Consider the following 57,671-nt stretch of genomic DNA (forward strand, 5'->3'; position numbering starts at 1 on the left):
CTTTTTTCTTCTTGCTGTAGAGCGAGTAGTCGCTGTCCTGGGCGGCGAGCAGGTCCAGTTTGCCCCCGGCCACAAGGTAAGCTTCGTCATTCGCGGCGAGGCGGCTGGAGGTGATGGTCATGTCCTGGCCGGCACTCACCGCCAGGCTGCCACCGGCGGTGGCCGTGCTGCCGATCTGGCTTACATGGTCTTCCTGTCGGGTGACCTTTTTGCTCTTGGAAAACGAGTGCTCTTCATCCGCCGCCGAGCTGATCGCGAGATTCCCGGTTGCCGCTAGTGCGATAGCGCGTCCCACATCCACGCTGCTGGCAGCGAGGTTTGCTGCTGGCTTTGCGTATGCTTTGCAGTGGGCAGAGCTGCAATGTCGACTTTCCCATTTCTCCATCAAGGCTAAACATTCGCTTTTGGCTGATATATGCCCTCCACGAATGACAGCTTTGAGTCGAGTGAAGCCCTACGGGGGACCTAAACTTGCCCTGACGCTGAGCGTTCGAGATTTAACCTAATGCCCCTCTCGAAGAAGCTACGACATAAATTTGAACCATATTATATGTTACGCAACGTCCACCATCGACAACTAACCTCAGGCTCGAATATTACCCTTGCCTCCGAAATTACTCCCCCAATTTCAAATACAACGTGAATTCCAGCCCCCGAATCGTCTCGCACCAACTCAATAGCCTTGACGTTTTCTGAAGAAATAATGGCTAACTCTTGCATAGAAAGCCTAAGCACGACCTGAAACGACCTCATCACAGCACTAAAGGAAACATCAATCTCCAGCTCACTAATTTTAGATCTCTTTATATAGCGACACAAAGCCAAAGATGGATCAACCTCAATAGGCTCGATTCCAAACTCAATTAAAAAGTCACTGGTGCTTGGGAATTTCATTAAAACCTCCTCAGTGAAGCGGTATGACTGTACTGAGCTTACGGGTTCCATTATCAAGAACTTGGAATGTGCTCTGGAAATTAGCAGCCTTACCCGATGGACCTATAAACAAGCTCTCTCTAATCTCAAATTTTCCGTACTGAGTCGAGTAGGTGCTCATCACGTTGCCGTCAGTGTTAGCAGAAAGACTCAGGTGTTCAGTCAGCATCTGACGACCAGCCGCATTGTCCGGAACGCCAAGTCTCTTCATCTCGAGCGCAAGCTGGTTTGAACGAGCGGAATTATGAGAGCTGCTAGCGACACGGCCAAACAGATAATCAAACTTACCCGGCGCAATTTCTACTGCCTTTCTACCTAACTCAGCACCAAAGTCACCCGCATTTTGTACTACCTGACCGTTTACTGTAGTCGATCCTGAAGTATAGCTACCAGACAAATTTTCGCTATAGGCACTTTCAGTACCATCCCAGGCTGGAGATCCCGTCGCAGGTTTCACCGTCTGGTCGGCCGCTGTCACCGATTTTGCAGGTGCCTTGGTTGACTCAATGGCATCAGTGACCGAGCCTACCACCTTACTTGCCGCAGAAGGCAATCTGGCCGTTATGCTCACCACGCCCTTGGCTGCTACAAACAGCCCCAGCAAGTCACCGGCCAGCTTTCCGGCCTCGACACCTGCTGTTATTGATCCGTCCCAGCCTGCATCATTGTAGGCTTGGGTCATCAGCTCAACTCGCTGCTTGAAATCGTTCAGGATCGCGCTGCCGACTTTTTGCCGGAATTCATCAGATTCATAAAGCTGATCAAAAATGGCTTCTGTATCCGACCAATTTTTTATGAGACTCACTATTCCTTCAGCCGTCTCCTTCGCGGCAATTCCAGTACTGGCAGCCGCACCTAACGCAAGACCAGCGTCCTGCTTAAGGTCTATTGCAATCCACTTCGCAGTAACGTCCAAGCATTCACTTGCTGATTTACAGCCTTTCAACTCCTTATCTTTTAATTGCTGCTGGTGGTCTGAAAGGTAATTATATTGGGTACCATTTTTTGCCACCCAGGCCCCTGTTTCCACGGCTTTTCCATCGCCCTTATCTACCGTGGCCGCAGCGGCTATTCCTACCAGCTGCGTAGTGAGCACTAGAAGATCATTGCGCTTCGCTGGATCGAGACCGGCAAACTGATCATCAAGAGTCTTGACCAGCGCCTCACTCGCTCCACCCGCGATAGCTCCTGCCTTGAAGTCTCCTCCGGTCGCCGCAGCGGCGAGACCACCCACCAAGGCGTGCAACCCGACCATCTCGAGGCTGCCCGGGGCAAACTGGTGCTGGAAGCCGGTATTCCCGACCCAATTGAAACCGGCAGCAGCGAACGTGTTCGCCAGGCTTAACCGCAAGGCGTCCCCGAAGCTACCTTCCTGCCCCAGTACTTTTCCCACTGCCGTGGACGTCGCATTTTGCAGTACTTGGTTCGCTGCAAATTTCCCTATGCCAGACAATGTATTCAGTGGCGCGCCAGCTACCGCGCCGCTGTTAGCCAGCGCACCTGTCCCTGCGGCGGTGTTTGCAGATACGGTACTTGTACCGGTCTGTGTACCAGTCCACTTGTCGTAGAGACCCGCTGTTAAACCGGCGGCTATAGCGCCTACTGCATACCCTTTAACGGCTTCGGTGGAAGTGACGTCCTTGAATACAAGAGCGAGGTTCCCACGGTTGTTGATCGTGCTTATAGCTGCATTGCTGGCGGCTGAGGTAAGCGCTGCGGTAGCTGCAACATTAGCCCAGCCCGCCGATACGCCTGCCGACGCTGCTGCCCAGACCGAAGCGGTAGTCGCAGCTCCCGCTGCACCTCCTGCAGCCGCGCCGCTTACGGCACCGGCCGCAGCTCCTGCTGCCGTTCCGCCTGCACCAGCGGCACTGGCAACCAGCCCACTGGCTGCACCGGCAGTGAAGTAGGCAATCACAATGGCAATTGCCAGTTGTGCCGCCGCCCCTAACCCCGACTGGCTGTACTTGAAGGAGTCATGAATCTCCTTCACCTGCCGCCAGTCCACATCCCCCCGCTTCTCGGCATCCTTCAGCCACGCCAGCTGCGGGTCGGCCTTCACCATCGCATCGATCGCCTGGCTTACCGTCTGCTGGCTCACCTGCTTCACGTCGATGTGCAGCCCGTTCACCGCATTGATCGCCACGTCCCCTTTGGCCACCAGTTCACTCTGGCGCAGGGTTTCGTCGGTGTTGCCTTTGCCCTTGGCGCTGGTCCAGGCCAGGCTGCTGTTGCTCTTCTCGTGGCTCTCCTGATGCAGGTCTTTCACGCCTTCGAAGGCAATGGCGCCGCCGCTGTTGAGGGTCAGGTCCCTGCCGCTGTCGAGCTTGGCGGCCTGGTAGGTCTGGTCGCCGCCGCTGACCAGCAGCAGGTCGGCGCCGGTCTTGACCTCGCTGCCGATGTTAGTGACTTGGGTCACTTCGTCGCGCTTGGTTTTCTTCGCGCCGAAGTGACCTTTTTTCTTCTTGCTGTAGAGCGAGTAGTCGCTGTCCTGGGCGGCGAGCAGGTCCAGTTTGCCGCCGGCCACAAGGTAAGCTTCGTCATTCGCGGCGAGGCGGCTGGAGGTGATGGTCATGTCCTGACCGGCACTCGCTGCCAACGAGCCGCCCGCTGTGATCGTGCTTCCTACTTGGCTTACATGGTCTTCCTGGCGGGTGACCTTTTTGCTCTTGGAAAGCGAGTGCTCCTCATCCGCCGCAGAGCTGATCGCGAGATTCCCGGTTGCCGCTAGCGCAATATCGCGCTTGGCCTCCAGCTGGCTGGCAATAACGTTGAGGTCACGGCCGGCTTGTACGCTCAGATCACGACCTGCGGTTACCGTCGAGCCAAGCTGGGTGGTGTCGCTGCTGTTGTGTTTGCTATTGAGGTACAGGCTGTTGGCTACCTCCGTGGACGCGATGTTCACGTCGCGGCCCGCGCTGAGCGTGAGGTCCCGGCCGGTTTGCAGCACGCTGCCACGGTTGCTGATGTCCCGCCCGGCCGACACGCTCAGGTCGTTGGCGGCCTCGATGCGCGCAGCGCTGTCGGCGTAGTCCTTGTGCAACTGGCCGCGCGCGGTACTGTCGAGCGCAACGTTGCTGCGTTCGTTGATCACATCCCCACTTACCGCCGTGGCGCTGACATCCCGCCCGGCGATGATCCCGCCGGCCTTGTTGGTAATCGTGTTACCCGCAAGCAGGTCCAGCCGGTTTCCTGCGTCGACCACGCCGCTGTTGAGCATGTCGCCCGCAGCGGTGGCGGCCAGGTTGTTCGTAGCCTTGAGGGTGCCGACGTTATCGAGGTTATTCCCCGCAATAAGGGTTACATCGTTACCTGCGATCAGTGCCCCGGTCGGGCCAAGGCGACCGCTGGCCTGAGCGAGGTATACCACCGGTACCAGTACTTCCTCGCCGTTAACCTCCTGCTCTTCCAGCCACACGATGTCATGGGTTAGCGCCGCCACCTGCTCGGAAGTGAGGCTTACACCTACGCTAAGGTTCAACGCCTCCTTGCTAGCGATGGCGTTGTTCATCAGGTACTTGAACTGGGCCTCGTTGGAGGTTTGGCCATCGATGAACGCCTGGCCGGTGCGGGCAGTGATGGCCTGCTGTACCAGGCGTTGCTCATAAAGGCCGTCGCCCAGGCGTTTGGCGCTCTGGTCGGGATCGTATCCAACGCCGGAGAGGAGGTAGTCCGAACTCATGAACTGCTTGAGGTTAGTGAGGACGGGGTTGGTCTCAATCAGGTACTTGTTGGCATTCGGGGCTCCGGTGGTAACAGGGAGGCCTTGAACCCTCGCGACCGTCTGCGCGGTCGCGCTCAAAGCTGGTTGCACGGTGCCGGATGGGTAGATCGTGGAGCTCGACCCAGAAGGAAGGAGTATCGAGGTATCCAACTCGGTCGCATCGACATTGATATAGCTGCCGTTACGGGTGGGAGTATCCAAGTGCTCAACAGATCCGGGCGCTTGGCCAGTCGCGCCGAGCTGGATGTTTCGTTGAAGAGCGACCTCAGCAGCCGAGCCCCGTTGGGCGCTGCTTATACTGGCACCGCCAATTACCCAATTCTGCGCCGTTGTATCCGCTTGGGTTGCTACAGTGCTACTGAGCCGGAACAGCCCGCTCTGGCCGGTAGGCAGGGTAAAGCCAGGCAAGGTCAGCGGGTTTATTTGCTGTTGCGACAATTGCGGGGGAAGCTGCGCATTCAGGCGAACCACTACCGTGGAGCCTGTGCCATTAGCATGCGTGTCCAACGCTTTATTGGTACCGGCCGCTGCCGCATAGTCCTCGTGAATGACGCTGTTTTGCAGGTCTTGCGTTGCCGTAATGGAAACCTTGCCGCCTGCTTGAATGACTGCGCTGCGGCCTGCATTGCCGGAGCCGTCTTTAGCCACCTCGACGTCACTGACGAGGGTCAGGTTCGTAAGAGCTGTAGGTAGTTCCAATAGACGTGAAGGATCGTATTGGGACACAGGGGTTTGATATGTTTCATATCCGGTATAAGTAATCCTTTCAGTCCGAAATTTTTTGCCAGTTTCCAGATCCTTCAGGGTCTGATAGATGCGTGGATTGCCGATATCACCTCCACCTTCTACGCTTTCCCAGCCTGGCGAGCCTAGCCTAAGCTCCCCTTCTTGCCCAACATAATATACATTTGGAAAGTCAGGATTATTGCGCTGGTTGTACTGCATAATTGGGGTTAAAAATCGGGAAATCTCAGTATTTTTTATGACCTGAGTGTATATTCTTGTGCGTTCAATATTCCCACTAACTGCTCCAATATTTTGAAAGCTGTCAGCTTGAATATTAATATTGGAGGCAGCACTGATTGTGCTCTTGCTGTTAAGGAAATTTCCCCCTACAAAAGAAAATTCCCCCCCTGAACTTAGCAAAGACGAGGCGCTGGTATCATTATCCTGCCCACCGGTGAACGTTTCTCTGGCAATATAGTTTATTGATTCATACCTATTGAGGCAGTCCAGGCACTGCACCGCAATAAACCCGGATATCAACGTCCGCCCGACCGCGAAGTTGTTCCCCGCGTCCGCCCCCTGAGTCCTGTTCTCGAAGTTTTTCGCATTGATCGCGAACAGTCCGCCGCTCTCCATTGAACCGGAGATATTGGAAACCTGGTTCGCTTGGGCCGTCCCGAATCCGGCGACTGCTACACTCCCAAGGGCGTAAAGATCACCTTGATGGTTAGTGAAGCTGCCAGCGTTGAGCACCATGTCTTTACCGCTGAACAGCAACCCCTGGTTGTCCAAAGTTGGGGTGGTCAGAGTGAGCTGGCTTGCTGAGCCTAGAGTCCCATTGTTGGCGATGCCGCCTGCGTTAACGAACAGATCGGTGCCCGAGGTCACGCTACCTGCGCTGGTCATCTGCCCCAAAACGCTCATATCGGTGCGTGCTCCACCGGCGATTCTGCCTGCAGTACCCAAAGCGAGTTGGCTGGCCGTGAGCCCAAGTGCTCCTAGGCTCGTGGTTTGCCCGTTGCCCGAATACCCGCCACTTAGGTTCAAGCTCAAGGTCCCGTCGCTGGCCAGCACCCCATCGTTTGCCCAGGTACCGCCCGTCCCGACCAATGCATTGGCTGCGAGCAGCTGCCCTGCGGCTGTCTGGATGAAGGTGCCCACGTTCACGTTCAGGGTGCCGGCCTGAATCACGCTGCTGTTGGTCCAGCTGTCGGCGTTGAGGGTAAGTACACCACGAGTTACTAAGCTGCCGCCGGCGTTCAGCACATTGGCCGTGGACAGGCCGAAGTTACCCCCACCGACATGCAGCAGGCTGCCGCCTATGTTGAGCAGGTTCGTAGTGTTCAGGATTAGGTCGGTGTTAGCGGTTTCCAAAATGCCGCTGCGGTTGTCCAGCGCGCCGCTGAGGCTCAGGGCCGTAGTGCCGCTACCACCCAGCGCCCGTACTCTGCCGCCCCGGTTGTCGAGGCTGGCGGCGGTGATGCTCAGGGTCGAGGCACTTTCGATAATGCCAAGTCGGTTGTTGAGCATACCAGCGAGGCTCAGGTCGATCTGTTGGCCGGAAATCTGGCCGTCGTTGTCGCCACTGTTGTCAAAATTATTGCTGATCACGCTGATCCGCTGGGCCGCATAGAGGCCGCCGTTGCGGTTATCGAAGCTGCCTCGGCCGGTGTCAATCTGTGCATTCCCAGTCTGCGCTGCGATGCGGCCACCGTAGTTGACGATACCAGCCAAGGCCTGCAGGTCCAGGCTCTGAGCCTGGATCACGCCGCCTTGGTAAGCGGCGTCGTAGCCATTGTCGAGCACGCCGGTGATCCGCGTGGTGAAGGCGCTGCGCAGGCTCGAGAGGATGCCGCCGCGGTTGTGCAGGTTGCGGGCGCTGGCGCTGAGGTCACCGTTCTGGGCGATCAGCTTGCCGTCGAGGTTGTCGATATCACCGTTAACCGCGAGGGTGAGCGCGCCCTGGCTTTGCAGGGTTCCGAGGCCATTGGTCAGGCCGGCAGCGGTCAGGTCAACGCTGGCGCCCTTGCTGTACATCAGGCCGTCATTATCGTTTTGCACCGTGCCGGTGGCAGTAACCAGTAGGGCGCTGTTGGCTGCGACGGTGCCGCGGTTGCTGTTGTCCAAGCCACCGGTGAACAGGGTGAGCGCCCCCTGGCTGGCGAGCTGACCGCCCTGGTTGTTCACTTGGCCGGCGCGCTTGAGCAGCAAATCGCCGGCACTGGCGAGCTTGCCGGTGGTATTTCTAAAGGTACCAAGCAGGTCGAGGGTAACGCTGGCGTTGCCTGCAATGCTGCCTGCGGTGTTGGTCAGGTCCGTGGCGGTAATGCCCAGACCCCGCTGCGCGCTCACGGCGCCTGCGGTGTTCTCGAAAGTCGTGGCGCCGACGCTGAGACCGGCGCCACTGTCGATCAGGCCGTTCTGGCTGTTGTCCAGCATTCCGGTCACGTTCAGGGCCTGGGCGTTGCCGCTGGAGAGGATGCCGCCGCGGTTGTCCACGCTGTCGGCGGTCACGGTCAGAGCTTTCTGACTGACCAGAGCGCCGGCATTGCCGTTGAGGAGGACGCCGCTGAGGGCCGCGTTGACGTCGCCGCTGCGGCTGGAGAGCGTGCCGCTGTTGCGGTTGTCCAGGGTAGCGGCGGTGATGCCCAGTCCTTCCCAGCCAGAGATCAGCCCTGCCTGGTTGAGCAACTGGCTGGCGCTGAGGAGGAGCTGGCGGCTACTGATGAGTTTCCCACCGTTGTTGTTCAGGTTGTGCGCATTCAGGGCGAAGCCTTGGGTGCTGGAGATTTCCCCGGCTTGGTTGTTCAGGTTCTGCAGTTGTGCAACGGTCAGCGGCCCCTTGGCGCTGATCAGGCCATTCTCGTTATCAAAGTCGCCGCCATTGAGGTTTAAGGCGACCGCGCCATCCCCCAGCAGGCGGCCGCCGTTCTGGATGAGCCCATGCAAGGCGAGGCTCATGTCGCCTATAGCCGACACTTCGCCGCCGTTGCTGGAGTCCAGCTTCGTTGCGGCAAGCTCCAGTGCGCCTTGGCTGTGGATGAGGCCGGCGTCACGGTTGGCCAGCAGGCCGTCCACGCTCAACGTGAGCGCACCGCGGCTGGTGAGGGTGCCGCCGCTGTTGTCCAGCGAGCCTGCATTAGCGGCTAGGCTTGTCGCCGCGATCATGCCTTTGACGTTACCGAGGGCTTGGGCCACTCGTACGATGAGATCCTGATTGCTCAGCAGCTTGCCGCCGGCGTTGTCCAGGCTAGTCGCTTCGAAGGTAAAGCCTTGAGCGCTGGAGATCTCTCCGCCCTGGTTGTTCACCCCGGCGAGGTTGCGTAGCAGCAGCACCCCAGGGGTATTGATCAGGCCGCCGAGATTATCGAGCTGGCCGTGGTTCATGTCCAAGGAGAGGTTTGCGTTGCTGAATAGGCTTGCGCCTTGCTGGTCAAGCGCGCTGACACTCGCCACCAAGTCGCCGTTGCTGCCGATACTCCCGCCGTCGCGGTTGCTCAGCTGTGTCGTGGTCAGTTGGAGGGTATCGGCACTGCTGAGGCGGCCGTTGTGGCTGTTGTCAAACGCCTCGCTCTGAATCTGCACCGGCCCCTTGCCGCTGATATTGCCGGCAAGGGTGTTATCGATGCTACCGCTGTGTAAATCAAGTGTGCCATCGGTGACTAGCTTGCCGCCTTGGTTGTTGAAGATGCCGCTGCTGTTCACGGCCAAGGTGCTTGCGCTGGAAACAGTGCCGCCGCGATTGCTGACGGAGTCACCGCGTACGTTCAGAGTACCTTCGCTGCTGAACATGCCTAGATCATTAAGGACGGCGCCAGTGAGCCCCAGGTCCACCATATGCTGGCTGAGCAGACTGCCGCCGCTGTTGTCCAGGCGTGTACCGCGCAGGGTCAAGCCCGTAGCACCCGATACCAGGCCTCCATTTCGGTTGGTCAGTTTATCGATGGTCAGTCCCAGGCGCTGCTGTCCAATGATCCGGCCGCCATCGCTGTTGTCGAGCCGCTGTCCTGCCAAACTGATGTCGCCTTGGCTGGAGAGCTCGCCGTCCCGGTTATCGACGTCGTCGACATTCAGGGTCATGGCACTGGTTGCGCTCACTAGGCCATCGGCGCGGTTGTCCAGGCGGGCGCCTGTCAGGTCCAGTGTGCCAAGGGATATCACCTGGCCGCCGTTTTGCTGCAAGTTGCCGATGCTGGCGGTAAGGGCTTGCTTGCTGGCGATCTGGCCGTTCGCATTATCAACGGTAGTGGCATCCAGGCGTAGGGCGCCATCGGCGATCAGCGTGCCGTGGTCATTGAGTAGGCTATCGGCCACGTCGAGGGACAACATTCCGCGGCTGCTGAAGAGGCCTTCGGTATTGTCCAAGGTGCCACTGTCAGCGTTGATCGCCGCCGCAGAGATCGCCCCTCTGACGTTGGCCAGAGCTTGAGCTACGCGCACGATGAGGGTTTGGTCGCTCAAGAGCTTGCCGTTGCTGTTATCCAGGTCACGGGCAGCGAAATCGAAGGTGCTTGCGCTGGAGATCTCGCCCTGACGATTGTCGACGACCGCGAGATTTCTTAGTAACAGCGCGCCGGGGGCGTTGATCAAGCCGTTCTGGTTATTGAGCTGGCCGTGGTTCAGGTCTAGGGTAAGGGTGCCTTGGCTGAACAGTTCACCGCCCTGCTGATCGAGGCCTGTGACACTGGCGCTGAGGGATTGCGCAGCAGCGATACGGCCGTCCTGGTTGGTGACTTGGCCGGCATTCAGAGCCAGGGTGCCGTTGCTAGTAAATTTGCCGCCTTGGCTGTTGTTAAAGGCGCCGGTTCGCACCGTCGCGGCAAGCTTCCCGCTAAGAGTGCCTTGGTTGCGGTTGTCGAGGCTGCCAGTGGCGACGGTCAGGATGCTGTCGGTGCTGATGTCACCTTGCTGGTTTGTCAGCGTATTACGGGTATCAATACTCAAAGCCCCCGCGCTGGAGAGACTGCCGGTGCGGTTGTCGAGGGAAGCGGCTGTAAGGCCAAGGGTCGCCTCGCTGCTGATCAGGCCTGCGCGGTTGAGCAGCTCCTCGATCAGGTCGATTTTGAGGCCGTCATCGCTTGCGAGGGTGCCGCCGCTGTTGTCCAGGGCGACGCCCTGCACCCGCACCGTGTTGCCGAACAGCAAGCCTTTGTCGTGGTTGATGATGCGGGTAACGGAGAGCGCCAGGTCGGTGCCGGCGATTACCTTCCCGCTGTCGCTGTTGTCGAGTTGCTGCCCGCTAAGCGTGACACCCTGCTTGCCAGAAATCTCTCCGCCGCGGTTATCGATCTCCGCAACGTCAAGTGCCAGTGCTTTGGAACCTCCGATCAATCCGCCGCTTCGGTTATCCACCGTATTGGCAGTTAGGCTCAGAGCTCCTTGAGCAACAATCTTTCCCTTTTGCTGATTAACACGCCCCGCTTGGAGCCGTAGATCATCCTGGCCGGCAATACGGCCCTCTGCGTTATTGAGGCTTGTAGAGGTGAGTGTGGCGGTGCCACCCGCCGTCAACTCCCCGTGCTGGTTCGATAGGATGTTGGCCGCCATTACAGCCAGGCCGGCGCCGCTGGCGATAGTGCCGCTGTCATTGTAAATAGAGTCGGAAGCGGTCAGTTCGGCACTGCCAAGGGCAGCGAGGTTTCCAGCAGTGTTATCGATGGTAGTAGCGTGAATGTTAAGCGTACCGTCGCTGCGCAGTGCTCCCTGACGGTTGTTCACGTCGCTCGTGGCCGTCAGCGTTAGGCCACGCTTGGCGTACACGATGCCTTGCCCATTGTTGCTGAGTTGCTGGACAGACAAGGTCACATCCCGCTGGCTGGAGATCGTGCCGTTGTTGTGGTTGTTCAGGCCTTCGAAGGCCAGTGAGATATCGCCGTTGGCGAGTAGCTGACCATTGCCGCTGTTATCGGCTTGGCTACCAATGGCCGCCAAGTCGCCCAAAGCGGAAACCTCGCCGTCGCGGTTATCCAGGCGTGTAGCGTCAAGCCTCAGGTTGCCCTGGCTTAGTACGCGGCCCGCGCGGTTGTCGAGGCTCGCGGCGTTGATCTGTGTAGTGCCTTGGCTGCTAAGCGTGCCGCCCCGGTTGTCCAAAGCTTGGTTTACGTTGGCTGATAACGAACGGCTGGCGTTGACACTACCGGCATTGCGCATGCCTTGGGCGCTAAGGGCCACATCCCCGGAACCGTTGCGGCCGTTATCAACGTTTACACCAGCTTCAATGATGGCGGTGTTAGTTAACTGCCCCCCGCTGGCAAGGCTGATGCGGTCACGCGCAGCCATATCCTGTTGAACATTCAACGCTCCGCCGGTTTGTACATCCACGCTACTGGCGTACACCTTCCCTTGAAAGTCCGCGTTCGCAGCCTTCACGTTTACTGCGCCACTGGCCGCCACCTGAGCAATGTTCAACTGCCCGTTGGCGTCGATCTGAATATCCCCGGCGCTGGCAGCGAGGTTGCCCGCCACTTTCACCCCTACCCCCGCTTCGGTCCCCACCAGCTTGATCGCGCCGGCGTACATGCCGCCTAGCGCCGAGCTGTCGATGGCTACGCTGGGCTTGGCGCTGCCGTCGTCGGCACGGGCGGTGGCGTTGAGGGTTTGCGCGTCGACGTCGTTGCGCCCAGCCACGATGGCCAGTTGTTTGGCATTGATCTGTGCGTTGATCTGGGCAGCGCGGGTGATGATTTCGAACTGGTCGACAGTGCTGGCATCCAGGCCGTTGCCGTCGATGCTTACGTTGCCGCCATCAACCTGCAAATGGTCCAGCTGGCCATTGGCGTCCAACACCGGTTTGCCGGTGGTGAGCGTAGCCCGCGGCGTGTTGATAAAGCCGCACCCATTGCAGCTGATGCCGTAGGGGTTGGCCACGATCACCCGGGCCGCCTGGCCGGCCACCTCGGTGTAACCCTGCAGTTGGGTGGCGTTGGCGCCGGTCACTTCGTTGAGGATGGTGCTGGCCGCGTTGCCCTTGAGGTTCGAGTTGCCAACGATAATGCCGCCCAGCTGGGTGCTTTGGGTGCGGCCGGTGGCGTTGTTGAGGATTACACCCTCGGCGCCCACGTTGTACTGCTGGTACTGGTTATGGGACAGGCCGGTGGCATTGGGCGCGGCAATGTTGACGATAGGTACGCCATTGCCTGCCTGACCGAGAGTGGTGTTAGTACCGCCGCTTACCGCGATGCCTTGGGCCTGCGCCCAGAACGGCTGCCAGAACAGCGCGTTGACCAGAAGCAGCGCGATGCCGCGTTTGGGCATGCCCCAGAAGGTGGGGCGGTCCAGGAGGCGGGCAGAGGGCTGGCGCACGAGGAAGTTGAAATAGCGAACGTCCATGTCAGGGCTCTCGTGGATGCGTCAGAGGAAAAGGTCGAGGCGGAAGTAGATCGGCGACTCACGCTCGATCAGCCCGGCGGGGCGTTCCAGGGAATGGGCGAATGTCACCGACGCGGCCACATGCTGGCCCCGGGCAAACACTTCAAAGGCATTGCTGGTCAGGCGTCCGTGCACATCGCCGTTGTAGCGATCGTTGCGGATCACGCCTTGGTCGTAGCCTGCCGCTGCGCCGTATTCGCTGAAGGCCGGGCGCAGCCAATCAAGAGTGACCGGGCGGGTGAGGCGCAGCTCATTGCGCCAGTAGCCGCCGCTGTCTCCCGACAGAAACTGATCCTTGTAGCCGCGTAAGGAGGCCGAACCACCCAGGCTCATCCGCTGCGGGCTGAACAACACGTCTTCGCTGCGCTGGCCGGTGGCCAGGCTGGTAAAGGCGAAGCGCTCGCCCCACAGCTGAAACGGCTGCAGGTAGCTCAGGGTGCCGGTGTACTTGCGGTAGCGGGCGTCGGCCTCGCCGGGGCCGGGGTGGTTATTGTCCTGCGCGCCGAAGGCACCGATGCCCTGTTGCATGCCAAGGTCAACGTTCACGAAAGCCGAGCCGATGCGGCGGCCATGGTTGAGGCCATATTGCACCTCGCTGAGGCGGTTGCTGCTCAACGCCAGGCGGCTGTCTTCGATGTAGTTGTTACTGCGCAGGTGGGACACGCCTACGTTCAGCGATGTCTTGCTGACCGCATCGCGGTAGATCACTCGCTCGGCCCGGAGCTGATGGGTGCTGCTGTCGCCGGTTTGCTTGAAATTGAAACCATTGGCCTGGGCCTGGGAGCGGTAGTCGCTCTCGCTGTAGCTATAGCTGAACGTCCACCAGCCCCAAGGAAGGCTGTAGCCGAGCAAGGTGTTGTGCGAGCCATGGGCGTGATCGCTGACGGCATCGTGACCGCCGCGCAGGGTAAGTTGGTCAGCCAGGCCCAAGGGGTTATCCCACTCCAGGCCGGCGCCCCACTGCTGCTCGCCAGTGCCGGATTGCCCGTCGTTGCTACGGGACAGGCTGGCGCGCCACGGCTTTTGCGCGGTGTTTTTCACCAACACGTCGCTGCCACCCACGGCCTGCCCTGGGGTCAGCTCCATCTGCGCCTGGTTGGATGGCAGGCGGTTGAGCTGATCGACCATTTGCTCGATCTCGCGCAGGTTCAGCCGCGCGCCCTCTTCGCCCGGAAACGCCATGGACAGCTGGCGGTCGGTGAGCCCGCTGTCAGCACCTGGCTTGAGGTTTTCCAGCTTGCCTTCGATCACCAACACCTGCAGCTGGCCCTTGGAAAGGTCTTGCTGGGGCAGGTAGGCGCGGCTGGTGACCAGCCCCTTCTCCAGGTACAGGTTGGTAATGGCTTTCAGTAATTCGTTAAGCCGGGCAACGCCCAGGCACTGCTTAAGGTAAGGCGCCCGCAGGCGTGCACGCTCGCTCTCGGTAAGGGCGTCTGCACCCTTGAGCTCGATCGTATCAATGGGGAAACAACGGCTATCAGCGAGGCCACTCGAGGTTTGCGGCTCAGCCTGTTTGCCGGGCAAGGTTTTGAGCTCTTCGAGCCGGCGCTGCTGTTCTTCGAGCAGCCGTTGCTGGCGGTCACGAAGAAGGTCCTGCTCCCCGGGCGTGGGCGCTGCGCAGGTGAATGAGGAAGTGGTTAACAGTGCTAAAGCGGTAAGCCAACCGAGCAGCGTGATGCGAGGAGCGAAGCGAGCCACAAAACCGTCCCGATGATGCCTTGGTGATATCATTTGTAAGAAAGTGTAAATAGTTCAATTTTTGACGTCAATTTTACACGGATGAATGGATCCACCGATTGCCGCTCCTGAAGCTATCGGTAGCATCTGCATTCCCTTGAGCCGCCCTCCTCACGCCGCCCGTTTCGCCCCACTGTCATGGTCCGCCAACAGTACAGTTCGGCCCCGCTTCGCCTCACCGTACCGGTACGGCCCGTCCCGCTTCTCGTAGCCTAAATGCGTTGTCCCGGTGCTGAAGTACCTCTCCTGTCGGTTTGCCCCCGGGTTGTCCTCCGCAATCGCGATACGCAAGGAGTTCCAATGGTGACTGAGGATACGGTTGTGGTAACCGGCGCCACTGCCGGGGTGGGCCTGGCCTGCACCCGGCTGCTGATCGAGCGTGGCAGCAAGGTGATTGGCATCGGCCGGCGCGAGGCGCGGCTGGCGGCACTGCAACAGGAGCTGGGGCCGCAGTTCTTGCCGCTGCCGTGCGACCTGCGCGATGCCGATGAAGTGAATGGCTTGTTGCTGGACCTTCCGCCGCCATTCCAGGCGGTAACCACCCTGATCAACAACGCCGGGCTGCTACAGGGCCGCGGGCCATTGCTGGACGTAACCCCTGCCCAGATCACCACCATGGTGGAGACCAATATCGCCGCGTTGGTGAACGTGACCCACACCCTCCTCCCGAAGCTGATCGAAAGCGGGCGTGGGCACATCGTGAACCTCAGTTCCATCGCCGCCAGCCACCACTACATCGGTGGCCATGTGTACGCGGCGAGCAAGGCCTTCGTGGAGCATTTCAGCCGCTGCCTGCGCGCTGAACTGGTGGGCGCCAGGGTGCGGATGACAAACGTGGCGCCGGGCAAAACCCGCTCCGAGTTCGCCTTGGTGCAGCACGACGGCGATCAGGCCCGGGCGGATCAGGTGTACAGCACCCTTACCCCGCTGGAGCCCGAGGACGTTGCGCGTTCGGTGTTGTGGGCGCTGGCCCAGCCGCTGCACGTGAACATCAGCCATATCGAGCTGGTGCCCGCTGACCAATCGCTGTCCTACCGGTGACCGCCATGAACGCCCTTGCCCACTATTACGTGCGTAACAAACTCACCAACAAGCTGATCAGCAAACGCGTGCTGTCACCGATTTCCCGCTCGCTGCCGCCGCCGGCCGACCTGGTGAAAGCCCTGAGCATCGAGGCCGAAGTGGCCGAGCTGCTGGCGGTGTTCAACCAGTACCAGGCCCACGACGACGAGCAGGTCGGCCTGCCGCGCTACATGCCGTTCTACCGGTTCATCCAGTCTAAATTCCCCGGTTTCCAGTGGCAGGAGCGCACGCACGAGGGGCGCAGAACGCTGGTGCTGGACAAGCCTTACATCAACCAGAGCCGGCCATCGCTGCTCAACCTGTTGCTGTGCGCGGTGAACGACAACACCACCACCACGCCTGCGATGAAAGTGCGCTACCCCGCCACCCAGGCGTTGCCGGATGGGCTGGTGCAAGACCTGGAACTGGCCTTTGAAACCTTGTCGTTCGCGCAACCGGCGCCGCACTTCATGGCGCGCTTCGCTGACGCCTTGCTGCGCGGGCTGGCAGGCGAAACCGTGACGCTGATATCGCCGGTGTGCCCGGATTACGGCTACGAGGCGAAGAACGGGCGCTTCCGTTACACCTTCGAGCAACTGGGCGAAGGCATCGGCCTGGTGGCCGGCCGCGTGGTGAAAACCCTGCCCGTGATTCGGCAGGTGCTGGAGAAGCACGGCATTCGCACCCAGCTAGCCGTCGCACCAGGGGACTTCGAAGGCTTCGACCCGGGCACGCTCACCCGGCTGAAAGAAACCCGCGAGGGCTTCGCCCGCAAGCTGCGCATCAGCCAGGGCAAGATCCTCGAGCAGTTGGGCGCTGATACCGAAACCCTGTTCATCGCCGAAGCAGCCGGGGGCGAGGCTGCGTGGGATGCCCTCACCGCCGGTGCCTGCGCACGGCTGGCCGCCGGTGATAACGGCCATATCGTGGAGGGGGACCTCGACTACGGGTCCATCTTCAATGCCCGCCTGCCGCTGTATCAGGCCTGGCACCAGCACCGCAGCAACGATCAATTGATGCAGGTGCTGTACTCCCAGGGCGCGGAGTATGCCGCCATGGGCCAGGTGTTCGCCCGGCAGTGGGAGAACCCCATCGTGATCGGCGCCGATCACAACCGCATGCAACCGTTCTACTGGCTGTACACGCCGATCCCGGTGCTGTACCTCACCCGGGTGTACTGATGAACGCCCCTCACGCGCCGGGGCGCGTACTTCATAGCCAGCACGGGCCCGCTGAGGACATCCGCGCCAGCTACACCCACCTGCCCTGCCAGCCCTTCTGGACCTGGCTCACTGGCAAGGGGTTGCCGCTCACCGATGCCGAACTCAAGGCGGCCCAGGCGGACCACAGCGAAGGTTTTCTGCTGGCGCACCTGGCCTTCACCTGGGCGGTAATCGGCGGGCTGGTGGTGCTGGGGCACTACATATTGGCGGGCAGTTTCGGTGTGGCGGGTGGCGCGCTGTTGCTGGGCCTGGGCTGGCTGCTGATGGTCAACCGCCTGCGCAGCATGCAGGCGACCTTCCATTACCTTACCCATGGCGCGGTACTCAAGGATCGCCAGCGGGCGCGGCGATATGCCCGCTGGTTGCTCACCACACCATTGCTGTACCCCGACTGGGATACCTACAACCGTACCCATGTGCGCGAGCACCACAACATCCATGTGCTGTGCACAGACGTGGACCCCGATCAGGTGTTCATTCAGCGCCAGGGGTTTTACCCCGGCATGCCTGAGCGGGCGTACTGGTGGCGGGTATGCATCACACCCTTCAGCCCCCGCTACCTGCTGCGCCAGTGGCACGACGCGCTGCTGGATACCTTCGTGCGCCCCGCGCCCCACGAGCGCCAGGCCGCTTGGGTGTTCTGGGCGGCGGCACTGAGCCTGCTGTGGGCGGTGGATGGCCTCGGGGCCTTTGCCCTGATGTACCTGGTGGCAAGGGCCGTCTGGTTCGAGCACGCCATGTGGCTGCAGCTGTTCACCGAGCACTTGTGGTTTTACCCGCGCCAATCAGGCCGCGATGACAAAACCCATTACGGCAGGCTCACCTGGGGCCGCTTTCAGGGGCGCCGCCCGCCACGTCAGGGGCTTTGGGCGAAATGCCTGTGGGCCGTGCAGTGCCTGGTGTGCGACGTGCCGGTGCGCTTGTATGTGTACCCCCAGGATTTGCCCAACCACGACTGCCATCACCGGCGCCCGAATGTGCATTACCGGCACATCGCCAACTACCGCGCCACGGTAGAGCGCGCGCCCTCCGCCTACGGCCCTTTTATTGAAGTGTGGGGCTTTACCGCCGGGCTGCGGGTGATCCGCGATCACCTGTGCCGCGGCGTTCACGAACCCTTTGCAGCTCACCCATCGGCCTCGGCCGTCAGCGCCACTACCGCCCCGTGTTCGCGGGTCGACATTCAAGGAGCATGACATGCAAGACGCTATCCGTACCGCCCAGCAAGACCTGCCAGCCACTGCCTGCGCCCCGTTTGTCGCTGACGAAGTATTAGTGGCCGAGCATGACCTGGCGCAGGCGATCGACACCGCCAAACATCAACTTGACACCTACGCTTATGCGTCCTTGAAAGCCTCGCTGCTGTTTACCGAGGACGAGCTGCGCTACATGGACGACGCTTGCCAGGTGATCCCCAAGACCATCATCGAAATCGGCGACGTGGGCGAAGAAAATTTCCTGTCCGTGGGGCGCTTCATGGAGGACCAGAAAGGCCAGCTGCCGGTGTACCGCAACGATCCTTATGGCCGCCAGGTAGTGGACATCCTCTCCTCAGGCAAGGCGCGGGCGTTCTTCGACGGGGTGATGGAAAACACCTGCTACATCCGCCGCTGCCAGGCCAACACGCTGGAAGCCGGCAACTTCATCGGCAAGCACATCGACACCTACAGCAACCTGGAATACCGCTATTCGGTAGTGATCCAGTTCGGCAAGCAGTACGACGGGGGTGAGTTCTTCGTGGAGTACCAGGGCGGGGAACTGCAGACCAAGACCGGCTACGCCGATGTGCTGATCAACCGCTGCGAGATCCCTCATGGGGTGCGCAAGGTAGAGAGCGGCAAACGCTCCTCGCTGGTGTTTTTCCTCAGCACCAGCCCGCTGCACAAGCCCAACCTGCACAACAAGCAGATCTGAGAAAACCGCGCGGCGCCTCAACGCGCCGCGCCGCCGTAGACAAGGAAACCACAGCATGACGCAAGCCAACGTAGCGAACCTTCCACATACCCAGCCCGAGGCCAAGAACCAGGACGTGCAGGCGTACCTGCTGGGCCTGATTTCCGTGGCAGCCTTCGCCATGACACTGCCCGCGGCGAAGATGCTCACGGGCGAACTGAGCGCCGTGCAGGTGGGGATATTCCGCTCGGTGCTGGCGGCCTTCGCTGCGATTCCTTTCCTGGTGATCGGCCGGGCGCGGCTGCCCAACCGTTCCCAGGTCAAACGCATGCTGCTTACCTCCACCGGGATCGTGTATGGCTTCCCGATCCTCACAGCGCTAGGCATGCATTACGTGCCTGTGAGCCATGGCGGCGTGGTACTGGCGGCGCTGCCGCTGTCCACGGCGATCTTCGGCACGCTGATCACTGGCACCCGGCCCTCCAAGGCCTTCTGGGTGGTGTCCTGCCTGGGCTTCCTGGTGGTGATGAGTTACACGGTGTTCATGACCGGCGCCTCGGACCTGTACCTGGGTGACCTCGCCCTGTTGGGCGCGGTAGTGCTGGCCGGGTTTGGCTATGCCCAGGGCGGCGCGCTGTCCAAGGAACTGCCGGGCTGGCAGGTCATGTGCTGGACCCTGGTGATCAGCCTGCCGGTGCTGCTGCCCGCCAGCCTGTGGCTGTACGACGGCGATACCCTTTCCCACCTCAGTGGCCAGGGCCTTGGCGCGCTGCTGTTCCTGGCACTGATCAACTCGTTGCTGGGCTTCTTCTCCTGGAACCGCGCGCTGGCATTGGGCGGCATCCAGCGCATCAGCCAACTGCAACTGCTTCAACCTTTCTTCACCTTCGGCTTCTCGATCTTCCTGATGGGCGAAGCCTGGAACTGGCTGACGCCGGTAGTGTGCGCGGCGGTCATCGTGCTGGTGTGGCAGGCCAAGCGCTGCTGATCCCACCCGGCGGCCGGGCCGTTGCCGGGCCGCCCCACTTCGCGGGAGATCCACTATGTCATCCGTCAGCTTTTTCAGGCCTACCTCGGAGTTGCAGCAGTGGGATGCCGACCAGTATCACGTCAATGCGCGGTTCGTCGCGCACCTGGCCAGCGACGCGCTCGACCTGCTGGCGGTACAGCCGGGCGAGCGGGTGCTGGACATCGGCTGTGGCGACGGCTACCTCTCCGAGCGCTTGTGCCGCGCGGGCGCGGAGCTGGTGGGTTTCGATTACAGCCCCGAACTGGTGGCCGCCGCCCGGGCGCGTGGGCTGGATGTGCGCCTGGGGAACGCAGAGCGGCTGTATTTTCATCGGGAATTCGACGCGGTGTTCAGCAATGCCGCACTGGAATGGATGCGCCTGGCCGACCGCGTGGCGCTTGGGGCTTTTGAAGCACTCAAGCCAGGCGGGCGCTTCGTGGGCGAATTTGCCGGCGCTCATAATATTGCCAGCATCCGCCTGGCCGTGAACAAAGCGCTGATACGCCGGGGGATCAACCCTGAGGACGTGGACCCGTGGTACCTGCCCACGGCGGGCGAATACCAGCATGTCTTGGAAAATGCAGGTTTTCAGCTTAGCTACATCAGCTGGTACGAGCGGCCAATAGTGATCGACTACCCCCTCGGCGAATGGCTGGAAACCTTCGCCAGCCCCTACCTCACCGTGTTGCCGGTAGAGGGTCGGCCGAGCTTCATCGCCGAAATCACCGAGGAGCTGGCCGCTACGCTGCAAAGGCCGGATGGCCGCTGGACGGTGGATTACACCCTGCTGCGCTTTCGCGCGGTGAAACCCTTGCGCCCGGCGGGCTGATTGCTGCTCAACAGGAGCTTACGACATGACACTCAAAACCACGGGCCTGGAGCTCAAGACCTTCTACACCGACTCAACCCTGTGGAATGGCCGTGATGGCCAGCCACTGTACTGGATCGACGACATCGGGCTGGTGGTGAACGACGGCGATGTGCTGGACAACGCCGACATCCCTACCCTGGCCGACACTGACCATATCGATATCCTCAGTGGCTTCGTGTATGCGTATGAGCACCTGGGAGAGGTGGCAACCCTGGAGGATTACTTCCAGATGTGGCGCAACGGCCTTGGCCGCAGTGCCGCGCCGGATCGGCGATACCGCGCGGCGGTGGGGTTGCAGGGCAGCCTGCTGGGCGGGTAACCGATACTGCCTAGGATTCCACCGCCCGGGCGATGGCCAGCTGCGCGCGAATGAACGCCTTGAACTGCGGGTCGTTGCAGTAGGTGACATTGAAACGCAGGTGCTGGTCGTACTGCCGGCCGTTGCTGAATAACGAGCCGGGCGCCAGGAAAATCCGCGCGTCGTGGGCCTGCTCGATCAGCCGGCGCAGGTCGATGTAGTCCGGCATGCGCCCCCAGAGGAAAATCCCGTCGGCGCTGTGATCGTCGAAGGTAACGCCCGCCGCGCTGAGCCACTCCCGCGCCGTGGCCCTGGCCTGCATCACCCGCTGCGCCAGCGTATCAAGGTGGTGCTGGTAGCGCCCGGACTGCAGGGTATCGGTCACGATGGTTTCGTCGATGGCCGAGCCGCACAGCAGGCTGGACATTTTCTCTTCCACCAGCCGCTCCACGAAGGGCAGCGGCGCCACCGCATAGCCAAGGCGCAGCGCGGGGCTGAGCACCTTGCTGAAACCACCCAGGTAGAAACTGCGGGTAAAGCCATCGAGGCTGGCCAGGCGAAGGGTTTGCTGGGAAGAGAGCGAGCCATACACGTCGTCCTCTACCACGTGGAAATCATACTTCTCGGCCAGCGACAGAATCTTGTAGCCCTTGGCTGGCGACGTGCTGCCGCCCGTGGGGTTGTGCACCAGCGTCTGGGTGAGGAACAGCCGCGGCCGATAGCGCGCCACCATGGTTTCGAACACCGCCATGTCCGGCCCGTCATTGAGCCTGGGCACGGTAATGATGTTGAAGTCCCGCTGCTTGATCAGCTTGAGCTGCAGCAAGAGATAGCTGGGGTCTTCCACCAGCAGGTAATCGCCTTCCTGGAGCATCAGCTTGCGTATCATGGAAAAGGCGTGGGTGGCGCCCATGGTGACCACAATCTGCTGGCTGCTGGCGGCAATGTGCACCTCTCGCAACTTGCGCGAGATGGCCTGGCGCAGGTCCTGGCTGCCTGCCGCTGGCGCCGGCACGCTGCATGACAGTGCATTGCGGATCAGCCGGCCGGTGACCGAAGGCGGAACGGCATCGGCCAGCCACGCAGGCGGCAGATAGCCGGAGCTTACCGGCAAGTCGTAGAGGGAAGGGTCCAGCGCGCGGTAAAGAAAACCGCCATGCAAGCTGCTGGGCACCACGGCCTCGTCGCTGTCACTGGCCGCGCTGGCCTGCTTCACCGGCAGTACGAAATAACCCGCACCAGGGCGCGATTCCACCACGTGCTGCGCAACGAGGTCTTCATAAGCGCTGGTGACGGTAAATATGCTTACGCCCAGCTGGCGCGACAGGGCACGCACGGAGGGCAAGCGAGCACCTTGCACCCACTGGAACGCCTCGATGCGCTCAAGCACGCCGCGGCGAATCTGGTCCACGAGCAGCACTTTGCTGTTGCGGTCGATCTGGAACATGCCCCTATCCTCGCTGGATGCCCAGCGGCTGCCGCGCGATGGCAGCTTCCCTGTGAAGCCTGTCCACAATGCCGCGCCAGACGTATTGGAGCAGCAAAACCGCCAAGGCGCCAGCCCTGTTCGCGCGGCGCCGGCCGACGTATAGCCCCTTGACGGAACGGCAACAACACCCCAACGTATCGGCAAAATAACTACAACATCCCGCAGGGACCGTGCCATGCGATTCCACCACCTGGACCTGAACCTCCTGGTCGCTCTCGACGTATTGCTCGAAGAGTGCAACATCACCCGCTCTGCTGAGCGCCTGCACATGACCCAGTCCGCAACCAGCGGCGTGCTTGGGCGTTTACGCGAGTATTTCGACGACGAGCTGCTGGTGCAGGTGGGGCGCAAGATGCAGCCCACACCGTATGCGCTGCAACTGGCCGAACCGGTGCGCGAGGTGCTGCTGAAAATCCGCTCGTCCATCACCAGCAAACCGGTGTTCGACCCTGCCACCAGCAAGCGGCATTTCCGGCTTATCACGTCCGATTACTTGATCAGTGTGCTTTTCTCGAACGTACTTCAGAAGATCCACCGCTATGCGCCGCATATCACGTTCGAGATGCTCAGCCCCGGGGATAACTCCGGCGAACTGCTGTCACGGGGCGAAATCGACCTGATGATCGTGCCCGAGCGCTACATCCTGCCCGACCACCCTTCCCGGCTGCTGTTCGAGGAAGAGCACGTGTGCGTGGTATGGGCCGGCAACGACCAGGTCGGCGATAGCATCACCCTTGAGCAGTACCTGAGCCTGGGGCACGTGTCGGTGGGTTTCGGCCGCAGCCGCCATATGAGCATCGAGGATTGGTTCATGGCTCAGTACGGCGTGAGCAGGCGGATGGAAGTGATCACCAACGACTTCAACACCCTGGCGCGGCTGGTGGTAGGCACCAACCGCGTGGCCACCATGCATAGCCGCCTGGCGCGTTTGCAGGCCGACCACCTTCCGCTTCGGCTGCTTGCGCCGCCGGTGAAAATCCCGGTGATGGGCGAGTACATGCTGTGGCATCGCACCCTCGAAGGCGACCCGATGCATGCCTGGCTACGCGACCAGATCAGCCTCACCATCGGTGACCTGGAGGAGGAAGCCCGCGCCGCCTGAGGTATCGACAGCGTCGATAGCTGGCCATCAAGGCGTTCTGCTGTTGGCGTGACGCTACCCTCGGTAGGGTGAGCGTTACGTTAACAACAAGAATGGATCAGCCCATGTCCGCCCTTCACCTGCGCTGCCAGACCCTCTTCGACAGTGTCGACCTCACCCCGCAGCAAGACCAGACCCTGGTAGTTGAAAACGGCCTGTTCACCTACGTTGGCCCCACGGCAAATGCCCCGGCGGCGCGGCCCGGCGACCAGCGCGTGGAAGGCGTGGCGCCTTTCGTGATGCCGGGGCTGGTGGATGTGCATACCCACCTGGCCTTCGGGAATGCCCAGAGCGAGGAAGACATCGACCTGTGGACCAGCGACGAATTTCGCGCCTTGCGGGGCATGTTCTTCGCCCGGCACATTCTGGCGGCCGGGGTCACCAGCATGGTGTGCCCAGGTGACAGCGGGCAGCTCAGTATCTCTGTTCGCAATGCCATCAATGCCGGCCTGTTCGAAGGCCCGCGCGTGGCCGCCAGCAGCCGCGTGATCACCAACCGGCAAAGCCTCAACGACTGGTTCCCCAGCCGCGTGGGCGCGCCGGAGTATTTCACCGCACGCCTGGTGACCAGCCGCGCCGAGGCCATCGCGGAAATCCGCACCCAGGCCAAGGACGGCGTAGACCTGATCAAGATCGCCATGGACGGCACCCACCGCCGCCCGAATGGCGAAATCATCGCGGCCTTCACCGCTGATGAAACCTTCGAGATGGTAGAAGAAGCCCACCGGCTGGGCTGCAAAGTGGCCACCCATGCGTATGGCCGGGAAGCGGTGATGTACGCCGCAAAAGCCGGCGTGGACCTGATTTTCCATGCGTTCTACATGGACGACGCCTGCATCGAAGCGATCCTGGAAAGCGGCAGCATCCTGGCCCCTACCATGACGTTCCCGCAGAACACCGTGGACTTCTGCCAACCTCACGACCCTGCCATCACCACCGGTTACGCCGGGTACTGCAAGCGAACGCTGGAGGTGGGTACGCAAGTGCTGCGCCGCGCCAAGGCCGCGGGCATTCCTTTCGCGTGCGGCAGTGACAGCGGCTTTGCGGTTACCCCCTATGGCGAATGGCATGGCCGCGAGGCGGAGCTGTTGGTCACCCGCCTGGGCTTCACCCCCGCCGAAGCGTTGCACGCTGCCACTGCGGTGGGCGCACGTTGCATGCCGCGTGGTGAAAGCCTGGGCACGCTCAAGGCCGGCCAACAGGCGGACTTCCTGGTGTTCGACGCCTCGCCGCTGGAGGACATTCGCCGGCTGATCGACCGCGATTGCCTGCGCGCCGTGTACAAGGCGGGCAAACCGGTGAGCCTGGAACGCACCGCCTACAACCCCAAACAAGTATCGGATTTCAACTCGCTGAAATGGACCGACCTCTATACCCGTGACCGGGTACAGGCCCTGGCTGCCACGCGTAACGGGGAGGTGCGCGCATGAGCCGCCTGGACCTGAACACCGCAGTAACCTTGGCCCAGCGCGCCATTGCTGAAGGTATCGAACGGGGCTTTCACCCGCTCGGCGCCGCCGTGCTGGACCCCCATGGCCATCCTTTGGCGGTGCTGCGCCATCCCGATGCCAGCTTCCTGCGCCCGCAGATCGCCAGCGCCAAGGCGAAAGGCTGTGTGGGCATGGGCTTCGGCGGCCGCGAACTCGCACGCCGCGCCCAAGGCGTGCCGACCTTCTTCGACGCCCTCAACAGCCTCACTGGCGGGCAGGTGATCCCGGTAGCAGGCGGCGTGCTGATCCGTGACTCCGAAGGCACCCTCCTCGGCGCCCTGGGCATCAGCGGCGACACCTCGGACAACGACGAAATCTGCGCTGTGGCGGCAATTCAAGCGGCTGGGCTGGTGGCGGATACCGGGGATAAATAAAGGCCTTTTTCGCGAGCTGGCGCCGGCCTGTGGGAGCAGGGGCCGGCCGTCCGGCGAGCCGAAGGCGAAGCTCGCGAATAAGGGTGTCTATTTTGACAGTGACGCCACAATCCCCAACAGCTCCCCCCGCAGCCACGCCAGCGCGGGGTCGCTGTCCTGATAAGGGTGCCACTGCATTACCTGTACCGCCCGGGGGAAGTTCACCGGCGCCGGCCACAGGGCAAGGGGATAGCGCTGAGCCATTTGTTCGGCATGCCGGCGGAACAACGTAGCAATACGCTCAGTGCCGACAATGAATTCGGGTATCAGCCCAAAGCTCTCCACACGAATGGCAACATTGCGCGCCAGCCCGATCTCGTTCAGGTGCATGGCGTCCATGCCCAGGCTGCGGCCATCGGCAAACGCCCGCACCACATGCTCAACATTGCCGTACTGGTCGAGGCTGATCCCGCTGCGGTAAGCCTGCGCCCCTTTCCACGCCACGCAGCACCATTGGTCCTCCAGCAGCGTCGACTGCGCAAAGCCTGCATTGCAGCGCCGCTCCGGCACCACCACCAGGTCGCAGCGGCGATACTCCAGCGCTTCGCTCACCACATCCTGCTCGCGCGGCACGGGCAGGTCCCGCAGGCTGAGCCGGGCCTTCGGTGCCTTTTCAGCCAGCGCGAGCGCCAGCAGCGGCATCAGCACCGCAATTACATAGTCCGACGCCGCCACAGTGAACGTGCGCTCACAGGTGGCGGGGTCGAACGCCGCGGGCCCCTCCACCAGCTCCCGCGCCAGCGCGAGGGTTTGTTGCACCTTGGGCAACAGCGCTAGGGCCTTGGCAGTGGGCTCCAGCCGACGCCCCACCTGCACCAGCAACGGGTCATCGAAATGCTCACGCAACCGCCCCAGCGCCGCACTGGTAGCCGACTGCCCCAAATGCAAACGCTCGGCCGCGCGGCTTACGTTGCACTCGGTGAGCAGTGCTTCGAGGGCAATCAGCAGGTTCAGGTCCAGGCGACGCAGGCGCATCGGGCGCGGTTCCGGGCAATAGGGCTAGCGAGCATAGCGGATTTCAAGCTGCAAGCTGCAAGGAGTATTAGCCGCCCGCCACCGTCATCATTCCCCCCTTACAACTCAATCCGCGTCCGGTACTGTCATGGCTGCCAGCCAAACAGGGGGCATGGAGCCGTCAGGACCAGAAGGGGCGGGCTTCCCAACCTGAAATCAATCCGAGATCTGTAGTACTTCGCCCTGCCTTCGCTAAAACATCCACGGGCAGGGTAGCCATGAGCTCTCTAAATCGAAATTTCCAGTCCGAGGTAGGATCGACCCTCGAGAGGAGTGCCTGGACGACAACGGCTCGGGCGAAGGTTCGACCTCGGTCATTGTGATGAGGGAATTCGTCGCTAATGGCTTTAGCATATCTTGGCGCATCAGCGGTGATTGAAGCATTCCATAGCCTTCCGTGGTGAGCACAAACGTTACGCAGCAAGGTCAGGCTTTTCAGCCATGTTACCAACACTGACTCGTCGTAACCGAACTTGGCTGCTACTGTCTTGCGGTGATCCAGATGCAGATCGCTAAAGAGGCAAGATAGTTGGCCAATGGTCATAGCCTCAAGCACGATCCATACAGGCGGTAATGCTGGTGTGTTATAGGTGTCGTAGTAATGCTTGATTGCAGCATTGCCCTTGTCGCGCAAGCCTAATACTTGTTTCAAGAGGTCACGATGGGCCTTGCAGTCCTTGAAGTGGACGGCTTCCATGTAGAAATGGCTGCCGCAGGCTTTATCCAGTGCCAAGGTATTGATGATCGCGGACCGAAAGGCGACCTCAATGCGGTCAATGGCATCCAGAAACACCAGGCGCAACCGTCGATCAAAGTCGTAAAGCTTGAGAATGTCATCGAACTGGACGCCAGCGAAAAACCGCTTCTGCGGATCTTGCAGAGGGCGCATGTAGATCAGCAGTCGATGATAGCCAATGAACTCAAGTGCCTGCAGCGCTTTGTCTTTCTGCCCTCGGATACCCAAGCCTTTGAGTCTCAGATGACGCAACAACGCATTAGGCGCCTTTGCAGGCTTGCGAAAGTGAACAGGGATTTGCGGCACGCCAAGGCATCCTGCAGGCATGGTGAGACCAGAAATAACTAACCCCCTGGTGCGCAGTACGGGACAAGGTCCCGCCCGAGGCGTGGGGGCTATTCTTGAAACGGATACTACCACCGGCCCTAACGCCGAGCAAATCAGTCCGAGACTCGCATAGTGCCTACCGGTACTGCTAGCCGCGCGCCACCATAATCACCAACCCCTTACAACTCAATCTTCGTACCCAGCACCTCCAGGAACGCAGCCAGCCATGCCGGGTGCGCGGGCCAGGCGGGGGCGGTGACGAGGTTGCCGTCCACATGGGCGCTGGTGACGTCGATGTCAGCATATTGGCCGCCGGCCAGCCTCACCTCCGGCGCGCAGGCGGGGTAGGCGCTGCAGGTACGGCCCTTGAGCACGTCCGCCGCAGCGAGCAGCTGCGCGCCATGGCAGATGGCGGCGATAGGTTTGTTGGCGTTGGCGAAGCTGCGCACCAATGCCAATACTTGTTCGTTCAGGCGCAGGTATTCCGGGGCGCGGCCGCCGGGGACTACCAGAGCGTCGTACAGATCGGGATGCACGCTTTCAAAACTGTAGTTAAGGCTGAAGCCGTGGCCGGGCTTTTCGCTGTAGGTCTGGTCGCCTTCGAAGTCGTGGATGGCGGTCTTGATCTTGTCGCCGGCCTTTTTATCCGGGCATACAGCGTCGACATGATGCCCCACCATTGTGAGGGCCTGGAACGGCAGCATCACTTCGTAATCTTCGACGAAATCGCCTACCAGCATAAGAATCTGTTTCTAGGCCATGAGCGGGGTTCCTTGAGGGATCAACGGTCCCTCAAGGCTAGCCGCTACTGCCGCGGGTGCTCAGTCGCGGCTGTCCAGCAGGTTGGCCACGATGCGGTCGAGCCAGCCCCACAGCCGCTGCTGAGCCCTGCGCCAGAGCGGTCGCGCCTTCCATTGCTCAAGCGTAATCTCCCGGCTATTGGCGAAGTCTGTCTGAAAACTTGATGCCACCGCCGTGGTAAATGTAGGGTCCAACGCTTCGAGGTTGGCTTCGAGATTGAAGCGCAGGTTCCAATGATCGAAGTTGCACGAGCCAACGCTCACCCAGTCGTCCACGATCACCATCTTCAGGTGAAGGAAGCACGGCTGGTACTCGTAGATTTTCACCCCGGCGCGAAGCAGGCGCGGATAGTAGCGATGCCCCGCGTAGCGCACCGAGGGGTGATCGGTGCGAGGGCCGGTGAGCAGCAGGCGTACGTCGATACCGCGCTGGGCAGCGCGGCGCAGTGACCGCCGCACGCTGAACGTTGGCAGAAAATACGGCGTTGCCAGCCAGATACGCTGCTGGCCTGCGTGGATGGCCCGCACCAGCGAACGCAGAATGTCCCGGTGCTGGCGCGCATCGCAGTAAGCAACCCGGGCCAGCCCCACGCCGCTGGGTGGCATGCGAGGCAAGCGCGGTAGCCCGAAGTGTGTAGCCGGGCGCCAGGCGCTGCGCCGCAAATTGGCGCGCCACTGGCGGTCGAAGAGCATTTGCCAGTCCGTCACAACCGGGCCATGCATCTCCACCATCACCTCGTGCCATTCGCTTTGGCTTTCATCCGGCTGCCAGAACTGATCGGTGACGCCAGTGCCGCCCACCACTGCCAGCGCCTGATCGACCACCAACAGCTTGCGGTGATCACGGAACAGGTTACGCCCGCCGCGCCGCCACGACACCGGATTGTACAGCCGCAGCTCCACGCCGGCCGCTTGCAACTGGTCACGCGACGGCGCGCCAAAGGCGAGGCTGCCGTAGCCATCGAACAGGCACCGCACCCGCACGCCACGCTCGGCGGCCGCTACCAACGCGGCCACCACCGCATCCGCGCAGCGGCCGGCCTCCACCAGGTACAGCTCAAGGTCCACCTGCTCGCGGGCATCACCGATAGCAGCCAGCATGCGCGGGAAGAACGACGGCCCGTCGATCAGCAGCTCGAAACGGTTGTGATTACGCCAGGGGAATATCGGCCCAGCCATGGCTCAGGCTGCCCGGCCGGAAGGAAGGGATTGCACGCACACACCACTGAACATGTAAGGCGCCCACAGGAAAGACTGGCTCACATTAACTGCGTGGAAGGAATTTTCCTACAGGGCGGCGCCAGTTGCCCAAGCTCGGTTTGTGCGCCGTGCCTCGGCGTGCCGTTTCGACCGCCCTACCCTAATACCGCCAATGCGCGCGCCAAACGCTTTTCCCTTGCCCCGCGCGCGAGCTCGAACAAGGCTCGATCACGGCGCCAGACTGGCCCAAGTGCTCGGGGCGAAATGTCGAAGGCGTGCTCAACTTCGGGCGCCAAGGCCTCGAACTGAGCGAACAAGCCAGCCAGCAACAGATGTGTCGCCGGCGCCAGTGGCGGTTGCCGAGCGGCTTCGGCGCAACCGCCCAGTACGGCAAGCAGGCGCAACTGGAGGGTTTGCGGCCACGGGTCTTCGATGGCGATGCCGAGCAGCCAGGACACCAGTGCCGCCAGGATGTAGAGGTCTTCCACGCTGCGGAATGGCTTGACGTAATCGTCCCAGCCATCGCCAGGTAACAACGCGCACAGCGCATGCTCGAACCATGCGCGGGCGTGGCCGGTCTCGGGCATGATCGGCGCTGGCGGTAGCGCTTCGAGCCGAACCCCAGGCTCGCCCGGGTACACCACGGTCATGGATAACCGAGGCGGCTGGCCCAAGCTTTCGCAACGGGCGGCCACCATCAACCACTCGGCCTGATCGCCCGCGGTTACGAAATCCTTGCGCCCGGAAAGCCGTGTTCCTTGTACTTTCGTTGCCAGGTCTGCAGGGCGGATGCTGCGGTTTTCGGTCACGCAGATCGCGCCCAGCCCCGCCGGTGCGCTCGGCCACAACACACGCAGCGCGGCCTGATACCCCATGGCGAAGGCCAGGCCAGGCAAAGGCACGGCGCGCGCGGCGAACACCGCCAGGTCGAAGGGCGAAGCGCCCGGCCAGCGGCGCACCGCTTCAGCCCACAACTCCGTCAGGCTTTCGTCCGGAGCAAAAGGCTCGCGTTGTTGCATCACCCTAAGCCATCCCATGCGCCGCGCCTCCGGTTTGCCTGGTGGTCATCTGAGCATCATCGAAGCGTAACGGTGCTGACACCGTCGCTGCCTAGGCTGAGCTTGCCGAACAAAGCCCCTTGCTCGCAACCCCGGCAATGCCTTGGAGAACGCCATGACCCAGACCGTACCCACGGGCCCGCGCCACCTTCCACGCCGCCTGCAAGCCGAACATTTGTTCGGGCCTGCTATTCAGGAAGCGCAAGCCTTGCGCTACCGGGTGTTCAGCGAAACCTTCGATGCTCGGATGACGGGCGCCGAGCATCAGCTGGACCAGGACAGCTACGACAGCGACTGCCAGCATATCGGCGTGCGCGACCTGAGCACCGGCGAATTGGTCGCCACCACGCGCCTGCTGGACCATGAAGCCGCTGGCCGCCTGGGTGGTTTCTATAGCGAGGAGGAGTTCTGCCTTCATGGGCTACAGGCATTGCAAGGGCCCATCCTCGAAGTCGGCCGTACCTGCGTGGCCCCGGGTTACCGCAACGGCGGAACTATCGCCGTGCTGTGGAGCGAACTGGCCGAGGTGCTCAACCGCGGCGGCTACCGCTACCTGATGGGTTGCGCCAGCGTATCCATGCGCGATGGTGGTGTACAAGCCGAAGCAGTGATGCGGAGAATCCGGGAAGGCCACCTGTGCAACCAGAACCTGCGCGCCGAACCCCGCAGGCCATTGCCTGCTCTGGAACTGCCTGCAAACGTGATCGCCGAGCTACCGCCCCTGCTCAAGGCCTACCTGCGGCTAGGCGCAAAAATCTGCGGCGAAGCGTGTTGGGACGAGCAGTTTCAAACGGCGGACTTGTTCATTTTGCTGCAGCGCGACCATCTGTGCCCCCGCTACGCGCGTCATTTCAAGGCAGCGGTATGAGGCTGGCCGTAGGATTGGCGCGCCTGTCGCCCGCGCTATTGCTAGGTATCGGCCTGGCGCTAGCGCTGGCGTTGCTGGAAGGCCTGAGGATCCCCCGGGCCAGACAGCTGCGAGCACGATGGGCGCAACGGGTGCTGGCCGGCATGGCCAGGGCGTTGCCGTATCGCTACCGCGTGATCGGCGCGCCACCCACGAAACCGATGCTGTGGGTGAGCAACCATGTGTCCTGGGTCGACGTAGTGGTGCTGGGCCAGCTCGCGCCACTGACCTTTGTGTCCAAGGCGGATGTACGCCGCTGGCCGTTGATGGGCTGGTTGGCAACGCGTGGCGGTACGCTGTTCATTCGCAGGGGCGGCGGGGAAAGCGGGCAATTGCGAGCCACGATGGCCCGGCACCTTCGGCGCGGGAGTTCACTGGCAGTATTTCCCGAGGGCACCACCACCGACGGCAGGGGCACTGCCACCTTCCACGGCCGGCTATTGGGCGCCGCCATCGAAGCACAAACAGGCATACAACCTGTGGCCGTGAGATACCTGCGAGACGATGCCATCGACCCATCGGCGGCATTCATTGGCGACGACGACCTGTGGGATCACCTCAAGCGCCTGCTTGGCCGGCCAGCGGCGGTAGTGGAAATCCACCTGCTTGCGCCACTCGACAGCCAGGGCCATGACCGCTCAAGCCTGGCACGCGCTGCCCGCCAGGCGATCGATCAGGTACTGTGCCCTTGCCCTGCTGCGGTCAGCGAGGCGGCATGAGGCGCGCCGCTCCACTGTTCGGCGAACACCTGCAATTGCGGATAAAACGCCCGGAAGTCGTCCAGCAGGGCCGGATATAGCTCACGCAACTCGGGAAGCGCACCCAGCAAGCCCTCCGGCCGAGACAAGCGCCGCGAGATACCCTGCAGCACGCGCCCCAGTACCTCGAATTCCTGATAGGAGCCTAACCAGTCGTGCTCGATCATCGAGGGCGCGATGGCTGCCAGCCTGCCGGGAAGGTCCGGTGTGCGGCGCAGCACGCTGTACACCCGGCTGGTGAACTCGGGCAACGGCTGCGGGTGGTAGTGCTCCCAGTGGAGCGCCAGGCAGTGATCGAAAAATACGTCGAGGATGATCCCTGCATAGCGGCGGCGCTCACGGGGAAAACGCCCCAACGCGGCCAGCACCAGCGGGTGGCTGTCGGTGTAGCGGTCGATTGCCCGGTGCAAGCGAATGCCCGCTTCCAGTTGCGGTGGGAAGCGGCCGTCCAGCGGCCCTTTGACGAAATCGCCATAGAGGCTGCCGAGCATTTGCTGCGGTGAAGGGCCGCCGAGGTGAAGGTGTGCCAGGAAGTTCATGAGGCCAGCGTAGCACTCACGCCACGGGGCATATACCCCAGCGTTGCAAGGCCATCGCCAGAAGATATTTGTATATCGCGATACACCGATATATATTTCGGCCTATCGCGATATACCGTTATCCCGTTATCCCACTCGAGCACCGCCAGCATGCCTCTCGACCTCGACGACATAATAAAAGCCCTGTCCCACCCCGTGCGGCGCGACATCCTGCATTGGCTCAAAGACCCCAAGGGCGAGTTTCCCGACCAGAACCACAACCATGACTACGGCGTGTGCGCGGGGCAGATCGACCAGCGCTGCGGCTTGTCGCAGTCCACGGTGTCGGCGCACCTGGCGACCTTGCAGCGGGCCGGACTGGTCACCAGCCGCAAGGTCGGCCAGTGGCACTACTTCCAACGAAACGAAGAACAGTTGCGGCTGTTTCTCGAGCAACTGAGCAATCAGCTCTGAAAGGACACCTCCAATGCCGCTTTCCCTGTTAATCCTGGCGCTGAGCTCGTTCGCCATCGGCACCACCGAGTTCGTCATCATGGGGCTGCTGCCAAATGTGGCGCAGGACCTTGGCGTTTCCATCCCCGGCGCCGGATGGCTCGTCACCGGCTATGCCCTGGGCGTGGCGCTGGGCGCGCCGTTCATGGCCATGGCCACAGCCCACCTGCCGCGCAAGCTGGCGCTGGTGGTGCTGATGGGCGTGTTTATCGTGGGCAACCTGTTGTGCGCGGTGGCGGCCGATTACAACGTGCTGATGTTCGCCCGGGTAGTGACCGCCTTGTGCCACGGCGCATTCTTCGGTATCGGCTCTGTGGTCGCCGCCAACCTGGTGGCGCCGAACAAGCGGGCCTCGGCAGTCGCGCTGATGTTCACCGGCCTCACGCTGGCCAACGTATTAGGTGTGCCGCTCGGCACTGCGCTTGGCCAGGCCGCTGGCTGGCGGGCCACGTTCTGGGGCGTCACGCTCATTGGCGTAGTGGCCTTCATCGGCCTGTTGCGCTACTTGCCGAACCGCCACGACGAACAAAAGCTGCACATGGCTGCCGAGCTCGCCGGCCTCAAGGGCGCGGGGATCTGGCTATCGCTGAGCATGACGGTGATGTTCTCCGCCTCCATGTTTGCCCTGTTCACCTACATCGCGCCCTTGCTGGGTGAGGTTACGGGGGTTTCAGACCGTGGCATTACCTTCACCCTGCTGCTGATCGGCCTCGGGCTGACCCTGGGCAATATCGTGGGCGGCAAGCTGGCCGATCGCCAACTGGCCGGCACGCTCGCCGGGGCCTTTATCGCCATGGCGCTGGTGTGCACTGCACTGGCCTGGACCAGCGCGGCACTGATACCTACCGAAGTAACGCTGTTCATCTGGGCAATGGCCGCCTTCGCTGCGGTGCCAGCGCTGCAGGTGAACGTGGTCAGCTTCGGCAAGGCCGCGCCTAACCTTGTGTCCACGCTGAACATCAGCGCCTTCAACATCGGCAACGCGCTCGGCGCCTGGGTGGGTGGCGCGGTGATCGGCCACGGCCTGGGCCTCACCCGTGTACCACTCGCCGCAGCCGCCCTGGCCGGCGTGGCGCTGGTTATCACTCTGATTACCTTCTCCCGGGGCGGCAAGGCTGACCTTGCCCCCGCTACTAACTGAAAGAGGCTATTCGATGACTACGCTTTTCGACCCTATCCGCATCGGCGACCTGGAACTGCCTAACCGCATCGTGATGGCGCCGCTGACCCGTTGCCGCGCGAGCGCTGGCCGCGTGCCCAATGCCCTGATGGCCGAGTACTACGTACAGCGCGCCAGCGCCGGCCTGATCCTTTCCGAAGCCACGTCCGTGACCCCGATGGGGGTGGGCTACCCCAACACCCCAGGCATCTGGAGCGACGAGCAGGTAGCGGGCTGGGCCAACATCACCAAGGCCGTGCACGCCGCCGGTGGCCGCATCTCCCTGCAGCTGTGGCACGTAGGCCGTATTTCACACCCCAGCTACCTGGACGGCGAGCTGCCCGTTGCACCCAGCGCCATCCAGCCCAAAGGCCATGTGAGCCTGGTGCGCCCGATCACTGAATTCCCCACGCCCCGCGCGCTTGAAACCGCCGAGATCGCCGGCATCGTGGAGGCGTATCGCCAAGGCGCCGAGAACGCGAAGAAAGCCGGCTTCGATGGCGTGGAGATTCACGGCGCCAATGGTTACTTGCTGGACCAGTTCCTGCAAAGCAGCACCAACCAGCGTGCCGACCAGTACGGCGGCTCGCTGGAAAATCGCGCACGCCTGTTGCTGGAAGTCACCGACGCCGCGATCAGCGTGTGGGGCGCGGGGCGGGTGGGTGTACACCTGGCACCGCGTGCCGATTCCCACGACATGGGCGACGCCAACCGGGCCGAGACCTTCACCTATGTGGCCAGCGAGTTGGGCAAGCGAGGGATTGCGTTCATCTGCGCCCGGGAGAAGGAAGCGGACGACAGCCTGGGCCCGCAACTGAAGAAGGCCTTCGGCGGCGTGTACATCGCCAACGAGCGCTTTACCAAAGCCAGCGCCAACGCCGCCATCGCCCGGGGTGATGCCGACGCCGTTGCCTTTGGCGTGCCCTTCATCGCCAACCCGGACCTGCCGGCGCGCCTGGCCGCCGACGCGCCGCTCAATGAAGCGCACCCCGAAACCTTCTATGCCGAAGGCGCGGTGGGTTACCTCGATTACCCACGGCTGTAATACCGGCCAGCCGTTGCGCCCTGGCGGTCAGGGCGCCTTGCGGTCGAGCTGTTGCTGAAGGTTCTGGATCTGCGCCTGCAGCCCGTTGATGTTGCGGGTGGTCTGACCGTGGAACGCATCGAATTCGGTGTTGGTCGGGCCATTGTTGGCTTGAGCGGCCGGGCGGTTATCCTGTTCGCTCTTGAGCACGATCAGGTCCTGCTCCAGGCGTTCGAGGCGGCCATTGAGGTCCCCTTGCTTTTTCAGCGCCGCCACGTCGTTACTCAGGGCCTTGAGTTGCGCATCCACCGCCGCTTGCGCGGCTTGCGCCCCTTTGAGCGTGGCCAGGTCCCCACTCAACGCCTTCAGCTGGTTCTGCAGTTGTTCAGCGGTAGCCAGTTGGGCAGTGAGCTGGGTATTGAGCTGCTCCACGCGCTTGTCGGTAGCACCCTGCTGCCCCGCCACGCCCTGCTGCTGGCGCCCCTGGTCGTCCAGCCGCGCCTGCAACTGGCGTACCTGCAGCTTCAACGCTTCGGTATCGCTGGTCACGCTGCTCTCGCCATCCGCCACCTTGCCGCTGATCGCCTGCAACCGCCCGGCGGCCTCTTCGCTGACCTTGGCAAAGCTGTCCTGAGTGGCGACCAGTTGCTGCTCCATGAGCGATATCTGCTGGAAGCTCCACCAGCCCAGCCCCGCCAGCGCAATAACCAGTGCCGCCACCAATGCCCATAATCCGCCCAGCCCAGGCGCCTTGACCGTGACCACCGGCGTGGTGCGCGAATACACCGGCTCGTGCCGAGCACCGGGGTGATTCTCGAGTAACGGCTCGTCATCATCCAGGTCATTGGCCCTGAGGCTTGGCAGGTTGTCAAAATCGTCAGCAGCGTCTTTGCGCATGGCAAGCGTTCCGGAGCGGTTCAGGGGAATGAAGGGGTGCGAGTCTACCATTGCGAAGCGGCGGCACCCATGGCCTCAGCGGTACTTGCCGGAGGTATCCTGGGCACGCCATCCGTGGCACAACGCATCCATGCCCGCCCATACCGAAACCTGAGGCTGGTAGCCCAGATGGTGCCGCGCGCGGTTGATATCGAGGATGAAATCTTCGGTCATCCAGGCGATGTCCGCTGGCAGCAGCGACGGTCGCGGCTGGCCGGGCCAATACACCCGGGCGAACGCCGAAAGCCCAGTTGTAAAAGCAGCCGAGGCCACGCCTTGATACGTACGCAAGGGCGTCAATTGCAGCTGTCGCAGGGCGTAGTTGAGCACGTCCCAGAACGGCACCGGCGCACCATTGGCGATGTTGTATACCCTGCCCAGGGCGTCGTCATCGGCGTAGAGCGCGCACAGCAGGGCGTGGTCCAGGTTGGCCTGAGTAGTGAAATCCACTTTGCTCAGGCCGTTGCCCAGGATTTTCAAACGGTTGCGCGCGCACAAGCGGAGCAGGCCGGGCCACACCGTGGGCTCGCCCTCGCCCAGCACGGGCGCCGGGCGCAACGCCAACACCTGCAGCCCGAACTCCTCTGCGCCGAACACCCGCTGCTCTGCACGGAAGCGCGTTTGCGCCTGCAACGTGCGCTTGCGCGGGGCAAGTTGGTCCTCACGCACCGGCTGTGCGCCGCGCGGCCGCTCATACACCTGGGCGCTGGACAGGTACACCAGCCGGCGCACCTGTTCCTTGATACAGGCCTCGACCACGTTCTCGGTGGTGCCAAGGTTTGCCAGCTGGAAGTCCGCCAGGCGCCCCCAGTGGCCACCGCGGCCGGCGCAATGCACCACGGCATCCACGCCGCGGCATACACGGCGGGCGAAATCCGGATCGGCCAGGTCGCCTTCCACCGCTTCGGCGCCCAGACGCTCCAGCCCCGCCAGGCGTTCCACGCGCCGGCCCGTGGCACGCACCGCCAGCCCTTGCCCCAGGGCGTAGCGCACGAAGCTGGCGCCGATGAACCCCGTTGCGCCAGTGACCAGTATGTTCATGTGCCTCCCACTACTTATCGCCAATGCCATTGCGGACGTTCGACAAAGGCACCAAGGCACGGGCCGCCTGTTTTACCAGCTCCGCGCCAAGATCGCTCAACAGCTTGCCGCCGCTGCGCCAGTGGTGCCAATACAGCGGAACATCGCTGACGTGCCCGGGTAGCAACTGATGGAGTGAGCCCTTGGCCAACTGCTCGCGAACCTGTTGTTCCGGCACCAGCCCCCAGCCCAGGCCCGCTTCGGCCATGCGTACAAAGCCTTCGGAGGACGGCACCAGATGGTGAGCGAAGCCCCCGCCCAGCCCCAGCGATGCCATGAACCGATGTTGCAGCAAATCGTCTGGCCCAAACACCAGCGCCGGCACGCGCGCCAGTGCCGCCGTGGTAAAGCCCGTGGGGAAGTGGCGGTCGATAAACGCCTGGCTGGCCACCGCTCGATATCGCATAGCCCCGAGCGGTTCGCTGCGCGCGCCGGCCACTGGCCGCGGCTCACCACACAAGCAGGCCGCGACGTCGCCCGCGCGCATGCGGCGCAGGCCTACGTCCTGATCTTCCACCACCAGATCGAGCAGTACCTGGCGCTGCTGGCAAAAGCTGGCAACCGCGGCGGGCCACCAGGTGGCCAGGCTATCGGCGTTGATCGCCACACGCAGCCTTTCGGGCGCCCGGCTTTCATCCAGGCTGGGGACCACTTCCTGCAGGTCGCGCTCCAGCAAACGCACCTGCTGCACATGGTTGAGCAATTGGCGGCCAACCGGCGTAGGGCTGGGAGGGGATTCGCGCACCAGTACAGGTTGCCCGAGGCGAGCTTCGAGCAGCTTCACGCGCTGGGACACCGCCGACTGTGACAGCCCAAGCGCTTGGGCCGCTCGCTCGAAACCGCCCTGCTCGATCACTGTCGCCAACGCTACCAGGAGTTTGTAATCAAACATCAGTTTTCCTAATGCCCCATGAGCAGGATCTGTTTTTCTTATAGCCCCATGGGCGCGACACTGTCACGTATTTCCAGGGGAGAACATCATGCTGCAGAGCTATCTGAACGGGCTGCTCATTGCCATTGGGCTGATCATGGCCATCGGCGCGCAAAATGCGTTCGTGCTGGCCCAGAGTCTGCGCCGCGAACACCATCTACCGGTAGCGGCGCTGTGTGTACTGTGCGATGTGGTGTTGGTGGCTGCGGGCGTGTTCGGGCTGGCGACGCTGCTTGCGCAAAGCCCGACCCTGCTGGGCATCGCACGCTGGGGAGGCGCGGCGTTCCTGCTGTGGTATGGCTGCAGCGCACTGCGCCGGGCCTTTTCCCGGCAGGCATTGTCAGCCGAAGGGCAAGCGCCACGGTCGCGCCAGGCAGTGCTGCTCAGCGCGTTGGCGGTGACCTTGCTCAACCCCCATGTCTACCTCGACACCGTGCTGCTTATTGGTAGCTTCGGTGCCCGCCAGACAGTGCCCGGCGCGTATGTGGCCGGCGCCGCGAGTGCTTCGGCGGTGTGGTTTTTCACGCTGGCGCTGGGGGCTGCCTGGCTGGCGCCATGGCTGGCGCGCCCCGCCACATGGAGGGTGCTGGACCTTGCCGTGGCTTTGATGATGTTCACCGTGGCCGGGCAGCTGATCCTGGGATGAATGCCGCTGCGCTTATGCCGGCGCGCAGCGTCTATTCCACACAGTTGCCGCGTGGTTAAGCCTGGCCCCCGGTGCTATGATCCCGGGCTTGTGCCCGCCCTGCGGGCGCAGCCACGGCCGCCCGTGATCGGCCTTGCGCATAATGCACCAGACCTGATTAGGAGAATCACATGGCTTTTGAACTGCCGCCGCTGCCCTACGCACACGATGCCCTGCAGCCGCACATTTCCAAGGAAACCCTGGAATTCCACCACGACAAGCACCACAACACCTACGTCGTGAACCTGAACAACCTGATCCCGGGCACCGAATTCGAAGGCAAAACCCTCGAAGAGATCGTCAAGTCGTCTTCCGGTGGCATCTTCAACAATGCCGCGCAGGTCTGGAACCACACCTTCTACTGGAACTGCCTGTCGCCCAACGGTGGCGGCGAGCCTACCGGCAAGCTGGCCGAAGCCATCACTCAGGCCTTCGGTTCCTTCGAGAAGTTCAAGGAAGAGTTCAGCAAAACTTCGATCGGCACCTTCGGCTCCGGCTGGGGCTGGCTGGTGAAGAAAGCTGACGGTTCCCTGGCCCTGGCCAGCACCGTTGGCGCTGGCAACCCCATCACCAACGGTGACACCCCGCTGCTCACTTGCGACGTGTGGGAACATGCCTACTACATCGACTACCGCAACGTACGTCCCAAGTACGTCGAAGCGTTCTGGAATGTCGTGAACTGGGACTTCGTGGCCCAGCAGTTCGAAGGCAGCGCCTTCAAGGCCTGACCCGCTTTGCCGTAACGCTACTCCGCGAGCTGCGCCCGCAGCTCCGTCCGGCTCCCACGGGGCACATCTATCCTGTGGGAAACGGGCCAACCGGCCCGGCGCCCTTCCTTGCCTCTCGGCGGCTCGATTCAAGTTCCTTCCCGCAGCCCCGATATAAAGGCGATCCATATTTTTTCGAGCCGATGGCCCGCTTGTGCCATGAATCTGCTCGAACCCTTTGACGGTCATTAAGGGTTTGCCAATACTCGGGCAACCAGTTACCGCGTGCTCGGAACAAGGAATTTTCCTTTGAAGGTGGAACTCAAGCACAGCTTGTCGCTGAGATTGCTGAGGATTGTGCTGCTCTCCACGCTGGTGGTGGGTGTGGTGCTCAGCTGTGGGCAAATCATTCTTGACGGCTACAAGACCCGACACACGATCGCCCGCGATGCCGAGCGCATCCTCGAGATGTTCCAGGACCCGTCCACCCAGGCCGTCTATAGCCTGGACAAGGAAATGGCCCTGCAGGTGATCGAAGGGCTGTTCCAGGACCCGGCCGTGCGCGCCGCCTCCATTGGCCACCCTGGCGAGGAAATGCTTGCCGAGCGCGAGCGCCCGCTGGCGAACACCGCTACCCGCTGGCTCACCGACCCTGTATTGGAGAAGGAGCGCACCTTCAGCATTCGCCTGATCGGCCGCCCGCCTTACAACGAGTACTACGGCGACCTGAATATCACGCTGGATACCGCGACCTACGGTGAAGAGTTCGTGCGCAACTCATGGGTGCTGTTCGTCTCCGGGGTGCTGCGCGCCATGCTCATGGGGCTGGTGCTGTACCTGGTGTATCACTGGCTGCTCACCAAGCCACTGTCGCGCATGCTGGAACACCTGAGCGAGATCACGCCGGACCGGCCCGGCCAGCATCAGCTGCCACTTCCCAAGGGCCACGAAAAGAATGAGCTGGGCTTGTGGGTGCGCACCGCGAACGAGCTGCTCACGTCCATCGAGCGCAATACCACGCTACGGCGTGAGGCCGAGGACAGTTTGTTGCGCATGTCCCAGTACGATTTCCTCACAGGTCTGCCCAACCGGCTGCAACTGCAGCAGCAACTGGACCAGATCCTGACCGACGCGGCCCGCATGCAGCGGCGCGTGGCGGTCATCTGCGTGGGCTTGGATGATTTCAAGGGCGTGAACGAGCAGTACAGCTATCAGGCAGGCGACCAGTTGCTGTTGGCCACCGCCGACAGGCTTCGGGCCCACAGCGGTCGCCTCGGCGCCCTGGCCCGCCTGGGCGGTGACCAGTTCGCTCTGGTGCAGGCCAACATCGAGGAGCCCTACAAGGCGGCGGAGCTGGCCCAGCACATCCTTGACGACCTCGCCGCGCCCTTTGCCCTGGACGCCCGCGAGATCCGCCTGCGCGCCACTATCGGCATCACCCTCTTCCCCGAAGACGGCGACAGCACCGAGAAGCTGCTGCAAAAGGCCGAGCAAACCATGACACTGGCCAAGACCCGGTCACGCAACCGCTATCAGTTTTATGTCGCCAGCGTGGACAGCGAGATGCGCCGCCGGCGTGAGCTGGAAAAAGCCCTGCGCGAAGCCTTGGCACACAACCAGCTGTTCCTGGTATATCAACCCCAGATCAGCTATCGCGACCATCGTATCGTGGGCGTGGAAGCACTGTTGCGCTGGCAGCACCCGGAATTCGGGTTTATCCCGCCGGATCAGTTCATTCCCCTGGCGGAGCAGAACGGCACTATCGTTTCGATCGGTGAATGGGTACTCGACCAGGCCTGCGCGCAGCTACGGGAATGGCATGACCAGGGCTTCACCCATTTGCGTATGGCGGTAAACCTGTCCACGGTGCAGTTGCACCACAGCGAACTGCCTCGGGTGGTGAGCAACATCTTGCAGATGTACCGCTTGCCACCGCGCAGCCTCGAGCTGGAAGTCACCGAAACTGGCCTGATGGAAGACATCAGCACGGCCGCCCAGCACTTGCTGAGCTTGCGCCAGTCCGGCGCCTTGATCGCCATTGACGACTTCGGTACCGGGTACTCGTCCCTGGGCTATCTGCGCTCGCTTCCCCTGGACAAGATCAAGATCGACAAAAGCTTCGTGAAAGACCTGCTGGAAGACGAAGATGACGCGACCATCGTTCGCGCCGTGATTCAGCTGGGCAAGAGCCTGGGCATGCAGGTGATCGCCGAAGGCGTGGAAACGGCAGAACAGGAGGCCTACATCATTGCCGAGGGATGTCACGAAGGCCAAGGCTATTACTACTCACGGCCCTTGCCGGCCCGCGACTTGCTGACGTTCCTCAAGCAGGCCGAGCGTGGGCGGGTAATCCATTCCTGACGGTGTGGCCCTGGATGAATTATTTTTCAGCCGGGCCTTTACATCAAATGCAAATCCTTCGCATCATGTGGCCCGCTTCGTTCGGCGCCACGGGCGCCTATCGCCACTTCTGATGCAGGAATTGCCCATGATCCGTACGCCGTTGGTTGCCAGTCTGCTGGCCATTGCCATTTCGCTCGCCGGTTGCGGCGACAACGACAAGGAAAAGGCAGCCGCGCAAACGCCTGCGCCGACAGCGGCGAACGCCAGTGCCACGCCTGCGGCGGTTGCTCTGGACCAGGCGGCGGCCAAGGCCGTTGTCGGCCATTACAGCGAAATGGTCTATGCGGTGTTCAGCGACGCCCTCACCACCGCAACGGCGCTGCAGCAAGCCGTGGATGCCTTCCTCGCCAAGCCCGACGCCAATACGCTCAAGGCCGCGCGCGAAGCCTGGCTCGCCGCCCGCCCGTCCTACCTGCAGAGCGAAGTCTTCCGCTTCGGCAACACCATCATCGACGACTGGGAAGGCCAGGTGAACGCCTGGCCCCTGGACGAGGGCCTGATCGACTACGTGGCCAAGGGGTATGAACCGGCCCTGGGTAACCCGGGCGGCAGCGCCAACATCATTGCCAACACCGAGATCCAGGTAGGCGAAGACAAGGTGGACGTGAAGGACATCACTCCGGAGAAGCTCGCCAGCCTGAACGAGCTGGGCGGCTCCGAGGCCAACGTTGCCACCGGTTACCACGCCATCGAGTTCCTGCTGTGGGGCCAGGACCTCAACGGCACGGGCACGGGGGCCGGCAACCGCCCCGCCAGTGATTACCTGCAAGGCAAGGGCGCCACGGGCGGCCACAACGATCGCCGCCGCGCCTACCTCAAGGCCTCGACCGACCTGCTGGTCAGCGACCTGAAGGAGATGGTCGGCAACTGGAAGCCGGGCGTGGCCGACAACTACCGCGCCAGCCTGGAAGCCGAGCCTGTGGACAGCGGCCTGCGCAAGATGCTGTTCGGCATGGGCAGCCTGTCGCTGGGTGAACTGGCCGGCGAGCGCCTGAAGGTGGCCCTGGAAGCCAACTCGCCTGAAGACGAACACGACTGCTTCAGCGACAACACGCATAACTCGGCCTTCTTCAATGCCAAGGGCATTCGCAACGTTTACCTGGGCGAATACCTGCGCGCCGACGGCACTCGCCTGACCGGCCCTAGCCTGTCGTCGCTGGTGGCGAAGATCGACCCGGCCACCGACGAAGCCCTCAAGGCCGACCTGGCGGACACCGAAGCAAAAATGCAGGTGATCGTCGATCACGCCAACAAAGGCGAGCACTTCGACCAGCTGATTGCCTCAGGCAACACCGCTGGCAACCAGATCGTACGCGATGCGATCGGTGCGCTGGTGAAGCAGACCGGCGCGATCGAGCAGGCCGCAGGGAAGTTGGGGATTACGGATCTGAATCCGGATAACGCTGAACACGAGTTCTAGGGGGAAGGCGCTCGGTGATGCTGCGCTGAGCGAGGACTCTTTCATGGCGAGCCCTGCCCTGCAGTGGCTCGCTTTTGCATTTCTGTAGCGTGGGTTGTTTCGATGTTTCCAATGGCGGTTCACAGGTCATTCCTTGCCTTGGCCATAGGCCTGGGGCTGGTGGCCTGTGACCAGGCGCCACGCTTCACCGCGGCCGAACCGGGGGAAGCGCTCTCCGGCGGCTCCGCGACTGTGCAGCGCAGCGATGTGAATGCCTATGCCCTGCCCTCGGGCAATCTCGGCGCGGCGCGGCGGGTGGACTTCAGCGTGGGCAACAGCTTCTTTCGCAACCCCTGGGTGATCGCGCCATCCACCACCACCGCGCGGGATGGGCTGGGGCCGCTGTTCAATACCAATGCCTGCCAGAACTGCCACATTCGTGATGGCCGTGGCCAACCGCCCGAGCCGGGGGCCAGTAATGCGGTGTCCATGCTGGTAAGGTTGTCCGTACCGCCCTCCGGTGAAGCAGCCGAAAGCGTGGGCCGGCTCGGCTTCGCCCCGGAACCCACCTACGGCATGCAATTGCAGGACATGGCCATCCCGGGCGTGCAGCCGGAAGGCCGTGTGCGGGTGGCTTACACGCCGGTGCCGGTCATCTTCGCCGACGGGTTCACGGTAGAACTGCGCAAGCCGGAACTGCAGATCGATCAGTTGGGCTATGGGCCGCTGCACCCGCAGGTGCGGATGTCCGCCCGGATCGCCCCGCCGATGATCGGCCTGGGCTTGCTTGAGGCCATCCCTGAAAGCGCCATTCTGGATAACGCCAAGGCCCAGGCTGCCGCCGACGACGGCGTGCGCGGCCGCCCCAACCAGGTGTTCGATGACGCCAGCGGGCAAAAAGTGCTGGGGCGCTTCGGCTGGAAAGGCGGCCAGCCAAGCCTGGACCAGCAGAACGCCCATGCCTTCGCCGGGGACCTGGGGATAACCTCCTCGCTGCACCCTACCGACGATTGCACGCCGGCACAGGCCGCGTGCCTGGGTGCGGTCAACGGCAACCAGAGCGCGAGCGAGGCCTTTGAAGTCAGCGACAACATTCGCCGGCTGGTGTTGTTCTACAGCCGCAACCTTGGGGTGCCGGCGCGGCGCGGCGAGGCAAGCGCGCAGGTGCTCGAAGGCAAAAGCCTGTTCCATCAGGCCGGGTGCCAGGCCTGCCATGTGCCGCACTACGTCACCCGCGCCGATGCCGCCGAACCAGAGCTGGCCAGCCAGTCGATCCGACCGTATACGGACCTTCTGCTGCATGACATGGGCCCAGGCCTCGCCGATGGCCATGAGGAGTTCGAAGCACGTGGCCAGGACTGGCGAACGCCACCGTTGTGGGGCATCGGCCTGTCCGCAACCGTAAACCCTCGGGGCCGCTACCTGCATGATGGCCGCGCACGAAACCTGCTCGAAGCCGTGTTGTGGCACGACGGCGAAGCCGCCGCGGCAAAATCGAAAGTGTTGCGTTTGGACGCCAATCAGCGATCGGCATTGCTGGCCTTTCTCGAATCCCTATAACATTCCCGACCTTTTGCTGTGGAGCCCCTCATGTTCCGTCCCAAGCTGCTGTTCACCAGCCTTGCCGCCCTCGCCCTGGGTGCCTGCGCACCCCAGGACCCGCAAGCGGTGACCAGCGCCGCACTGGCCACCCAGGTGATATTGCCCACCTACAGCCAGTGGGTAGACGCCGACCGGCAGCTCGCACAGAGCGCCCTGGCGTTCTGTCAGGGCACGGAAAGCCTGGACAAGGCCCGCACTGACTTCCTTGCCGCGCAAAAAGCCTGGGCAGCCTTGCAGCCACTGCTGATCGGGCCGCTGGCCGAGGGCAACCGTGCGTGGTCCGTGCAGTTCTGGCCGGACAAGAAAAACCTGGTCGGGCGCCAAGTGGAACAGCTCGTCGCCACCGGCGGCGCCCTCGATGCCGCCGCACTGAGCAAGGCCAGCGTGGTAGTACAGGGGCTTTCTGCCTATGAGTACATCCTCTTCGACAGCAAGCCCGAGGTTGCCGACGCGGCCCGCAAGGCGAGCTATTGCCCCCTGCTGATCGCCATCGGTGAGCACCAGAAGGCACTGGCCGAAAACATCCTCGCCACCTGGAAGCGCGATGACGGCATGCTGGCGCAACTCACCAAATTCCCTAACCAGCGGTATGCCGATGCCCACGAAGCCATCGCCGACCTGCTGCGGGCCCAGGTGACCGCGCTCGACAGCCTGAAGAAAAAACTCGGCGCGCCCATGGGCCGGCAAAGCAAAGGCGTTGCCCAGCCGTACCAGGCCGAAGCGTGGCGCAGCCAGTCCTCGCTCAAAAGCCTGCAGGCCAGCCTGAGCGCCGCCCAGGCCGTATGGAACGGGGTAGACGGAAAAGGCTTGCGCGCGCTTTTGCCAGGCGATCAAAAGCCACTGGCCGACAAGATCGACGCCGCCTATGGCGCCGCCGCCAAGGCCTTGAACGACAACCCGAAAACCCTCACCGAGCTGCTCGCCGACCCAGCCGGTCAGCAAACGCTGGACGGGATTTACGAGCGTCTCAATACTGTGCACCGCCTCCACGAAGGCGAACTGGCCCGCGCGCTGAACATTCAGCTGGGCTTCAACGCCAATGACGGTGACTGACATGCAACGCTCGCTTTCGGCACTGGCTCAACGGTTGGCAGGCTCGCTGAAACTCGGCGGCTGGCGCCTGATCGGCAACCGAAGCCGAAGCGCGCTGCTGTTGTCCGCCCGCGATGACGCCGACGGTAGCCACTATGCCGTGGGTTATCGTATCGACGGTACCCTGGCCTTCAGTACCCCGGTGGCGCAGCGGTGCCATGCCATCATCGAGCACCCTTATCAACCGATAGCGCTGTTCGTGGCCCGCCGCCCGGGCACTGAAAGCTACCTGGTGGATCTTCGAGACGGCCGCCTGCTGCAAACCCTGCGCTCGCAGCCCGGCCGGCACTTTTACGGCCATGCGGTCATCCACCACGCTGGCGAATGGTTATACGCGACGGAGAACGACACCACCCAGCCAGGCCGCGGCCTGCTGGGCGTGTACCGGTTCACCGGCGAGCGGCTGGAGCACTTCGGCGAGTTGTCCACTCATGGCATAGGGCCTCACGAAGTGGCTTGGCTACCGGACGGCGAAACGCTGGTGGTCGCCAACGGCGGTATCCGCACGGAAGCAGAGAGCCGGGTAGACATGAACCTTGATGCCATGGAGCCAAGCCTGGTACTGATGCGCCGGGACGGCACCTTGATCAGCCAGGAAACCCTGGCCCAACCCATGAACAGCATTCGCCACCTGGCTGTGGCCGGCGACGGCACCGTGGCGGCGTGCCAGCAGTTCATGGGCGGTGGTGATGAGGTCGCGCAGTTGCTGGCCATCAAGCGGCCCGGCCAAGCCTTCGTGCCCTTCCCCGTCCGTGATGATCAATTACTTTCCATGGGCAATTACACCGCCAGTGTGGCCATCAACGACGCGCTGCGCCTGGTGGCAATAACTGCCCCTCGGGCCAACCGCTTCTTCGTATGGGACCTGGACACGGCTGAGGTGAAGGTGGACGCGCCCATGCCCGACTGCGCCGGGGTTGCGGCGGTAAAAGGGGGATTCGTGGTCACGTCCGGGCAAGGGCGCTGCCGTTATTACAGCGCCCGCAAGGGGCAATGGCTGGGCACGCCTATGGCACTGCCGTCGGCCTACTGGGATAACCACCTGCACGTGTTGCAGCCCTAGCTACAGGCGCCCGAAACGAAAAATCCCGCCGAAGCGGGACCGAAGCGGGATTTTTCGTTGCACAAGGTTTGCTCAAGCGCCGGAACGCAGGCCCTGGGCGAGGCCGAACATAAGCAGCAACGCGTTATGGCCCGGCTGAACCTGATCTGTACCGGCCTTTTGCGCCTTGGGGAAGGGGCAAATACCTTGGCCATCTTCGGCCCGTAATACGCCCGGGCGAGGCTCATCCCAAGCCGCGACCGCAACGGTGGTCAATGCCAACGAGGCCAACAAAAACAAACTTCGTGCAATTTGTAGGTTCATCGCTCTAACCCTTTGACAACGCTGCCAAACGCCGTCTCATAAAAGTAGAGCAGTTTCTTCCAGTCCGCATCGCTGAACGACGAATGGCGGCGCAGTTGTTTCATGTCATGCTGCGAGGCCGCCGCTGCGGTAAACCGGCGCCGACACTTCTCCAGATCCAGCAGCGCCACCTCGGCCTTGGGCCCACTTGCCGTTTCGGTTACCCGGACGAATACATGCTTGATGTACAGGCAACTGTGCTGCCAACGCCCTTGATGCATCCGCGCCAGATTGACGGCGAAGTCTTTGAGCAACTGGTCGTGCAGCGCTTCGCCATAGCGTTCGCGCCCGCCTTTTTCGTACCAGTGAGTGATTTCCTCGAACCCGTCCAGCGATGCGGTTACCAGTAAGGCTTTCCAACCCACTGCCTGGTCGCGTCGGGCGCCGCAGAACAGCAGCCGTGGCACTCGCACCTGAAGCTTGCTCAGGCCTTGCAAGGCATCGCGCTCGCGCAACACGGTAGGTCGGCCAAACGGGTGCAGCGGGGAGCGGTAGATATGCCCCACCTGCCGCTTCACATAGATCATGTTGTGGTCGGGCAGAATCACCCGCTGTACACCGCTTTCGCCGCCGCGGCGCCGGTTGGGTTCTTCCACCCACTCACCCTGGCTCTGCCAATAGCGTTCAAAGCCAGCCTGGCTACTGTCAAAGCTGGGTTCACCCGCCTGTTCTACCGCCATCAAGGTCACTCCTTACGCAATACATACACTCGCCACATGGCATACAGCGGCAAAAAGTCGAGACGCTCCTGAATCCGGAAGCCCGCTTTGGCAAACTCGGCCTCCACGGTGTTTACCGGCAACAGGAAACGGTTCTGGTACTTCGGTGCTTCACCTCGCCTGGCGCGGTTGCGCTCCGAACGCTGGCGCTTCCACGCCTTGAAGTTGCCATCCACCCACAAGGAAAGAATGACCGAATCCCGGCTCACACGGTGAAACTCGCGAAGCATGGCCAAGCGGTGGCTCGACTCGCCGATGTGATGCATCAAGCGCATCGAGAAAATGCAATCCACAGCGCTATCTGGCAAATCAATGTCAAACGCCGACGTTTGCATCGGCCGAACCCGCTCCACCACGTGCGGCGGCTGCATTTTACAAGCCGTGGCGACCATGTCCGGTGAGTTATCGGCACCGATGATCACACGGTTCGCTTTCTCGGCGAGCATGGGCCAGAACCGCCCCGCGCCGCACGGCAGGTCGAGCACCAGGCTGGGATCGCCCGCCAGCTCCAGGGCCTTGCGCGCCAGTTGCACATCCCGCAGGTGCGAGAGGCGACGCGACAAGCCGTTCTGGTGCTTGTGGAAGTATCGCCGCGCATGGGCTTCGTCGTACTTTTCGGAAAACTCGAGCTTGATCGGATCGCTCATTTGAACCTCCTGGAACATGCCGGGCACCATAGGCTGCAGGAGGTAATCACCGAGTCGTCTAAATGTGAAAAAACTGTAATAAGACGTTAACAGGGCGCTGGGTGCGTTGCCAGATGTTTCAATCAGAGGCAGGTGAAACCCTGTTTACGCACCGCCGGGTGTTCCCAGCACAACATGGAACACGCAGCCCTGGGGCTCATTGGTGGTGAGCGTAACGGTCCAGCCCTGGTCATCGCAGATCCGCTGCACCAGCGAAAGACCCAGCCCAAGCCCCTCGCCGCGCTTCTCGTTCCCGCGCACGAATGGCTGGAACATCGCTTCGCGTTTTTCTTCAGGGATGCCCACGCCAGTGTCTTCGACGCTGAAGCCCGCCGGGTTGAGGCTCAAGCGAATGAACCCTTGATCCGTGTAATGCAGCGCATTGCGCAACAGGTTGCTCATCACCGTGTGAAGGAAGGTAGCGTTGTAGCGATGATCAGTTGCCTCGCCTGGCTCGTACAGCAACGTCAGGCCCTTTTGCTCGATGGGCTGGCGCCATTGCGCCAGAAGGTCCTGGGCCACTTCGGCCAAAGTGATCTGTGCAGCCATGGTCTCGTTACGTTGGGCGCGCGCAAGCATCAGGAAGGTCTGTACCAGTTCGCGCATCTCTTCGCACGCGCGGGTGATTCGCTCTGCCTGGGCCCTGGCGCGTTCGTCGAGGCGGTCATTGGCCAGTAACAGCTCGCAGGACGTCGCCAGTACCATCAGCGGTGTGCGCAGCTCGTGGCTGACATCGCTGGTGAACAGCCGCTCGCGGGTCAGCGCCTGGCGCAGCCGGCCAAGGGTGGCATCGAAGGCGACAGCCAACTGCCCCACTTCGTCTTCGGCATAGTCCGGGGCCAGCGGTGGGGCCAGCCCGAGCAACTGATCGCGATGGCGAACCTGCCGGGCCAGCCGGATGACCGGGGCCATCACCCGCCGTGCCAATACCCAGCCAAGGAACGCCGCCAATGCAAGGCTGAGCACGAAGCCCACCACCACAACGGCGAAAAGAATACGTTCACGCTCTTCGAAATCGCTCTGGTCCTGCAGCAGCACGTAACGGCGGCCGTCAATGATTTCTACCATCGCATGGTAGGAAAGGTCGCCGCGAAAGACCTCGTGAAAACCCGCAGACAAGTGCCGCAGGTCTTTGGGCAGTGCGAAATCGCCGCGGCCATTGCTGAAGTAGAACAGCTGGTCCGGCTCGGGCCGATGGCTCCAGTCGTCCATGGTGTCCATGAGCAACAGGCGCTGCAGGTCCCCACCCAGCCCGGCAGAAATCAGCTTTTCTTCCACAAGGTGCACCGTCGCTACGATGCCCACCGCGAACGCCCCTGCCACCAACGCGCTCATCAGCGCGAAGGCGATGATGATCCGCTGTGCAAGGCTTTGCTTAAACTCCATCCCGGCCCTCGGTGAGGCGATAGCCTACGCCATGCACCGTTTGCAGCAGGGGCTTGGCGAAGGGCTTGTCGATGACCTGGCGCAGCTGGTGCACATGGCTGCGCAAGCTGTCGCTGTCGGGGCAATCATCCCCCCAGAGCGCTTCTTCAAGCACTTCGCGGCGCAACACGTGAGGGCTTTTCTGCATCAGCACCGCCAGCAGCTTGAGGCCGACCGGGTTAAGCTTGAGCAGCTTGCCCTCACGCACCACCTCCAGCGTGTCCAGATCGTAATGCAGGTCGCCCACCTGCAAGGTGCGCTTTCCTCCGCCTTGGGCGCGGCGCATTACCGCCTCGATGCGGGCGGCCAATTCCGACAGCGCGAAGGGCTTGACCAGGTAGTCGTCTGCGCCATTGCGAAAGCCCTGCAAGCGGTCGTCCAACTGGTCACGGGCCGTAAGCATGATCACCGGCGTGTCCAGGCGGGCATCTTCGCGCAGGCGCTTGCACAAGGTGTAGCCGTCGATCCCGGGCAGCATCACGTCGAGCACGATGAGGTCATAGTGCTCGGTGGCGGCCAGGTGAAGGCCCGAAAGCCCGTCCTGGGCGCAGTCCACCGTATAGCCCTTCAGGCCCAGGTAATCGGCCAGGTTGGCAAGAATGTCGCGGTTGTCTTCGACCACGAGAATGCGCATGGATGGTTCCTCTTTTTACGCTGCACGACCGGAAACCGGCGCAGCTTACGCCCTGTTCGCGGCCCAGTGCTAGCGCAAATCCTCACCGCAAAATTTTCACGCGCCCTTGACGGTCGGGCTACGGCAGCCTTGCGAAAGTGCTGCGCCATCGGCCACGCCCGGCTTTGGAGGCTTCATGACTGCCCGCTACACACGCCCGCTCAATTGGCCCCTGGCGCTGGGAATTCCCGCGCTGCTGGTATTTGGCCTGCTGTTGCTTGAGTTCACCAACCTGGATATGTGGCTGGCCAGGCTGGCCTATGACAGCCGTGCCAGGCAGTTCCTGGGAAGACACAGCGCCTTTCTGGAAGATGTACTGCATGACCGCGCCAAGCAAGCGGTGATCGTGATCGGCCTTCTGGCGGTGGCGGCATTTCTGGGCTCGATGGTACTGGCCCGGCTTAAACCCTGGCGACGCGAACTCGGCTGCGTGGTGCTGTCGATGGCGCTATCCACCAGTTTCGTGACGCCGCTCAAGGCGGTGACCGAAGTTCAGTGCCCCTGGAGCCTGACCCAGTTCGGCGGTAGCGAAACCTACAGCAAGGTGTTCGAAAGCCGCCCGGCAACCGATCACCCAGGCCGGTGCTGGCCCGGTGGCCACGCCGCGACCGGCTTTACCTTGTTTGCCTTGTATTTTGCGCTCCGGGATCGGCGGCCTCGATTGGCACGCGCAGCCTTTGGCGTTGCCCTGGGGTTGGGCATAGTGTTTTCCGTGGGCCGGATGCTGCAGGGCGCGCACTTCTTTTCGCACAACGTATGGACAGCCGTGTTTTGCTGGTGGATCTGCCTGGGCGCCTACCGGCTGGTGCTGTACCGCCGGCCAGCAACACGTGCGTTAGCGGCCAGCCTGCCAACCGGTTCATAGCCAGTCCGAGCCATAAAAAAACCATAAAAAAACCCCGCCGTTTTACCGGCGGGGTTTTTCAGGGGCTGGGGTCAGCCGGGCTTACATCATGCCGCCCATGCCACCCATACCGCCCATGCCGCCCATGTCAGGCATGCCGCCACCAGCCTTGTCGTCTGGCAGGTCAGCGATCATGGCTTCGGTGGTGATCATCAGCGAGGCGATGGAGGTCGCGGCTTGCAGCGCGGAACGGGTCACTTTCGCTGGGTCCAGGATGCCCATTTCGATCATGTCGCCGTATTCACCGGTAGCGGCGTTGTAGCCGTAGTTACCGGAACCTTGCTTGACCTTGTCAACGACTACGCTTGGCTCGTCGCCAGCGTTGGCAACGATCTGGCGCAGCGGTGCTTCAACAGCGCGACGCAGCAGCGCGATACCGACGTTCTGGTCTTCGTTCTCGCCCTTGAGCTCGGAGATGGCCTGCAGTGCACGAACCAGCGCAACACCACCGCCAGGCACCACGCCTTCTTCGACGGCTGCGCGGGTAGCGTGCAGGGCGTCTTCAACGCGGGCTTTCTTCTCTTTCATCTCGACTTCGGTACCGGCACCGACCTTGATCAGAGCAACACCGCCGGACAGCTTGGCCAGGCGCTCTTGCAGTTTTTCACGGTCGTAGTCGGACGAGGTATCGGCAACCTGGGCGCGGATCTGGGAAACGCGAGCCAGGATGTCTTCCTTGGAACCGGCACCATCGACGATGGTGGTGTTTTCCTTGGTCATGGTTACGCGCTTGGCGGTACCCAGGTGATCAAGGGTGGTGGTTTCCAGGGTGAGGCCGATTTCTTCGGAGATCACGGTACCGCCGGTGAGGATGGCGATGTCCTGCAGCATGGCCTTGCGGCGATCGCCGAAGCCAGGCGCCTTGACAGCGGCAACCTTGACGATGCCGCGCATGTTGTTGACAACCAGGGTAGCCAGGGCTTCGCCTTCGATGTCTTCAGCGACGATTACCAGCGGGCGGCCCGACTTGGCGACGGCTTCCAGTACTGGCAGCAGTTCGCGGATGTTGGAGATCTTCTTGTCAACCAGCAGCAGCAGCGGGCTTTCCAGCTCGGCTACCATGGTGTCTGGCTTGTTCACGAAGTAAGGGGACAGGTAGCCACGGTCGAACTGCATGCCTTCAACCACAGACAGTTCGTTTTCCAGGCCCGAGCCTTCTTCAACGGTGATAACGCCTTCGTTACCGACTTTTTCCATGGCTTCGGCGATGATCTTGCCGATGTCGGTGTCGGAGTTGGCGGAGATGGTACCGACCTGAGCGATGGCCTTGTTGTCAGCGCATGGCTTGGACAGCTTCTTGATCTCGGCGACGATGGCGATGGTCGCCTTGTCGATGCCGCGCTTGAGGTCCATCGGGTTCATGCCAGCGGCGACCGACTTCAGGCCTTCGTTGACAATGGCCTGGGCCAGAACGGTAGCGGTGGTGGTACCGTCGCCTGCGTCGTCGTTAGCGCGGGAGGCTACGTCTTTCAGCAGCTGGGCGCCCATGTTCTCGAAGGCGTCCTTGAGTTCGATTTCCTTGGCAACGGAAACGCCGTCCTTGGTGATGGTCGGAGCGCCGAAGCTCTTGGCGATCACCACGTTGCGGCCTTTCGGGCCCAGGGTAGCCTTGACGGCGTCAGCCAGGACGTTAACGCCAACCAGCATTTTCTTGCGAGCGGAGTCGCCGAATTTTACTTCTTTAGCAGCCATGATCGTTTTCCTTGAATCAGAAGTCGTGACGGAATATCAGAGGCACTCAGCGGGCTGATCAGCCTTCGACAACGGCGAGGATTTCGTTCTCGCTCATTACCAGCAGGTCTTCGCCATCAACCTTGACAGTGTTGCTGCCCGAGTAGGGACCAAACACGACCTTGTCGCCTACCTTCACGGCCGGGGCGCGCACTTCACCGCTGTCCAGAACGCGACCGGTGCCAACGGCGACGACTTCGCCACGGTTTGGCTTCTCGGCGGCGGAGCCAGGCAGAACGATGCCGCCGGCGGTCTTGGACTCTTCTTCACTGCGGCGAATGACGACGCGGTCATGCAGAGGACGAAGCTTCATTGTCGATCTCTCCTAATTATGGTTGTCCATCGGCCAGGTTCGCCCAGGCCACTTGATGCAGTCCGGCTTTCGCCGGGCGCGCTGCGCAAGATGCCCAACGCGGATTATTGACCGGCTGCTGTGGCCGGAACCTTGCGGTGACCCATACATGAGGCCACGCACTTCAATTACAAGGCCGGCTTAAAAAAATTTTTGCGCTTTATGGCCCGGCAAAAAGCAGCGCGCCCCCGAAAATGGGGGCGCGGCGTGGAAGGTGTACTCAGGAATCCCGGTGTTCGTATTCGCCTTCGATCACGTTGGGCCGGCGTGGCCCCGGAGGCGAAACGTCCGGGCCTGCGTCGCTGAACGCGCGCTGACGCATCGCCTGGGCCTGCATGCGGTCACCGATCTTGCCCGCCAGCAGGTTACGCGTTGGCGGAAGCAGGAGCAGCACGCCAACCAGGTCGCTGATGAAGCCCGGCAACAGCAACAACAGGCCGCCAGCGGCGATCATTGCCCCGTTCAGCATATCCTCGGCGGGCAGCTGGCCGCTGCGCAGGCTTTCCCGTGCACGCAAGGCGGTGGCCAGGCCCGCCACGCGCAGTACCAGAACGCCAAGGGCAGAGCCCGCGATGATCAACAGCAGGGCCGGGAAAAAGCCAATGGCCAACCCCACCCGAAAGAAAACGTAGAGCTCCAGCACCGGAAACAGGAGCAGCAGCAACAGAAAGGCACGCATTGAAATATCCTCGGCGAAAGTCACCCGTATATGTGCCGACGATACGCTTCATTTCAAGCGTGTGCTTGTCGCAAAGCGGGTAAACACTCATGCAAGCCGCGCCAGCCTTGGGCTGGCGCAGATGTTTCGAGGTATTGCCCCGGGCCTTGTGCGCTTACCAGGTAACCCCGAAGCCCGCCGTATAACGGCTGCTGTCCAGGTCGTTATTGTCACTGGTGCCGGTGATCAGGTCTTTCTCATACTTGAGGTTGAGCGAGGCCCATTCGGTAACCTTGTAGCGCAGCCCTACCTCGGCATCCAGGCTGTAGTCAGCCACGTTGCTCAGCGGGCGGCCCAGCTCGCCGGTACTGAACAGCTCGACGGTTTTCCCGATCAGGAACCGGTTGTAGTCCCACTTCAGGGCCACCGAGTAGAAGTTTTCCTTGGTGTCGTCGGCAAACTGGTAATCGGTACGGTTCAACAGGCCACCGAGCGAGAAGGCGCCCAGCTCGTTGTCCCAGAACTGGTAACCCGGGCCGGTACCCACGGTCCGCTGGCGGCGGATGTCTTCGATGTTGTCGTGCTTGTAATTCAAGCGGCCCTGCCAGTACCACTGGTCGGTGATGAACCGGTCCAGGGAATACTCCATGGCCCAGTTGTCGGTGCCGGTCACGCCATCTTCGGTTTCGCGGTTGTATTCTCCGTCCGCGATATGCCGCCACCGGCCATGACGGGCCGTGGTCTTGAAGGCGATGTTGTAATCGTCGGTGTTGGTTTCAGCGCGCTTGAAGTCCAGAGCGGCGTCGATGTTACCCTTCCAGCTCAGGTCCTGGACCAGCGGCTTGGGCTTCATCAGCTGCTGGATGCTCGCCAGCTCGACCGTCTTGGGGGCGTCGCCATTGGCCAGGATGACCTTGCCCTCATCGGCGGGCTTGAGCGACTTGGCCACTTCGCTGTCATAAGCGTCCTGACGCACCAGCAAGGGCTGGTCGGTTTCCAGGGTTTTCACCTGTTTCATGTCCACCGGGATGGACCCGCCATACGGCGTGTCGAGCATCAGCTTGCCGCCGTCGAACACCTTGATGGTGCCGGTGAGGCGGTCACCGTTTTTCATCCAGACGGTGTCGGCGAAGGCCGAAGACATGGTGCAGGTAACAGCCACACACAACAGGGTTCTGGGGAACATAGGCAACTACGGACTCTATTTCGTGGAAGATCGGCCTTATCCTGCGATAACGAAGGACTCAGGACTGACCCGATTATGCGAAACGAGTTCCGCCACATGCCCAGCAATAATGTAACCGAGCCGTTACCAGATTCCCGCAAGCTGGCGCTGTACGCCACGCTGGCGTCCATCCCCGAAGGCCGGGTGGTGACCTATGGGCAACTGGGCGAGCTGGCAGGGCTCGCTCGCGCTGCGCGCTGGGTAGGGCGCCAGTTAAGCCAGCTGCCGGAAGGCTCAAGCCTGCCCTGGCACCGTGTGATCGCCGCTGGCGGGCGCCTGAGCCTGCCGGCGGGAAGCCCCAGCGGCGATGAGCAGCGGGCCCGTTTGCGCGCCGAAGGATTGACCATTAGCGGGAATCGTGTGGATATCCGGCGGCATGGCTGGCGCCCGGGCGAGCACAGCGGTTAGAGTGCGCGCTTTGTTTTTGCAGATTTGAGGCACAGCTTCGCCCATGCCCGGTAAAACCTGGCGCGCCGCCCTGGCCGCCTACGCCAGCCCCTCCACACTGGTGCTGTTGCTTCTCGGCTTCGCCTCTGGCCTGCCCTACATGCTGGTGTTTTCTACCCTCTCGGTCTGGCTGCGTGAAGCCGGGGTCGCTCGGGAAACCATCGGCTATGCCAGCCTCATCGGCCTGGCCTATGCCTTCAAGTGGGTATGGTCGCCGCTGCTCGATCAATGGCGATTGCCGGTGCTCGCGCGCCTGGGCCGGCGGCGTTCATGGCTGGTGCTCGCGCAGGCCCTGGTAATCCTGGGGTTGATCGGGATGAGCTTCTGCGATCCGCAAAAGCACTTGCCGTGGCTGATTGCGATTGCCGTGGTGGTTGCGTTCGCCTCCGCCACCCAGGATATCGCCGTAGACGCGTACCGCCTGGAAATCGCCGGCGACCAGCGGCAGGCCGCGCTGGCGGCCAGTTATATGGCTGGCTATCGAGTCGCCGCGCTTCTGGCAACCGCCGGGGCGCTGTTCTTCGCCGAATGGTTCGGGTCTACCGGCTTTGCCTACCTGCACCGCGCCTGGGCCGGTACCTACCTGCTATTCGGCGTGATGATGGTACCGGCGCTGGTGACCACCCTGCTGATGCGCGAGCCCCCGGTTCCGCTGCGCACGCAGCTGTCTGCCGCGCGTTACGGGTTCATTCACCAGGTGGCCTCGGTGGTGGTGCTGATCATTCTGCTGGTGTCGGTGCCAGCCATGTTCACGCAGCTGTACAACACCGATTTCGCCAGTGTGCTCAGCGGTGACATGAGCCCGCTCGACCTGCTGCTCGAAGACCGGGCCTTCCTGCGGGCACTGCTGTACACCATTCTCACCGCGCTGTGCCTCTCGTCCCTCGGCAGGCGCGGGTTGGCGCCGGTGCTTACGCCGGTGAACGATTTCATCCTGCGCTACCGCTGGCAGGCACTGCTGCTATTGGGGCTGATCGCCACGTATCGGATGTCCGATACGGTCATGGGCGTGATGGCCAACGTGTTCTACATCGACCAGGGCTTCACCAAGGACCAGATCGCCAGTGTGAGCAAACTGTTCGGCCTGGTCATGACGCTACTGGGTGCGGGCGCGGGTGGGCTGCTGATCGTGCGGTTCGGCATCATGCCGATCCTGTTCATCGGCGGCGCGGCGTCGGCGGCGACTAACATTCTGTTCCTGATGCTGGCGGACATGGGGC

At 62.2% G+C, this 57,671-nt stretch carries 48 protein-coding genes and 1 pseudogene (1 of these 49 running past the window's edge); 26 read left to right on the plus strand and 23 right to left on the minus strand.

The genetic code is table 11. From position 1 onward, the window contains the following. From G7016_RS13970 to G7016_RS13985, 4 genes and pseudogenes are all read right to left on the minus strand, one after another. Positions 1-319, minus strand: a pseudogene (locus G7016_RS13970) (hemagglutinin repeat-containing protein); the annotation flags it as partial. A gap of 227 nt (positions 320-546) precedes the next feature. Continuing rightward, positions 547-894: a hypothetical protein gene (locus G7016_RS13975; protein ID WP_181115235.1), complete on the minus strand. Its 348-nt coding sequence runs from the start codon at positions 892-894 to the stop codon at positions 547-549. A gap of 10 nt (positions 895-904) precedes the next feature. Continuing rightward, entirely contained in the window at positions 905-12,712 is an 11,808-nt protein-coding gene (locus G7016_RS13980; protein WP_181115237.1) for a two-partner secretion domain-containing protein, read from the minus strand. 21 nt (positions 12,713-12,733) lie between these two features. Continuing rightward, positions 12,734-14,422, minus strand: coding sequence for a ShlB/FhaC/HecB family hemolysin secretion/activation protein (locus G7016_RS13985; protein WP_375139698.1), 1,689 nt, complete (start codon positions 14,420-14,422; stop codon positions 12,734-12,736). Between the two features lie 366 nt (positions 14,423-14,788). Here G7016_RS13985 and G7016_RS13990 point away from each other — a divergent pair, with 366 nt between their 5' ends. From G7016_RS13990 to G7016_RS14020, 7 genes are read left to right on the plus strand one after another with little or no spacing between them, the layout of a single operon-like run. Beyond that, positions 14,789-15,529: an SDR family NAD(P)-dependent oxidoreductase gene (locus G7016_RS13990; protein ID WP_181115242.1), complete on the plus strand. Its 741-nt coding sequence runs from the start codon at positions 14,789-14,791 to the stop codon at positions 15,527-15,529. A gap of 5 nt (positions 15,530-15,534) precedes the next feature. Next, positions 15,535-16,731, plus strand: coding sequence for a hypothetical protein (locus tag G7016_RS13995; protein WP_181115245.1), 1,197 nt, complete (start codon positions 15,535-15,537; stop codon positions 16,729-16,731). Then, positions 16,731-17,969 carry a hypothetical protein gene (locus G7016_RS14000; RefSeq protein WP_181115247.1) on the plus strand — a complete coding sequence of 413 codons (1,239 nt, stop codon included), beginning with the start codon at positions 16,731-16,733 and terminating at the stop codon, positions 17,967-17,969. Before G7016_RS13995 ends, G7016_RS14000 begins: the two co-directional genes overlap by 1 nt. A 1-nt stretch (position 17,970) precedes the next feature. Then, on the plus strand, positions 17,971-18,687 hold the full coding sequence (locus G7016_RS14005; protein WP_181115250.1) for a 2OG-Fe(II) oxygenase: 717 nt from the start codon (positions 17,971-17,973) through the stop codon (positions 18,685-18,687). 55 nt (positions 18,688-18,742) lie between these two features. Further along, positions 18,743-19,654, plus strand: coding sequence for a DMT family transporter (locus G7016_RS14010; RefSeq protein ID WP_181115252.1), 912 nt, complete (start codon positions 18,743-18,745; stop codon positions 19,652-19,654). Positions 19,655-19,709: 55 nt separating this feature from the next. Continuing rightward, complete coding sequence (locus tag G7016_RS14015; RefSeq protein ID WP_181115254.1) at positions 19,710-20,504, plus strand: class I SAM-dependent methyltransferase; 795 nt, start codon at positions 19,710-19,712, stop codon at positions 20,502-20,504. Positions 20,505-20,529: 25 nt separating this feature from the next. Beyond that, a complete protein-coding gene (locus G7016_RS14020; protein ID WP_181115256.1) occupies positions 20,530-20,865 on the plus strand; it encodes a hypothetical protein in 336 nt (111 codons plus the stop codon). A 10-nt stretch (positions 20,866-20,875) separates the two neighbouring features. On the opposite strand, the gene G7016_RS14025 is transcribed toward G7016_RS14020, so the two are convergent. Further along, complete coding sequence (locus G7016_RS14025; RefSeq protein WP_181115258.1) at positions 20,876-22,291, minus strand: aminotransferase-like domain-containing protein; 1,416 nt, start codon at positions 22,289-22,291, stop codon at positions 20,876-20,878. Between G7016_RS14025 and G7016_RS14030 the strand changes: the two genes are divergently transcribed. The 4 genes from G7016_RS14030 (at position 22,290) to G7016_RS14045 (ending at position 25,338) form a co-directional block, all read left to right on the plus strand. Continuing rightward, complete coding sequence (locus tag G7016_RS14030) at positions 22,290-22,436, plus strand: hypothetical protein (RefSeq protein WP_181115259.1); 147 nt, start codon at positions 22,290-22,292, stop codon at positions 22,434-22,436. The genes G7016_RS14025 and G7016_RS14030 overlap by 2 nt on opposite strands. A 72-nt stretch (positions 22,437-22,508) precedes the next feature. Continuing rightward, entirely contained in the window at positions 22,509-23,435 is a 927-nt protein-coding gene (locus G7016_RS14035; protein WP_181115261.1) for a LysR family transcriptional regulator, read from the plus strand. A gap of 104 nt (positions 23,436-23,539) precedes the next feature. Then, positions 23,540-24,904, plus strand: a complete 1,365-nt coding sequence (locus tag G7016_RS14040) for a metal-dependent hydrolase family protein (protein WP_181115264.1) — start codon at positions 23,540-23,542, stop codon at positions 24,902-24,904. After that, positions 24,901-25,338, plus strand: coding sequence for a GlcG/HbpS family heme-binding protein (locus G7016_RS14045; RefSeq protein WP_181115266.1), 438 nt, complete (start codon positions 24,901-24,903; stop codon positions 25,336-25,338). The genes G7016_RS14040 and G7016_RS14045 overlap by 4 nt, the downstream gene beginning before the upstream one ends. A gap of 87 nt (positions 25,339-25,425) precedes the next feature. On the opposite strand, the gene G7016_RS14050 is transcribed toward G7016_RS14045, so the two are convergent. The 5 genes from G7016_RS14050 to G7016_RS14070 form a co-directional block, all read right to left on the minus strand. Continuing rightward, positions 25,426-26,352: a LysR family transcriptional regulator gene (locus G7016_RS14050; RefSeq protein ID WP_181115268.1), complete on the minus strand. Its 927-nt coding sequence runs from the start codon at positions 26,350-26,352 to the stop codon at positions 25,426-25,428. Positions 26,353-26,512: 160 nt separating this feature from the next. Continuing rightward, complete coding sequence (locus G7016_RS14055) at positions 26,513-27,433, minus strand: Abi family protein (protein WP_308812171.1); 921 nt, start codon at positions 27,431-27,433, stop codon at positions 26,513-26,515. A 200-nt stretch (positions 27,434-27,633) separates the two neighbouring features. Further along, on the minus strand, positions 27,634-28,194 hold the full coding sequence (locus G7016_RS14060) for a DJ-1/PfpI family protein (protein ID WP_181115272.1): 561 nt from the start codon (positions 28,192-28,194) through the stop codon (positions 27,634-27,636). 81 nt (positions 28,195-28,275) lie between these two features. Next, entirely contained in the window at positions 28,276-29,433 is a 1,158-nt protein-coding gene (locus G7016_RS14065; RefSeq protein ID WP_181115274.1) for a phospholipase D-like domain-containing protein, read from the minus strand. Between the two features lie 176 nt (positions 29,434-29,609). Next, positions 29,610-30,491 carry an acyl-CoA dehydrogenase gene (locus tag G7016_RS14070; protein ID WP_181115276.1) on the minus strand — a complete coding sequence of 294 codons (882 nt, stop codon included), beginning with the start codon at positions 30,489-30,491 and terminating at the stop codon, positions 29,610-29,612. A 136-nt stretch (positions 30,492-30,627) separates the two neighbouring features. On the opposite strand from G7016_RS14070, the gene G7016_RS14075 reads away from it, so the two are divergent. Together G7016_RS14075 and G7016_RS14080 are read left to right on the plus strand one after the other, a co-directional pair. Further along, positions 30,628-31,380, plus strand: a complete 753-nt coding sequence (locus G7016_RS14075; RefSeq protein WP_181115278.1) for a GNAT family N-acetyltransferase — start codon at positions 30,628-30,630, stop codon at positions 31,378-31,380. Next, a complete protein-coding gene (locus tag G7016_RS14080; RefSeq protein WP_181115280.1) occupies positions 31,377-32,138 on the plus strand; it encodes a lysophospholipid acyltransferase family protein in 762 nt (253 codons plus the stop codon). Before G7016_RS14075 ends, G7016_RS14080 begins: the two co-directional genes overlap by 4 nt. On the opposite strand, the gene G7016_RS14085 is transcribed toward G7016_RS14080, so the two are convergent. Further along, positions 32,093-32,716 carry an acyl carrier protein phosphodiesterase gene (locus G7016_RS14085; protein WP_181115282.1) on the minus strand — a complete coding sequence of 208 codons (624 nt, stop codon included), beginning with the start codon at positions 32,714-32,716 and terminating at the stop codon, positions 32,093-32,095. The two genes, G7016_RS14080 and G7016_RS14085, sit on opposite strands and share 46 nt — an antisense overlap. 150 nt (positions 32,717-32,866) lie before the next feature. Between G7016_RS14085 and G7016_RS14090 the strand changes: the two genes are divergently transcribed. From G7016_RS14090 to G7016_RS14100, 3 genes are read left to right on the plus strand one after another with little or no spacing between them, the layout of a single operon-like run. Then, entirely contained in the window at positions 32,867-33,169 is a 303-nt protein-coding gene (locus tag G7016_RS14090; protein WP_181115284.1) for an ArsR/SmtB family transcription factor, read from the plus strand. Positions 33,170-33,182: 13 nt separating this feature from the next. Further along, positions 33,183-34,349, plus strand: a complete 1,167-nt coding sequence (locus G7016_RS14095) for an MFS transporter (RefSeq protein ID WP_181115286.1) — start codon at positions 33,183-33,185, stop codon at positions 34,347-34,349. 13 nt (positions 34,350-34,362) lie between these two features. After that, complete coding sequence (locus G7016_RS14100; protein ID WP_181115288.1) at positions 34,363-35,412, plus strand: alkene reductase; 1,050 nt, start codon at positions 34,363-34,365, stop codon at positions 35,410-35,412. A gap of 27 nt (positions 35,413-35,439) precedes the next feature. On the opposite strand, the gene G7016_RS14105 is transcribed toward G7016_RS14100, so the two are convergent. The 3 genes from G7016_RS14105 to G7016_RS14115 all read right to left on the minus strand — a co-directional run bounded on the left by G7016_RS14105 (position 35,440) and on the right by G7016_RS14115 (position 38,299). Beyond that, positions 35,440-36,288, minus strand: coding sequence for an ATPase (locus tag G7016_RS14105; protein ID WP_181115290.1), 849 nt, complete (start codon positions 36,286-36,288; stop codon positions 35,440-35,442). A 75-nt stretch (positions 36,289-36,363) separates the two neighbouring features. Beyond that, positions 36,364-37,368 (minus strand): NAD-dependent epimerase/dehydratase family protein, encoded by a 1,005-nt coding sequence (locus G7016_RS14110; protein WP_181115292.1) that lies wholly within the window; start codon positions 37,366-37,368, stop codon positions 36,364-36,366. A gap of 10 nt (positions 37,369-37,378) precedes the next feature. Next, positions 37,379-38,299 (minus strand): LysR family transcriptional regulator ArgP, encoded by a 921-nt coding sequence (locus G7016_RS14115; RefSeq protein ID WP_181115294.1) that lies wholly within the window; start codon positions 38,297-38,299, stop codon positions 37,379-37,381. 88 nt (positions 38,300-38,387) lie between these two features. On the opposite strand from G7016_RS14115, the gene G7016_RS14120 reads away from it, so the two are divergent. The 7 genes from G7016_RS14120 to G7016_RS14150 all read left to right on the plus strand — a co-directional run bounded on the left by G7016_RS14120 (position 38,388) and on the right by G7016_RS14150 (position 47,289). Beyond that, on the plus strand, positions 38,388-38,984 hold the full coding sequence (locus tag G7016_RS14120) for a LysE/ArgO family amino acid transporter (RefSeq protein ID WP_181115296.1): 597 nt from the start codon (positions 38,388-38,390) through the stop codon (positions 38,982-38,984). Positions 38,985-39,154: 170 nt separating this feature from the next. After that, on the plus strand, positions 39,155-39,751 hold the full coding sequence (locus G7016_RS14125) for a superoxide dismutase (protein WP_181115298.1): 597 nt from the start codon (positions 39,155-39,157) through the stop codon (positions 39,749-39,751). A gap of 288 nt (positions 39,752-40,039) precedes the next feature. Then, entirely contained in the window at positions 40,040-42,091 is a 2,052-nt protein-coding gene (locus G7016_RS14130) for a putative bifunctional diguanylate cyclase/phosphodiesterase (RefSeq protein WP_181115300.1), read from the plus strand. A gap of 127 nt (positions 42,092-42,218) precedes the next feature. Continuing rightward, positions 42,219-43,553: an imelysin family protein gene (locus G7016_RS14135; protein ID WP_181115302.1), complete on the plus strand. Its 1,335-nt coding sequence runs from the start codon at positions 42,219-42,221 to the stop codon at positions 43,551-43,553. A gap of 111 nt (positions 43,554-43,664) precedes the next feature. Then, entirely contained in the window at positions 43,665-45,092 is a 1,428-nt protein-coding gene (locus G7016_RS14140) for a di-heme oxidoreductase family protein (protein ID WP_181115304.1), read from the plus strand. A gap of 30 nt (positions 45,093-45,122) precedes the next feature. Then, the gene (locus G7016_RS14145) at positions 45,123-46,187 is read left to right on the plus strand and encodes an imelysin family protein (protein ID WP_181115306.1); all 1,065 of its coding nucleotides are present in this window, start codon (positions 45,123-45,125) and stop codon (positions 46,185-46,187) included. Position 46,188: 1 nt separating this feature from the next. Further along, positions 46,189-47,289, plus strand: a complete 1,101-nt coding sequence (locus G7016_RS14150) for a DUF1513 domain-containing protein (protein ID WP_181115307.1) — start codon at positions 46,189-46,191, stop codon at positions 47,287-47,289. 72 nt (positions 47,290-47,361) lie between these two features. Here the strand turns inward: G7016_RS14150 and G7016_RS14155 are convergent, their stop codons facing one another. The 5 genes from G7016_RS14155 to G7016_RS14175 all read right to left on the minus strand — a co-directional run bounded on the left by G7016_RS14155 (position 47,362) and on the right by G7016_RS14175 (position 51,095). Continuing rightward, positions 47,362-47,592 (minus strand): hypothetical protein, encoded by a 231-nt coding sequence (locus G7016_RS14155; protein WP_181115308.1) that lies wholly within the window; start codon positions 47,590-47,592, stop codon positions 47,362-47,364. Next, entirely contained in the window at positions 47,589-48,311 is a 723-nt protein-coding gene (locus G7016_RS14160; RefSeq protein ID WP_181115309.1) for a lipopolysaccharide kinase InaA family protein, read from the minus strand. The genes G7016_RS14155 and G7016_RS14160 overlap by 4 nt, the downstream gene beginning before the upstream one ends. A gap of 5 nt (positions 48,312-48,316) precedes the next feature. Further along, entirely contained in the window at positions 48,317-48,997 is a 681-nt protein-coding gene (locus G7016_RS14165) for a class I SAM-dependent methyltransferase (protein WP_181115310.1), read from the minus strand. Positions 48,998-49,141: 144 nt separating this feature from the next. After that, positions 49,142-50,422 (minus strand): sensor histidine kinase, encoded by a 1,281-nt coding sequence (locus tag G7016_RS14170; protein ID WP_181115311.1) that lies wholly within the window; start codon positions 50,420-50,422, stop codon positions 49,142-49,144. Continuing rightward, positions 50,412-51,095, minus strand: a complete 684-nt coding sequence (locus G7016_RS14175; protein ID WP_181115312.1) for a response regulator transcription factor — start codon at positions 51,093-51,095, stop codon at positions 50,412-50,414. The genes G7016_RS14170 and G7016_RS14175 overlap by 11 nt, the downstream gene beginning before the upstream one ends. A 175-nt stretch (positions 51,096-51,270) precedes the next feature. Between G7016_RS14175 and G7016_RS14180 the strand changes: the two genes are divergently transcribed. After that, positions 51,271-51,999 (plus strand): phosphatase PAP2 family protein, encoded by a 729-nt coding sequence (locus G7016_RS14180; protein WP_181115313.1) that lies wholly within the window; start codon positions 51,271-51,273, stop codon positions 51,997-51,999. 81 nt (positions 52,000-52,080) lie between these two features. Here G7016_RS14180 and groL read toward each other — a convergent pair whose 3' ends face one another. The 4 genes from groL to G7016_RS14200 all read right to left on the minus strand — a co-directional run bounded on the left by groL (position 52,081) and on the right by G7016_RS14200 (position 55,965). Continuing rightward, positions 52,081-53,730 (minus strand): chaperonin GroEL, encoded by a 1,650-nt coding sequence (gene groL, locus G7016_RS14185; protein ID WP_181115314.1) that lies wholly within the window; start codon positions 53,728-53,730, stop codon positions 52,081-52,083. A gap of 58 nt (positions 53,731-53,788) precedes the next feature. Next, positions 53,789-54,082, minus strand: a complete 294-nt coding sequence (locus G7016_RS14190) for a co-chaperone GroES (RefSeq protein ID WP_181115316.1) — start codon at positions 54,080-54,082, stop codon at positions 53,789-53,791. Between the two features lie 259 nt (positions 54,083-54,341). After that, positions 54,342-54,800 (minus strand): FxsA family protein, encoded by a 459-nt coding sequence (locus tag G7016_RS14195; RefSeq protein ID WP_181115319.1) that lies wholly within the window; start codon positions 54,798-54,800, stop codon positions 54,342-54,344. A gap of 154 nt (positions 54,801-54,954) precedes the next feature. Then, entirely contained in the window at positions 54,955-55,965 is a 1,011-nt protein-coding gene (locus G7016_RS14200; RefSeq protein WP_181115322.1) for a DUF481 domain-containing protein, read from the minus strand. A 96-nt stretch (positions 55,966-56,061) separates the two neighbouring features. Between G7016_RS14200 and G7016_RS14205 the strand changes: the two genes are divergently transcribed. Together G7016_RS14205 and G7016_RS14210 are read left to right on the plus strand one after the other, a co-directional pair. Continuing rightward, on the plus strand, positions 56,062-56,412 hold the full coding sequence (locus tag G7016_RS14205) for an MGMT family protein (protein WP_181115325.1): 351 nt from the start codon (positions 56,062-56,064) through the stop codon (positions 56,410-56,412). Positions 56,413-56,455: 43 nt separating this feature from the next. After that, on the plus strand, positions 56,456-57,671 hold the 5' portion of the coding sequence (locus tag G7016_RS14210) for an AmpG family muropeptide MFS transporter (RefSeq protein ID WP_181115327.1). The gene runs 320 nt beyond the window's last position; the window shows 1,216 of its 1,536 coding nt (coding positions 1-1,216); its start codon is at positions 56,456-56,458; its stop codon lies beyond the right edge, outside the window.

It is taken from the genome of Pseudomonas japonica (assembly GCF_013522925.1).
GTDB lineage: Bacteria > Pseudomonadota > Gammaproteobacteria > Pseudomonadales > Pseudomonadaceae > Aquipseudomonas > Aquipseudomonas japonica_A.

What these genes read in the sequence shown, in the direction of transcription:
- G7016_RS14170 (WP_181115311.1), bottom strand. Translation starts at nt 50,422, where the DNA reads ATGGAGTTTAAGCAAAGCCTTGCACAGCGGATCATCATCGCCTTCGCG.
- G7016_RS14155 (WP_181115308.1), bottom strand. Translation starts at nt 47,592, where the DNA reads ATGAACCTACAAATTGCACGAAGTTTGTTTTTGTTGGCCTCGTTGGCA.
- G7016_RS13975 (WP_181115235.1), bottom strand. Translation starts at nt 894, where the DNA reads ATGAAATTCCCAAGCACCAGTGACTTTTTAATTGAGTTTGGAATCGAG.
- G7016_RS14005 (WP_181115250.1), top strand. Translation starts at nt 17,971, where the DNA reads ATGCAAGACGCTATCCGTACCGCCCAGCAAGACCTGCCAGCCACTGCC.
- G7016_RS14075 (WP_181115278.1), top strand. Translation starts at nt 30,628, where the DNA reads ATGACCCAGACCGTACCCACGGGCCCGCGCCACCTTCCACGCCGCCTG.
- G7016_RS14200 (WP_181115322.1), bottom strand. Translation starts at nt 55,965, where the DNA reads ATGTTCCCCAGAACCCTGTTGTGTGTGGCTGTTACCTGCACCATGTCT.
- G7016_RS14035 (WP_181115261.1), top strand. Translation starts at nt 22,509, where the DNA reads ATGCGATTCCACCACCTGGACCTGAACCTCCTGGTCGCTCTCGACGTA.
- G7016_RS14090 (WP_181115284.1), top strand. Translation starts at nt 32,867, where the DNA reads ATGCCTCTCGACCTCGACGACATAATAAAAGCCCTGTCCCACCCCGTG.
- G7016_RS14010 (WP_181115252.1), top strand. Translation starts at nt 18,743, where the DNA reads ATGACGCAAGCCAACGTAGCGAACCTTCCACATACCCAGCCCGAGGCC.
- G7016_RS14110 (WP_181115292.1), bottom strand. Translation starts at nt 37,368, where the DNA reads ATGAACATACTGGTCACTGGCGCAACGGGGTTCATCGGCGCCAGCTTC.
- G7016_RS14175 (WP_181115312.1), bottom strand. Translation starts at nt 51,095, where the DNA reads ATGCGCATTCTCGTGGTCGAAGACAACCGCGACATTCTTGCCAACCTG.
- G7016_RS14150 (WP_181115307.1), top strand. Translation starts at nt 46,189, where the DNA reads ATGCAACGCTCGCTTTCGGCACTGGCTCAACGGTTGGCAGGCTCGCTG.
- G7016_RS14125 (WP_181115298.1), top strand. Translation starts at nt 39,155, where the DNA reads ATGGCTTTTGAACTGCCGCCGCTGCCCTACGCACACGATGCCCTGCAG.
- G7016_RS14040 (WP_181115264.1), top strand. Translation starts at nt 23,540, where the DNA reads ATGTCCGCCCTTCACCTGCGCTGCCAGACCCTCTTCGACAGTGTCGAC.
- G7016_RS14160 (WP_181115309.1), bottom strand. Translation starts at nt 48,311, where the DNA reads ATGGCGGTAGAACAGGCGGGTGAACCCAGCTTTGACAGTAGCCAGGCT.
- G7016_RS14180 (WP_181115313.1), top strand. Translation starts at nt 51,271, where the DNA reads ATGACTGCCCGCTACACACGCCCGCTCAATTGGCCCCTGGCGCTGGGA.
- G7016_RS14195 (WP_181115319.1), bottom strand. Translation starts at nt 54,800, where the DNA reads ATGCGTGCCTTTCTGTTGCTGCTGCTCCTGTTTCCGGTGCTGGAGCTC.
- G7016_RS14000 (WP_181115247.1), top strand. Translation starts at nt 16,731, where the DNA reads ATGAACGCCCCTCACGCGCCGGGGCGCGTACTTCATAGCCAGCACGGG.
- G7016_RS14190 (WP_181115316.1), bottom strand. Translation starts at nt 54,082, where the DNA reads ATGAAGCTTCGTCCTCTGCATGACCGCGTCGTCATTCGCCGCAGTGAA.
- G7016_RS14120 (WP_181115296.1), top strand. Translation starts at nt 38,388, where the DNA reads ATGCTGCAGAGCTATCTGAACGGGCTGCTCATTGCCATTGGGCTGATC.
- G7016_RS14050 (WP_181115268.1), bottom strand. Translation starts at nt 26,352, where the DNA reads ATGCGCCTGCGTCGCCTGGACCTGAACCTGCTGATTGCCCTCGAAGCA.
- G7016_RS13980 (WP_181115237.1), bottom strand. Translation starts at nt 12,712, where the DNA reads ATGGACGTTCGCTATTTCAACTTCCTCGTGCGCCAGCCCTCTGCCCGC.
- G7016_RS14015 (WP_181115254.1), top strand. Translation starts at nt 19,710, where the DNA reads ATGTCATCCGTCAGCTTTTTCAGGCCTACCTCGGAGTTGCAGCAGTGG.
- G7016_RS14060 (WP_181115272.1), bottom strand. Translation starts at nt 28,194, where the DNA reads ATGCTGGTAGGCGATTTCGTCGAAGATTACGAAGTGATGCTGCCGTTC.
- groL (WP_181115314.1), bottom strand. Translation starts at nt 53,730, where the DNA reads ATGGCTGCTAAAGAAGTAAAATTCGGCGACTCCGCTCGCAAGAAAATG.
- G7016_RS13990 (WP_181115242.1), top strand. Translation starts at nt 14,789, where the DNA reads ATGGTGACTGAGGATACGGTTGTGGTAACCGGCGCCACTGCCGGGGTG.
- G7016_RS14100 (WP_181115288.1), top strand. Translation starts at nt 34,363, where the DNA reads ATGACTACGCTTTTCGACCCTATCCGCATCGGCGACCTGGAACTGCCT.
- G7016_RS14105 (WP_181115290.1), bottom strand. Translation starts at nt 36,288, where the DNA reads ATGCGCAAAGACGCTGCTGACGATTTTGACAACCTGCCAAGCCTCAGG.
- G7016_RS14115 (WP_181115294.1), bottom strand. Translation starts at nt 38,299, where the DNA reads ATGTTTGATTACAAACTCCTGGTAGCGTTGGCGACAGTGATCGAGCAG.
- G7016_RS14030 (WP_181115259.1), top strand. Translation starts at nt 22,290, where the DNA reads ATGCCCCTATCCTCGCTGGATGCCCAGCGGCTGCCGCGCGATGGCAGC.
- G7016_RS14165 (WP_181115310.1), bottom strand. Translation starts at nt 48,997, where the DNA reads ATGAGCGATCCGATCAAGCTCGAGTTTTCCGAAAAGTACGACGAAGCC.
- G7016_RS14205 (WP_181115325.1), top strand. Translation starts at nt 56,062, where the DNA reads ATGCCCAGCAATAATGTAACCGAGCCGTTACCAGATTCCCGCAAGCTG.
- G7016_RS14095 (WP_181115286.1), top strand. Translation starts at nt 33,183, where the DNA reads ATGCCGCTTTCCCTGTTAATCCTGGCGCTGAGCTCGTTCGCCATCGGC.
- G7016_RS14065 (WP_181115274.1), bottom strand. Translation starts at nt 29,433, where the DNA reads ATGGCTGGGCCGATATTCCCCTGGCGTAATCACAACCGTTTCGAGCTG.
- G7016_RS14070 (WP_181115276.1), bottom strand. Translation starts at nt 30,491, where the DNA reads ATGGGATGGCTTAGGGTGATGCAACAACGCGAGCCTTTTGCTCCGGAC.
- G7016_RS13995 (WP_181115245.1), top strand. Translation starts at nt 15,535, where the DNA reads ATGAACGCCCTTGCCCACTATTACGTGCGTAACAAACTCACCAACAAG.
- G7016_RS14025 (WP_181115258.1), bottom strand. Translation starts at nt 22,291, where the DNA reads ATGTTCCAGATCGACCGCAACAGCAAAGTGCTGCTCGTGGACCAGATT.
- G7016_RS14140 (WP_181115304.1), top strand. Translation starts at nt 43,665, where the DNA reads ATGGCGGTTCACAGGTCATTCCTTGCCTTGGCCATAGGCCTGGGGCTG.
- G7016_RS14135 (WP_181115302.1), top strand. Translation starts at nt 42,219, where the DNA reads ATGATCCGTACGCCGTTGGTTGCCAGTCTGCTGGCCATTGCCATTTCG.
- G7016_RS14020 (WP_181115256.1), top strand. Translation starts at nt 20,530, where the DNA reads ATGACACTCAAAACCACGGGCCTGGAGCTCAAGACCTTCTACACCGAC.
- G7016_RS14080 (WP_181115280.1), top strand. Translation starts at nt 31,377, where the DNA reads ATGAGGCTGGCCGTAGGATTGGCGCGCCTGTCGCCCGCGCTATTGCTA.
- G7016_RS14085 (WP_181115282.1), bottom strand. Translation starts at nt 32,716, where the DNA reads ATGAACTTCCTGGCACACCTTCACCTCGGCGGCCCTTCACCGCAGCAA.
- G7016_RS14045 (WP_181115266.1), top strand. Translation starts at nt 24,901, where the DNA reads ATGAGCCGCCTGGACCTGAACACCGCAGTAACCTTGGCCCAGCGCGCC.
- G7016_RS14145 (WP_181115306.1), top strand. Translation starts at nt 45,123, where the DNA reads ATGTTCCGTCCCAAGCTGCTGTTCACCAGCCTTGCCGCCCTCGCCCTG.